Origin of the sequence: Streptomyces sp. NPDC001985 (assembly GCF_040296845.1) — a bacterium.
GTDB lineage: Bacteria > Actinomycetota > Actinomycetes > Streptomycetales > Streptomycetaceae > Streptomyces.
In genome coordinates, this window is sequence record NZ_JBEOYB010000054.1 from 1 (window position 1) to 57671 (window position 57671).

Annotated in this window: 47 protein-coding genes and 1 pseudogene; 17 read left to right on the forward strand and 31 right to left on the reverse strand. The window is 71.2% G+C overall.

The features are described from left to right. Positions 1–155: 155 nt before the first annotated feature. The 18 genes from ABT122_RS23225 to ABT122_RS23310 form a co-directional block, all read right to left on the reverse strand. Positions 156–2411 (reverse strand): peptidoglycan binding domain-containing protein, encoded by a 2256-nt coding sequence (locus tag ABT122_RS23225; RefSeq protein ID WP_351555422.1) that lies wholly within the window; start codon positions 2409–2411, stop codon positions 156–158. A gap of 206 nt (positions 2412–2617) precedes the next feature. Beyond that, positions 2618–3058, reverse strand: a complete 441-nt coding sequence (locus ABT122_RS23230; RefSeq protein ID WP_351555425.1) for a DUF6113 family protein — start codon at positions 3056–3058, stop codon at positions 2618–2620. Further along, positions 3055–3936 (reverse strand): N-acetyl-1-D-myo-inositol-2-amino-2-deoxy-alpha-D-glucopyranoside deacetylase, encoded by an 882-nt coding sequence (gene mshB, locus ABT122_RS23235; RefSeq protein ID WP_351555428.1) that lies wholly within the window; start codon positions 3934–3936, stop codon positions 3055–3057. Before mshB ends, ABT122_RS23230 begins: the two co-directional genes overlap by 4 nt. Before the next feature lie 128 nt (positions 3937–4064). After that, positions 4065–4259, reverse strand: a complete 195-nt coding sequence (locus ABT122_RS23240) for a hypothetical protein (protein WP_351555431.1) — start codon at positions 4257–4259, stop codon at positions 4065–4067. Between the two features lie 619 nt (positions 4260–4878). Next, positions 4879–5796 carry a hypothetical protein gene (locus ABT122_RS23245; RefSeq protein WP_351555434.1) on the reverse strand — a complete coding sequence of 306 codons (918 nt, stop codon included), beginning with the start codon at positions 5794–5796 and terminating at the stop codon, positions 4879–4881. A 192-nt stretch (positions 5797–5988) separates the two neighbouring features. After that, positions 5989–7056, reverse strand: a complete 1068-nt coding sequence (locus ABT122_RS23250) for an ABC transporter ATP-binding protein (protein ID WP_351555437.1) — start codon at positions 7054–7056, stop codon at positions 5989–5991. After that, positions 7049–8038, reverse strand: a complete 990-nt coding sequence (locus ABT122_RS23255) for an ABC transporter ATP-binding protein (protein WP_351555440.1) — start codon at positions 8036–8038, stop codon at positions 7049–7051. The genes ABT122_RS23250 and ABT122_RS23255 overlap by 8 nt, the downstream gene beginning before the upstream one ends. A gap of 10 nt (positions 8039–8048) precedes the next feature. Further along, entirely contained in the window at positions 8049–9029 is a 981-nt protein-coding gene (locus ABT122_RS23260; protein ID WP_351555443.1) for an ABC transporter permease, read from the reverse strand. Then, positions 9022–9945, reverse strand: a complete 924-nt coding sequence (locus tag ABT122_RS23265; RefSeq protein ID WP_351555446.1) for an ABC transporter permease — start codon at positions 9943–9945, stop codon at positions 9022–9024. Before ABT122_RS23265 ends, ABT122_RS23260 begins: the two co-directional genes overlap by 8 nt. 86 nt (positions 9946–10031) lie before the next feature. After that, complete coding sequence (locus ABT122_RS23270; RefSeq protein WP_351555449.1) at positions 10032–11666, reverse strand: peptide ABC transporter substrate-binding protein; 1635 nt, start codon at positions 11664–11666, stop codon at positions 10032–10034. Between the two features lie 189 nt (positions 11667–11855). Further along, the gene (locus tag ABT122_RS23275; RefSeq protein WP_351555452.1) at positions 11856–12788 is read right to left on the reverse strand and encodes a GNAT family N-acetyltransferase; all 933 of its coding nucleotides are present in this window, start codon (positions 12786–12788) and stop codon (positions 11856–11858) included. Between the two features lie 185 nt (positions 12789–12973). Beyond that, entirely contained in the window at positions 12974–14095 is a 1122-nt protein-coding gene (locus tag ABT122_RS23280) for an ABC transporter ATP-binding protein (protein WP_351555455.1), read from the reverse strand. 14 nt (positions 14096–14109) lie between these two features. Next, the gene (locus ABT122_RS23285; RefSeq protein WP_351555458.1) at positions 14110–15171 is read right to left on the reverse strand and encodes an ABC transporter ATP-binding protein; all 1062 of its coding nucleotides are present in this window, start codon (positions 15169–15171) and stop codon (positions 14110–14112) included. Positions 15172–15181: 10 nt separating this feature from the next. Further along, entirely contained in the window at positions 15182–16159 is a 978-nt protein-coding gene (locus ABT122_RS23290) for an ABC transporter permease (protein ID WP_351555460.1), read from the reverse strand. Positions 16160–16274: 115 nt separating this feature from the next. After that, positions 16275–18068 carry an ABC transporter substrate-binding protein gene (locus tag ABT122_RS23295; protein WP_351555463.1) on the reverse strand — a complete coding sequence of 598 codons (1794 nt, stop codon included), beginning with the start codon at positions 18066–18068 and terminating at the stop codon, positions 16275–16277. Between the two features lie 100 nt (positions 18069–18168). Next, positions 18169–19200: an ABC transporter permease gene (locus ABT122_RS23300; protein WP_351555466.1), complete on the reverse strand. Its 1032-nt coding sequence runs from the start codon at positions 19198–19200 to the stop codon at positions 18169–18171. A gap of 835 nt (positions 19201–20035) precedes the next feature. Then, on the reverse strand, positions 20036–21937 hold the full coding sequence (gene typA, locus ABT122_RS23305) for a translational GTPase TypA (protein WP_351555469.1): 1902 nt from the start codon (positions 21935–21937) through the stop codon (positions 20036–20038). A gap of 277 nt (positions 21938–22214) precedes the next feature. Beyond that, positions 22215–24839: an ABC transporter family substrate-binding protein gene (locus ABT122_RS23310; protein WP_351555472.1), complete on the reverse strand. Its 2625-nt coding sequence runs from the start codon at positions 24837–24839 to the stop codon at positions 22215–22217. A 338-nt stretch (positions 24840–25177) separates the two neighbouring features. Here ABT122_RS23310 and ABT122_RS23315 point away from each other — a divergent pair, with 338 nt between their 5' ends. The 6 genes from ABT122_RS23315 (at position 25178) to ABT122_RS23340 (ending at position 32712) form a co-directional block, all read left to right on the forward strand. Further along, positions 25178–25429: an Rv0250c family protein gene (locus ABT122_RS23315; RefSeq protein ID WP_351555475.1), complete on the forward strand. Its 252-nt coding sequence runs from the start codon at positions 25178–25180 to the stop codon at positions 25427–25429. A gap of 36 nt (positions 25430–25465) precedes the next feature. Then, positions 25466–26287 (forward strand): succinate dehydrogenase subunit SdhC, encoded by an 822-nt coding sequence (gene sdhC, locus ABT122_RS23320; protein ID WP_351555478.1) that lies wholly within the window; start codon positions 25466–25468, stop codon positions 26285–26287. Then, the gene (locus ABT122_RS23325) at positions 26287–28215 is read left to right on the forward strand and encodes a fumarate reductase/succinate dehydrogenase flavoprotein subunit (protein WP_351555481.1); all 1929 of its coding nucleotides are present in this window, start codon (positions 26287–26289) and stop codon (positions 28213–28215) included. Before sdhC ends, ABT122_RS23325 begins: the two co-directional genes overlap by 1 nt. Then, the gene (locus tag ABT122_RS23330) at positions 28212–28985 is read left to right on the forward strand and encodes a succinate dehydrogenase/fumarate reductase iron-sulfur subunit (RefSeq protein ID WP_351555484.1); all 774 of its coding nucleotides are present in this window, start codon (positions 28212–28214) and stop codon (positions 28983–28985) included. Before ABT122_RS23325 ends, ABT122_RS23330 begins: the two co-directional genes overlap by 4 nt. A gap of 827 nt (positions 28986–29812) precedes the next feature. Beyond that, complete coding sequence (locus ABT122_RS23335) at positions 29813–31891, forward strand: TPM domain-containing protein (RefSeq protein ID WP_351555487.1); 2079 nt, start codon at positions 29813–29815, stop codon at positions 31889–31891. 107 nt (positions 31892–31998) lie between these two features. Continuing rightward, positions 31999–32712, forward strand: a complete 714-nt coding sequence (locus ABT122_RS23340; RefSeq protein ID WP_351555490.1) for a PspA/IM30 family protein — start codon at positions 31999–32001, stop codon at positions 32710–32712. 89 nt (positions 32713–32801) lie between these two features. On the opposite strand, the gene ABT122_RS23345 is transcribed toward ABT122_RS23340, so the two are convergent. From ABT122_RS23345 to ABT122_RS23365, 5 genes are all read right to left on the reverse strand, one after another. Then, a complete protein-coding gene (locus ABT122_RS23345; protein WP_351555493.1) occupies positions 32802–35465 on the reverse strand; it encodes a SpoIIE family protein phosphatase in 2664 nt (887 codons plus the stop codon). A 147-nt stretch (positions 35466–35612) separates the two neighbouring features. After that, positions 35613–36029: an ATP-binding protein gene (locus ABT122_RS23350; RefSeq protein WP_351555496.1), complete on the reverse strand. Its 417-nt coding sequence runs from the start codon at positions 36027–36029 to the stop codon at positions 35613–35615. Between the two features lie 202 nt (positions 36030–36231). Further along, positions 36232–36633 (reverse strand): NUDIX hydrolase, encoded by a 402-nt coding sequence (locus ABT122_RS23355; protein WP_351555499.1) that lies wholly within the window; start codon positions 36631–36633, stop codon positions 36232–36234. 215 nt (positions 36634–36848) lie between these two features. Then, entirely contained in the window at positions 36849–37031 is a 183-nt protein-coding gene (locus tag ABT122_RS23360) for an SPOR domain-containing protein (protein ID WP_351555502.1), read from the reverse strand. Positions 37032–37286: 255 nt separating this feature from the next. Beyond that, positions 37287–38039, reverse strand: a complete 753-nt coding sequence (locus tag ABT122_RS23365) for a GntR family transcriptional regulator (protein WP_351555505.1) — start codon at positions 38037–38039, stop codon at positions 37287–37289. A 241-nt stretch (positions 38040–38280) separates the two neighbouring features. Between ABT122_RS23365 and ABT122_RS23370 the strand changes: the two genes are divergently transcribed. Next, positions 38281–39693, forward strand: a complete 1413-nt coding sequence (locus ABT122_RS23370) for a glycoside hydrolase family 18 protein (RefSeq protein WP_351555508.1) — start codon at positions 38281–38283, stop codon at positions 39691–39693. A gap of 103 nt (positions 39694–39796) precedes the next feature. Here ABT122_RS23370 and ABT122_RS23375 read toward each other — a convergent pair whose 3' ends face one another. Continuing rightward, positions 39797–41086 carry a DUF4190 domain-containing protein gene (locus tag ABT122_RS23375; RefSeq protein ID WP_351555511.1) on the reverse strand — a complete coding sequence of 430 codons (1290 nt, stop codon included), beginning with the start codon at positions 41084–41086 and terminating at the stop codon, positions 39797–39799. A gap of 143 nt (positions 41087–41229) precedes the next feature. Then, positions 41230–42816 carry a S8 family peptidase gene (locus ABT122_RS23380; RefSeq protein ID WP_351555513.1) on the reverse strand — a complete coding sequence of 529 codons (1587 nt, stop codon included), beginning with the start codon at positions 42814–42816 and terminating at the stop codon, positions 41230–41232. A 288-nt stretch (positions 42817–43104) separates the two neighbouring features. Here ABT122_RS23380 and ABT122_RS23385 point away from each other — a divergent pair. The 3 genes and pseudogenes from ABT122_RS23385 to ABT122_RS23395 form a co-directional block, all read left to right on the forward strand. Then, positions 43105–43364 (forward strand): annotated as a pseudogene (locus ABT122_RS23385) (type II toxin-antitoxin system RelE family toxin); the annotation flags it as partial. Positions 43365–43690: 326 nt separating this feature from the next. After that, complete coding sequence (locus tag ABT122_RS23390) at positions 43691–43960, forward strand: type II toxin-antitoxin system Phd/YefM family antitoxin (protein ID WP_007266282.1); 270 nt, start codon at positions 43691–43693, stop codon at positions 43958–43960. Continuing rightward, complete coding sequence (locus ABT122_RS23395) at positions 43953–44216, forward strand: type II toxin-antitoxin system RelE family toxin (protein ID WP_351555517.1); 264 nt, start codon at positions 43953–43955, stop codon at positions 44214–44216. Before ABT122_RS23390 ends, ABT122_RS23395 begins: the two co-directional genes overlap by 8 nt. A 133-nt stretch (positions 44217–44349) precedes the next feature. On the opposite strand, the gene ychF is transcribed toward ABT122_RS23395, so the two are convergent. Beyond that, positions 44350–45438: a redox-regulated ATPase YchF gene (gene ychF / locus ABT122_RS23400; RefSeq protein WP_351555520.1), complete on the reverse strand. Its 1089-nt coding sequence runs from the start codon at positions 45436–45438 to the stop codon at positions 44350–44352. Between the two features lie 188 nt (positions 45439–45626). On the opposite strand from ychF, the gene ABT122_RS23405 reads away from it, so the two are divergent. Further along, a complete protein-coding gene (locus ABT122_RS23405; protein WP_351555522.1) occupies positions 45627–46199 on the forward strand; it encodes a DUF6542 domain-containing protein in 573 nt (190 codons plus the stop codon). A gap of 93 nt (positions 46200–46292) precedes the next feature. Here the strand turns inward: ABT122_RS23405 and ppgK are convergent, their stop codons facing one another. Next, positions 46293–47039: a polyphosphate--glucose phosphotransferase gene (ppgK, locus tag ABT122_RS23410; RefSeq protein ID WP_351555525.1), complete on the reverse strand. Its 747-nt coding sequence runs from the start codon at positions 47037–47039 to the stop codon at positions 46293–46295. A 30-nt stretch (positions 47040–47069) separates the two neighbouring features. Beyond that, positions 47070–48101, reverse strand: coding sequence for a 4-hydroxy-3-methylbut-2-enyl diphosphate reductase (locus ABT122_RS23415; protein ID WP_351555528.1), 1032 nt, complete (start codon positions 48099–48101; stop codon positions 47070–47072). Between the two features lie 85 nt (positions 48102–48186). Here ABT122_RS23415 and ABT122_RS23420 point away from each other — a divergent pair, with 85 nt between their 5' ends. The 4 genes from ABT122_RS23420 to ABT122_RS23435 all read left to right on the forward strand — a co-directional run bounded on the left by ABT122_RS23420 (position 48187) and on the right by ABT122_RS23435 (position 52505). Then, a complete protein-coding gene (locus ABT122_RS23420) occupies positions 48187–49575 on the forward strand; it encodes an APC family permease (protein ID WP_351555531.1) in 1389 nt (462 codons plus the stop codon). 614 nt (positions 49576–50189) lie between these two features. After that, positions 50190–51398, forward strand: a complete 1209-nt coding sequence (xseA, locus tag ABT122_RS23425) for an exodeoxyribonuclease VII large subunit (protein WP_351555534.1) — start codon at positions 50190–50192, stop codon at positions 51396–51398. Positions 51399–51505: 107 nt separating this feature from the next. Continuing rightward, positions 51506–51769 (forward strand): exodeoxyribonuclease VII small subunit, encoded by a 264-nt coding sequence (locus ABT122_RS23430; RefSeq protein WP_351555537.1) that lies wholly within the window; start codon positions 51506–51508, stop codon positions 51767–51769. A 145-nt stretch (positions 51770–51914) separates the two neighbouring features. Beyond that, positions 51915–52505 (forward strand): malonic semialdehyde reductase, encoded by a 591-nt coding sequence (locus ABT122_RS23435; protein ID WP_351555540.1) that lies wholly within the window; start codon positions 51915–51917, stop codon positions 52503–52505. A 155-nt stretch (positions 52506–52660) separates the two neighbouring features. Here ABT122_RS23435 and ABT122_RS23440 read toward each other — a convergent pair whose 3' ends face one another. Beyond that, the gene (locus ABT122_RS23440) at positions 52661–53203 is read right to left on the reverse strand and encodes a DUF4245 domain-containing protein (protein ID WP_351555555.1); all 543 of its coding nucleotides are present in this window, start codon (positions 53201–53203) and stop codon (positions 52661–52663) included. Between the two features lie 160 nt (positions 53204–53363). Here ABT122_RS23440 and glpX point away from each other — a divergent pair, with 160 nt between their 5' ends. Further along, the gene (gene glpX, locus ABT122_RS23445; protein WP_351555543.1) at positions 53364–54395 is read left to right on the forward strand and encodes a class II fructose-bisphosphatase; all 1032 of its coding nucleotides are present in this window, start codon (positions 53364–53366) and stop codon (positions 54393–54395) included. Positions 54396–54522: 127 nt separating this feature from the next. On the opposite strand, the gene ABT122_RS23450 is transcribed toward glpX, so the two are convergent. Then, positions 54523–54876 carry a WhiB family transcriptional regulator gene (locus tag ABT122_RS23450; protein ID WP_351555546.1) on the reverse strand — a complete coding sequence of 118 codons (354 nt, stop codon included), beginning with the start codon at positions 54874–54876 and terminating at the stop codon, positions 54523–54525. Positions 54877–55030: 154 nt separating this feature from the next. After that, positions 55031–55711 carry a DUF1707 SHOCT-like domain-containing protein gene (locus ABT122_RS23455; RefSeq protein WP_351555549.1) on the reverse strand — a complete coding sequence of 227 codons (681 nt, stop codon included), beginning with the start codon at positions 55709–55711 and terminating at the stop codon, positions 55031–55033. Between the two features lie 163 nt (positions 55712–55874). On the opposite strand from ABT122_RS23455, the gene ABT122_RS23460 reads away from it, so the two are divergent. Continuing rightward, the gene (locus ABT122_RS23460; protein WP_351555552.1) at positions 55875–57539 is read left to right on the forward strand and encodes a fumarate hydratase; all 1665 of its coding nucleotides are present in this window, start codon (positions 55875–55877) and stop codon (positions 57537–57539) included. The last annotated feature ends 132 nt before the right edge of the window (positions 57540–57671 follow it).

Sequence of the window (57671 nt, forward strand, 5' to 3'; positions counted from 1 at the left end):
CGCGGGGGCCTCGCCCCCCACCCCCCCCCCCCGCGCCTTCTTGGGGGGGGGGGGCGGGGGCCCCCCCCCCCCCCCGGGGCCCGCACTGTGCGGGCACCCGTGGCGCAGGGGCCGGGAGGGGGAGGCGGCGGGCTCTCGGAGGGGGGCCGGGAGACTCACCCGCCCAGAGGAATCTCCACCGTGCGCTCCTGCGGAGTCTTCCCCCGCAGCGCCGGCCCCATCGCCTGCGCCACATCATCCGCGTTCAGCTGATGCTGCTTCCCGTCCCCCTTGGTGATCAGCACCCCCTCGAACGTCCCGCCCAGCAGCTCCTCGATCGCCTTCTTGTCGTAGACCTCGACCAGCTTCCCGTCCACCGGCTTCATGGAGAGAATTCTCGGGAGCGAGATCGCCGGACCGAAGTCGATCCCCCGGCCGCCCGCCTTGATCGTGATCAGACCGGACATCGCCGGCTCGGCGAACTCCTTCATCGCCCGCTCGACCTCGGCCTGGCCGACGGCCGGCTCACGCTTGGCCACCGGCAGCGTCACCGCGTTCGGCCGGCCCGTCGCCACCTGGGCCCGGAACGCGTCCTTGACGGAGATCATCGAGCGCGCGACATCCAGGGTCTGGCCCGCCTTGCCGGGGACCGGAATCACCTTGCCCGGCTCGAACGTGATCGTGCCCTCGACCACCGAGCCCGACTCGCCCGCGAGATCGCTGAGCGCGACGCTCAGCTTCTCCTCGTCCACCGGGATCTCCGGCTCGACGACCCGCGCGTCTCCGAAGAGGGAGCCGATCACGGAGACCGGGTTGTAGTCGCTGCCCGCGGCCTTCCGCACGGTCGCCTGGGTGTCCAGGACGAGCCCGGCCTTGTCCGGGGCCAGCTGCTCCTTCTTGTCGCCGACCGTGAGCTGGAGCGGGGTGGCCGCGCGCTTGCCGAGGGCCTGCTCCAGCTTGACGACCGCCTGCTCCTTGGTGCCGCCGCCGATGTCCACGCCGAGGACCGTGGTGCTCTTGGGGACCTCGGAGTGGTTGAGCAGCAGTCCCGCGCCGTAGGTGATCCCGGCCAGCCCGACCACGGCCGCGCCGAGGAGGACCAGCTTGGAGCGGCCCTTCTTCTTGGCGGCGGGCGGCGCGGGACGGGGAGCGGGGGCGGGCGCGGCGGCCGGGGTGGGCGTGCCGCCGGGGCCCGTCGCCCCGGGGCCGCCGGGTGTGCCGGGGGCTCCCGGCGCGGCGAAGTCGCCGCCGGCCTTCGGCGTCCGGGCGGCCGGGACCACGGGGATGCCGCTGGTGAGGGTGTCCCCGGAGACCTGCCCGCCGGGCCCGGCGGGGTTCGCCGGTTCGGGGACGAGCTTCTGCGGGGTCAGCACGGCGGTGTCGTCGGACAGCCGGGGCGCGCCGGGGGCCGCGGGGGTGCCGGGGGTGTCCCCGGCCGGGCGGCCGCGCACCGGCATGGTGCCCCGCGCCGGCCCGGAGGTGGCCCCGGTCGGTTCGGCGGGACCCGCCGGAGCGGAACCCCCGCCGGGGGCGAAGCCGGTGGCTCCGCCGGAGGATGTGGCGGCGGCACCCGCCGCGAGGTCGCGCAGTGCGCTGCGCGGCCGGGGCGCGGCCGGGGCGGGCCGGTTCGCCGCGTCGGCGAAGTACGTCTGGCCCGGGGGGGTGCCCTGAGGGCCGGACGCGGCGCCCTGGGCTCCCTCGACCTGGTCCAGCGGGGCCGTCAGCGGGTCGGGCTCCCGGGGCGCGGGAGCCGTGCCCCCGGGCGCGCCCGGCAGACCCCGGCCCTGCGAGGCGTCCGGGGACCCGGCGGGGGACGGAATCCCCGCACCGTCGGTCCCGGGGGCCGGCACCGAACCGGAACCGGGACCGGAACCCGCTGCGGCACCGGAAGCGGAACCGGCGGCCGGGGAGGGGATGCCCGCCCCGTTCGTCCCTCTGCGCGGTGCGAACCAGTCGTTCCCCGAGGGCTTCTCGGCGGGCGGCGGCGTCTGGGGCTCCCTGGCGGGCGCGGGCACGGACGGCGCCCGGGGTCCGCCGATCACCGGCATCGCCGCCGTGCGCTCCGGGTCCCGCTCGGCGGAGGCCCTCGGCGCTCCCGGCGCTCCCGGCTCCACCGGGGCGCTCGCGCCGGCCTCGGCGTCGCCCATCGGCTTGCGCATCACGACAGGCGGAATCGGCCGCGACCCGGGGATGTTGATCCGGATGCGGGTCGTCAGCGTCGTCTCGGTCTTGGGCTCGGACTTGGTCCTGGCGCCGTCCGCCCCCGGCTCGGCGGAGCCGTCGGCCCCACCGGCGCCCGCACCGTCAGGAGCGTCCTGCGCAGGATGCTGGGACGGATACTGGCGCGATCCGTACGGCGGTGTCCCCGAGGGGTACGCGGCTCCACCGCGCCCCTGGGGCCCGGAGGACGAACTGTCAGTTTCACGACTCAAAGCAGGTTCTCCCGGTTGGCTTCGCCGCCCGTTTCTTACTGGATAGCTACTGCTGTGGGCGGCTCGGCGGCGCGCACCACCATACTGGCCGCCACGGACACTCACCGTCTGACTCCGCAGAGCGCCCTGCTCTCCGGCCGTACGGGCATGGCCGGGTCGGGGATGTCGCGCTCTCCGTGGCGACCCACCCTAGGGGGACACCGGAACTACCGCTTGCCGGGGGTCCCGCGCGCCCCCTTCTCGTCAAGTCGGGCGGTGCCGCCGCCCGGTTGCGCCGGGCGCGTCATCGTGGCACACATCACAGCGATGGCCATACCGCCGATAATGAACACAACCGGTCCGATTCCGGCGGAGAAGACCCCATCGCCCTCCGGTCGCCCCATGCTCAGCAGCAGAACCGCGCCCAGCCAGCCCACTCCGGACGCCACCACCCCGAACGGGGTGCCCGTCAGCTTCCCGGAGCCGTGGAACAGGCCCGCGGCGGCCAGCAGGGAGAGCAGCAAACCGCCGGGGAACCAGGCCCCTTGGACCAGGGAACCGGCCGTTCCGACCACGGCGCCGAGGAGGGCGAGACCCGTGTACGCGGCGGCCCTGCCGAGCCGCAGTGACACGGGCCGCTGAGCGCCGGGGGCGCTGCGCCCGCTCATTCGGCCACCCCCGCGAAGAGATCGCGCTCCCGCTCACCGGCGCGCGCCCCCGACTCACCCCGGGCCAATTCGTACCATTCTGTGGCGAAAAGCGGCTGGAACAGGTGGTTGGAGAGCTCGAAGCGGTTCCCGTCCACGATGACTTGGGTGGCGTGGGCGCGCATCGCCGCCGCCTTGCGCCCCACCTGGGCGGAGCCGTCGATCTCGGTGGTGATCCGCGCGTCGTCGACCACCCCCGGCACATCGCCGACCGCGGCGACCGCTCCGGGCGCCTCGGCGCGCAGCCGGGCGAACTCCGCCTCGGCCACCGAGCGCGCGACCCGGTTCCAGTAGATCTTGGTGATGGTGTGCGGGTCGCCGAGGTCCCTGCGGTAGGCGGGCTCGGCCGCCAGATCGGCGGCGCGCAGGGCGACCCGGTGGGCCTGGATGTGGTCGGGGTGCCCGTATCCGCCGTCGGGGTCGTAGGTCACCAGCACCTGGGGGCGCAGCTCGCGGATCGTCTCGACGAGATACCCGGCGGCCTCGTCGACCGGGGTCCGCCAGAACGCGTTCGCGCGGTGGTTCTGCTCGACGCCCATCATCCCGGAGTCCCGGAAGCGCCCGGGGCCGCCGAGGAAGCGGTGATCGGTGACCCCCAGCTCCTTCATCGCGGCGGCCAGTTCGCCCACGCGGTGGGGGCCGAGCCGGTCCTCGCGGTCCGGCGCGAGATGGGCGAGACCGGCGGGGATGACCTCGCCCTCTTCACCGAGAGTGCAGGTCACGAGGGTGACCTGGGCGCCGGCGGCGGCGTACAGAGCCATCGTCGCGCCGTTGTTGATCGACTCGTCGTCCGGGTGCGCGTGCACCAGGAGCAGCCGGCGGGCGGGGAGATCCTTCATACGGCACAGCCTACGAGGCGCCGCCGTGCCGTACGGGCAGGAGCGGGCAGCCCCTGATCATCCGGCCCGGCGAACCCGTCCCCCGGGGCTGCGCCGGAGTGCACGCCCCGGGCGCGCCGGGGGCGCACTCAGAACTTGAAGTCCCCGATCATCCCCGCCACATTCGAGGTCAGATCGGTGATCGTCGGGGCGAGGTTGGAGCTCGCGAGATAGAAACCGAGCAACATGCAGACCGCGGCATGCCCTCCCTTGAGCCCGGACTTCCGGATCAGCAGGAAGACGATGATCGCCAGCAGCAGCACCGCCGAAATGGAGAGTGCCACGGCGGTTCACCTCCACAGATATTCGGTCGGGACGGGCAGCTTGCATGTGCCGGAGGGTTCCTACCCACCTTGCGCTACGGATCATAACTATCCGTGCGAACGCATTGATCGGTGCACAGCAGCACATGGGGGCGCACAGCTCTCGGGGGCGGTCATACGACTCTCAGGACAGAGCACTCCTTTCCCTGTCGGTGCGCAAGACCCCCCGCACCGCACTCCGGGCGCCCCGCATCCGGGCACCGTTCTCTTGAGTTGGCCGGTTTCTTTTCCCCGAGGTCTCCGGCCGGACATCCGGGAGGCCGGTGCGGAGCACGGCCGAGGAGGGCGGAGCTGCGCGCCCGATCGCTGCCCGGCGATGTGCACACCAGGGATCTCTGGTGATGAAAGGGGATGGACGGAGCATCACTGAGCGCCCGGATCGGCCCGCCCGACCGGGAGAGGGGTGTCGGGACGGTCTCTCGCTCCTCTGCCGCCCCCGGGTCCGCGCACTGCGGATGCTGGCCGATTCTTTTCCCTGCATGCGGATGGGCGGGGAGCAGACGCCGGAGGCCCGCGCCGGACCGGCGGAGGACCGCGCCGTGCCGGGGCGGTGCCGGCGGGCCCCGTCGGCGGGAGCGTCTCACCAGCCCGGGGGGCGTGAGGACGGCGGCGGCGGACCCGCCGGGGCCGCGCGGGGCGGTGGCTCCGGCGGGCGGCGCGGGGCCGCCAGCAGCAGCAGGGCGACGGCGCCCGCCACCGCCTCCAGACACCAGGAGACCACCAGCAGCCGGTCCGCCAGCGGGAGTTCGCCCAGCCGCCCCAGCAGACCGTTGTGGAGGGCGATGTCCACTCCCCGTAACCCCGCGCCCAGCACGAACACCCCCGCCACCAGGGCCGCCGGCCGGAGCGCGGCGAGGGCCGCGACCCCCGCGAGCAGGACGGTGACCGAGGTCAGCCACCCCGGCGGGATCGCGAGCAGCGGCGGCAGCGCGGGCACACCGCCGGTGAAGCGGTCGGCGTACGGCTCCGGGGAGAGCGCCGCCGTACGGATCTCCCACCCCGCCAGCACCCCCGCCGCCCCGCCGAGCAGCGCCGACGCGGCGACGGGCACCCCCCGCGCCGGGCCGCGCGGGCGGGTGCGGGGGCCCACCACCGCGGTGGTCAGCAGGCCGACCCCGAGGGCCAGCGCCGCGAAGGTGGCGTACAGCGCGAGGGTGCGCAGCTCGTCCGTGGCGCGCAGCCCCGGCCGTCCGGAGCCGAGCACCCAGAGCCCGGGGAGCCAGAGCGCGAGGGTGATCACCCCGGCCGCCGCCGGGGCGCCGGGGGTGAGCCCCGGACGGAGGGCGGCGGCGAGCAGGACGACGTACACCGCGAGGAGCAGCGGATGTTCGAGCGAGGTCGCGGGCGGCAGCGGCTGGGCGTCGGCGGTCCACAGATGCCACAGTTCGTCCGGGGAGCCGGCTTTGGTGAGATCGCGGGCGATCCAGCCCGCCGTGATCAGCGCGAGCGTGCCGCAGAGGACCGCGGTGGTGATCCTGGAGCCCCTCGTAAGTGTCACGCTGCGATCGTGCATCCGCCCGTACGGGTGAACAAGAGGACGGGTGACCGCCCGGGGGCCACATGGCGAACCCCCGGACGGTCCACGGCACCCGCACGGCCGTACAGAGCGCAGCCTGCCGGGGCCGTGTATCACCGTGGCTTCGGGTGGATTACCCGCAGGTAAAAGGGTGTTCCACCGGTCGGCCGGGGATCATCCGCCGGGTGGCACCACCTGTTTCTCCTCGGCGAAGTGGCAGGCGGAGGGATGCTTCGCCGGGCCCTCGGCGAGTCTGAACTCGGCCGGGACCGCGAGCAGCGGGACCTCCAGGGCGCACCGCTCCCGCGCCTTCCAGCAGCGGGTGCGGAAGCGGCAGCCGGAGGGGATGTGCGCGGGCGAGGGGACGTCGCCGCCGAGCAGAATGCGCTCGCGGTGCTCCCGCGCGAGCGGGTCGGGGACGGGCACCGCGGACAGCAGCGCCTGGGTGTAGGGGTGGGTGGGGTGGTCGTAGATCTCCTCGTCCCGGCCCAGCTCCACCACCCGGCCCAGGTACATCACGCCGACACGGTCGGAGATATGGCGCACGATCGACAGATCGTGGGAGATGAAGACCAGGGTGAGGCGGAATTCCCGCTGGAGCGCGGCGAGCAGATTGATGACCTGCGCCTGGACCGAGACATCGAGCGCGGAGACCGGTTCGTCGGCGACGATGATCTCCGGCCGGAGCGCCAGGCCCCGGGCGATGCCGATGCGCTGACGCTGGCCTCCGCTGAACTGGTGCGGATAGCGGTTGATGTACTCGGGGTTGAGCCCGACGACATCGAGCAGCTCCCGCACCCTGCGCCGGCGGTCGCCCTTGGGGGCGACCTCGGGGTGGATGTCGTAGGGCTCACCGATGATGTCGCCGACCGTCATCCGGGGGTTGAGCGAGGTGTACGGGTCCTGGAACACCATCTGGATGTTGCGGCGGACGGCCTTGAGCGCGCGGCCGGAGAGACGGGTGATGTCCTCGCCCTTGTAGCGGATCACTCCGGCGGTGGGGCGTTCCAGATGGACGAGCATCTTGGCGAGGGTGGACTTCCCGCAGCCGGACTCCCCCACGATGCCGAGCGTCTCGCCGGTCAGCAGATCGAGGTCGACGCCGTCGACGGCCCGGACCGCGCCGATCTGCTTCTTGAAGAGGATGCCCCGGGTCAGCGGATAGTGCTTGGCCAGCCCGCGCACGTCGAGGATCGCCTCACCCGTCCTGTCCGTCTCACCCGCCTCACGCGCCTCAGTCATCGGGAGTCCCCTCGTTCAGGGTCTGCCGCCAGAAGTGGCAGGCGCTGCGGCGCTCGGCGGACACCTCGTACAGCGGGGGCTCGTCGGTCCGGCAGATGTCCTGGGCGAGCGGGCAGCGGGGGTGGAAGGCGCAGCCGGGCGGGATCTTCATCAGATTGGGCGGCAGGCCCTTGATCGCGTACAGCTCGCGGCCCTTCTGGTCCAGACGCGGGATCGACTCCAGCAGGCCCCGGGTGTAGGGGTGGGCGGGGGCCCGGTAGATGTCGTGGACGGGGGCGGTCTCCACGATCCGGCCCGCGTACATCACCGCGATCCGGTCGGCCACGTCGGCGACGACCCCGAGGTCGTGGGTGATCAGGATCAGCCCCATGTTCAGCTCGCGCTGAAGATCGGCGAGCAGCTCCATGACCTGGGCCTGGACGGTGACATCGAGGGCGGTGGTGGGCTCGTCCGCGATGATCAGGGCGGGTTCCAGGGCGAGCGCCATGGCGATCATGATCCGCTGGCGCATACCGCCGGAGAACTGGTGCGGGTACTGCCGCACGCGCTCCCCGGCGCCGGGGATGCCGACCCGCTCCATCAGGTCGACGGCGCGGGCGCGCGCCTCCTTGCGCTTCAGACCCCGGTGGACGATGAACATCTCGCCGAGCTGGTCGCCGACGCTGAGCACCGGGTTGAGGGAGGAGAGGGCGTCCTGGAAGATCATCGCCATCCGGGCGCCGCGCACCTTCCGGCGCTCGTCCTCCTTGAGTTTCAGCAGGTCCTGGCCCTGGAAGAGGATCTGGCCGCCGGTGATCCGGCCCGGGGGCGTGTCGAGGATGCCCATGACGGCCTGGGCGGTGACGGATTTCCCGGAGCCGGATTCGCCGAGCACGGCGAGGGTGCGGCCCTCCTCGACGGTGTAGCCGACCCCGTTGACGGCCCGGGAGACCCCGTCCCTCGTACGGAACTCGACGTGCAGATCGCGTACTTCGAGCAGCATCACGGGCTCCTCAGCGCAGCTTGGGGTCGAGGGCGTCGCGCACCGCGTCGCCGAGCATGATGAACGCGAGCACCGTGACCGCCAGGGCGCCGGCCGGCCAGAGCAGCATGTGCGGGGCGTTGCGGATGTAGGGGGAGGCGGAGGAGATGTCGATGCCCCAGGAGACCGTGGGCGGCCGGAGCCCCACACCGAGGTAGGAGAGCGTCGCCTCCAGGGAGATGAAGGTGCCGAGGGCGATGGTCGCGACGACGATCACGGGGGCGACGGCGTTGGGGGCGATGTGGCGCAGCAGCATCCGGGAGTTGGAGGCGCCCAGCGCACGGGCGGCCTGGACGTAGTCGTTGTGCCGGGTGGTGATCACCGAGCCCCGGGCGATCCGGGAGATCTGCGGCCAGCCCAGCAGCACCATGAAGCCGATGACGGGCCAGACGGTGTTGGACTTGACCACGGAGAGCAGCACGAGTCCGCCGAGGATGACGGGGATGCCGAAGAACACATCGGTGAGCCGGGAGAGGATCGCGTCCCACACCCCGCCGTAGAACCCGGCGAGCCCGCCGAGCGCGGAGCCGAGGAGCGCGACCCCGAGGGTGGCGCAGACGCCGACGGTGACCGAGGTGCGCGCGCCGTAGACGGTACGGGTGTAGACATCGCAGCCCTGGCCGTTGAAGCCGAAGGGATGGCCGGGCTGGGAGCCCTCCTGGGCCTTGGCCAGATCGCACTGGAGGGGGTTGCCGGAGGCGATCAGCGAGGGCCAGAGCGAGATGACCACGAGAAAGAGGATGATCAGCCCGGAGACGAGGAAGACGGGGTTGCGGCGCAGATCGCGCCAGGCGTCGGACCAGAGGCTGCGGGGTTTCTCGGTGGGGCCGGTGCCGAGGGGGCCGCCGGGGAGGCGCTCCAGGGACTCGCCCTCGCTGGCGGCGAGGTCCATGGCGCCGCCCGCACCGGTCGGCGCGATGGCTCCCTGGTCGTCGAAGGGCGGCTCAGGCATAGCGAATCCTCGGGTCGAGTACGGCGTACAGCAGGTCGACGAGCAGATTCGCCAGCAGGAACACCAGCACCAGCACGGTGACGAAGCCGACGACGGTCTGGGTGCTCTGGCGCAGGATGCCCTGGTAGAGCTGGTAGCCGACGCCGTGGATGTTGAAGATCCGCTCGGTGACGATCGCGCCGCCCATCAGCGCCCCGATGTCGGTGCCGATGAAGGTGACGACCGGGATCAGGGAGTTGCGCAGCAGATGGCGGGTGATGACCCGGCGGCGGGGCAGCCCCTTGGCCCGGGCGGTGCGGACATAGTCGGAGCGGGCGTTCTCGGCGATGGAGGTCCGGGTCAGCCGGGTGACATAGGCCAGGGAGACGGAGGCGAGGACCAGGCCGGGGACGATCAGTTCGTCGAGGGGGGCGCCCGGGGAGACGGCGGGTTTGATGATGCCCCACTCGACGCCCAGCAGGAGCTGGAGCAGCAGGCCGGTGACAAAGGTGGGGATGGAGATGACGACCAGGGTCAGCAGCAGTACGGAGGTGTCGACGGGCCGGCCGCGCCGCAGCCCGGTGACGACTCCCAGGGTGATGCCGATGACGATCTCGAAGAAGATCGCGACCAGGGTGAGCCGGGCGGTGACCGGGAAGGCGTCGGCCATCAGCTCGGCGACGGGCTGGCCGTTGAAGGCGGTGCCGAAGTCCCCGGTGAAGACATTGCCCATATAGGTGAGGTATTGCTGCCAGACCGGCTTGTCGAGGCCGAACTCCTTGCGGAGCTGGGCGGCGGTGGCGGGGTCGCAGGCCCGCTGGCCGCAGAGCCCCTGGATGGGGTCGCCCATCACATTGACCATGAGGAAGATCAGCAGGGTGGCGCCGAAGAAGACGGGGATCATCTGGAGCAGACGCCGGATGACATAGCGTCCCATGAGGGTCTCCCGGGGTCGTCGGTCGGCGGTGGTCGGTCGGCTGCGCCCTCTGGCCCGGGTGCTGGGGCGGTGGGTCCCGGGGCCGGTCAGGCCACCGTGATCTCGTTGTAGACCGGGACGCTGAAGGGGTTCAGGGTCACGTTGGAGATCCGGGCCGAGTAGCCCGCGCTGCCGTTCTGGTACCAGAGCGGAATCGCCGCCATCTCGTCGCGCACCACCTCCTCGGCCCGCTGGAAGATCTCCACGGCTCTGGCGGTGTCGCTCTCGGCGTTGGCCTGGTCGACGAGGCGGTCGAACTCCGCGTTGCTCCACTTGCCGTCGTTGGAGGAGGCGTTGGTGTAGTAGAGCGGCTGGAGGAAGTTCTGGATCAGGGGGTAGTCCATCTGCCAGCCGGCCCGGAAGGGGCCGGGCATCGCGGATTCGGTGATCTGGCCGCGGAAGTCCGCGAAGGTGCCGACCGGGTTGCCGACACAGGCGCGGTCCTTGCCCAGGGCGTTGTTGATGCTGTTGCAGACGGCGTCCACCCAGTCCTTGTGGGAGCCGGTGTCGGCGTTGTACGTGATCTTCATCTGGCCGCCGGGGATGCCGCCGGCCTCGTCGACCAGCCGTCTGGCCGCGGCGGCGTCGTAGACACAGGAGTCCCCGCAGAGGGTGTCCTTGAAGCCGCCGTCGACGCCGAGCACCGGTGAGGTCCAGTCCTTGGCGGGGGTACGGGTCCGCTGGAAGATCGTGTCGGTGATCTGCCGGCGGTTGATCGCCCGGGAGAGGCCGGTGCGGAGCCTGGCGCCGTCCGCCGTGTTCCACGCCTTGTCGTAGTAGGGGAAGGCGAGGGTCTGGATGATGCCGGCCGGGGTGTTCAGATAGCGGTCGCCGAGGTCGGACTTCACATTCTTGAGCTGGGCGGCCGGGACATCGTCCACCAGGTCGAGATTGCCCGCGAGGAGATTGGTGTAGGCGGTGTTGTTGTCGGTGTAGACGATCAGGTCGACCCCGCCGTTGCGGGCCCGGTCGGCGCCCGGGTAGCCGTCCCATCTCCGCAGGGACATCTGGGAGCCCCGGACATAGGCGTCGACGGTGTACGGGCCGTTGCCGACGGGCTTGGCGAGCCAGCCGGCGTGGTCGTCGAAGAAGGCCCGGGGCAGCGGGGCGAAGGCGGCGTAGCCGAGGGTGTCGGGCCAGGTGGAGAACTTCTGGCTGAGCTTGACGGTGAAGGTCCGCTCGCCGGTGACCTTGAGGCCCGACAGGGTGGTGGCCTTCGGACTGCCGGTGTCCGGGTGCACATCGGCGTACCCCTCGATGTAGCCGAAGAAGTAGGCGTTGCGCTGGTTGTTCCTGAGGTCGGCGCCGTAGTTCCAGGCGTCGACGAAGGAGCGGGCGGTGATCTTCTCGCCGTTGCTGAAGGTCCAGCCGTCCTTCACCGTGACGGTGAAGGTGACCGAGTCGGAGGTGTCGATCCGCTCGGCCAGCATGTCCTTGGCCTCGCCGGTCCCCGGGTCGTACCGCTTGAGCCCCCGGAAGAGCAGATCGAGGACCTTGCCGCCCTGCACCTCGTTGGTGTTGGCGGGCTCCAGCGGGTTCTGCGGGTCGCCCCAGGAGGCGCTGACGATTCCGTCGGGGCCGCTGCCGCCCCCGGCGGTGCCTCCTCCGCAGGCCGTCGCCAGCAGGGCGAGGGCCACCGCGCAGACGGCCCACGGGGCGTGCCCGGCTCCGGCTCCGCGCATGGAGTGCCTCCCAGTCCTGAGTCTCGCTCAGGGCCTTTCGCGCGGATCGGGCCGGGCTCACTGATCCACCCTGATCCACGCGAAAGGCCCTAGGACCGAATATCACCCCGAGGGGGAGCATTCCGCACGCCGGCCGCCGCCGTACGGACGAGGCCGGAGCCCGCCGGGACGGCCGCCCGGGAGACGGGCTCAGCCGGCCGGCAGGGTCACCTCCCAGGTGTCGACGGCGTAGCCGAGCGCCATGCCGTGCGCCTCGTACAGCCGCAGCGCGCCCGTCTCGTTGCCCGTGTCCACGCCGAGCCCCAGGGTGGTGCGGCCCAGCCCCGCGTACACCCCGAAGGCATGGCGGAGCAGCAGACCGGCGACGCCCCGGCCGCGGGCCTCCTTCCGGACGCCCAGGCTGTTGATCCAGCCGTGGGCCTCGCGGTGGTTCGTGGTCACCATCGCGCCGATGTCGCCGGAGCCGGTGCGGGAGGCGATCCACACCAGGGACCAGTCGATGTGCTCGCCCAGGTCGTCGAGCCACTGCCGGTAGCCGCGCGGATGATGGTCGAAGTGGTCGGCGAAGGTCTCCTGGAGCAGCTCATGGGCGCGCCGGCGGTCGGCCTCGTCCCGGCAGTCCCGCAGGGTCAGACCCTCCGGGAGGGCGGGGACGGGGTCGTCGGCGGGGGCCAGCGGGCGGGTGAGGACGTGGTAGCGGCGGACCGTGGACCAGCCCCGGCGGGTGAGCAGGGAGGTGTCCAGGGTGGGGCGCACATGGAGATGGAGGTGGACGACGGCGCGGGCGGCGCCGTTGGCCCCGGCCCGCCGGACCGCCTGGGCCTCCATCAGTTCGAGCAGCCGCTCCCCCGCGTCCTGGTGCTCCGGGAGGATGTAGTGGTCCATGTCGATGCGCTCGGCACCGGAGTCGTCCCAGAGCAGTCCGTAGCCGACCAGCTCGCCGCCGCGGTGGGCGAGCCAGGAGTTGTCGGCGAGAGCGGCCTCCGGGTGGGTGAGGTCGGCCTTCACGGAGACCAGGTCGGTCTCCGCCCGGCCCGTCTCGATCAGATCGACGGCGTTGAGCAGGCGGCAGATGGCGGGCGCGTCCCCGGGGGTGGCGGGCCGCACGGTGAGGTCGTCCATCGGATCACTGTCGGGGGCGGGGCCGGGGCGCCGCAACGCATTAACCACCGGCGCGGGGAGGGGGCCGGCGGCGGGAGAGCCTGGCTGGGGAGGGAGCCGGCGGAGGGGGCCGGCCGGGGCCGGACAGCGGAGAGCCCCGGACACCGCGGGGTGTCCGGGGCTCGGCTCGGCCGGAGCGGTTCCGCTCAGCTCTCGCCGTGCTTCTCCTCCAGCGCCGCCAGCGCCGGGTCCAGGACCACGTCCTTGCCGCGGGCCTCGATCGTGGGCTCCTCGGGGAAGTGGCAGGCGGTGAGGTGACCCTCGCGGTTGCCGGAGAGCCGCACCAGCGGCGGTGCCTCCGACGCGCACTTGTCCTGGGCCTTCCAGCAGCGGGTGCGGAAGGGGCAGCCGGAGGGCGGCATGATCGGCGAGGGGACGTCGCCGGAGAGCCGGATGCGCTCCTTCTTCCCGCCGTCCACATCGGCCTCGGGCACCGCCGAGAGCAGGGCGTGGGTGTACGGGTGGCGCGGGCGCTGGTAGAGGGAGTCGCGGTCGGCGACCTCCATCACCTTGCCCAGGTACATCACGGCCACGCGCTCGGAGAAGTGCCGGACGACCGCCAGGTCGTGGGCGATGAAGAGGAAGGCGATCCCCAGCTCGTCCTGGACCTTCTGGAGCAGATTGACGACCTGCGCCTGGATGGAGACGTCCAGGGCGGAGACCGGCTCGTCCGCGACGATCAGCTTGGGCTCCAGCGCCAGGGCGCGGGCGACACCGATGCGCTGGCGCTGGCCGCCCGAGAACTCGTGCGGGAAGCGGTTGTAGTGCTCCGGGTTGAGACCGACGGTCTCCAGCAGCTCCCGGACCCGGGCCTCCCGGCCGCCGGCCGGGTTGATGCCGTTGACCTCCATCGGGCTCTTGATGATGGTGCCGACGGTCTGCCGCGGGTTGAGCGACGAGAACGGGTCCTGGAAGATCATCTGGATCTCGGACCGGATCGGCGCCAGCTGCTTGCGGCTCGCGTGGGTGATGTCCTGCCCGGCGTAGGTGATCTTGCCGCCGGTCGGCTCCAGGAGCCGGGTCACCAGCCGCCCGGTGGTGGACTTGCCACAGCCGGACTCGCCGACGAGGCCGAGGCTCTCGCCGGGGTAGACCTGGAGGTCCACCCCGTCGACCGCCTTGACGGCACCGACCTGGCGCTTGAAGGGAAAGCCCCCGTAGATCGGGAAGTGCTTCTGGAGCCCTTCGACGGTGAGCAGCGGCTCGCGCCGCTCACCGGGCCCTTCCTTGGAACCCTGCTGCTTGGGCAGAGTGACGTTCTCACTCATGTCTCTGCGTCTCCCTAACCCAGCCGGGGCTTGATCTGATCAATGAAGATGGACTGCTTCTGGTCCGACGTGAGGTGGCAGGCGCTGGCCCGCCCGTCGGCCAGCGCGGGCCGCTCGCCCGAGCACCGTCCGTCGGCCACCTTCTCCTTGAAGGTACAGCGCGGGTGGAAGGGGCAGCCGGAGGGCGGGTTCAGCAGGCTCGGCGGGGAACCCGGGATCGGCACCAGCGGCTCGTCGAGGTCGCCCCCGAGGCGCGGCATGGAGCTGAGCAGTCCCCAGGTGTAGGGGTGCTTGGGGGTCTGGAGCACCTCGCGGACACTGCCGCGCTCCACCGCCCGTCCCGCGTACATCACCAGCAGGTCGTCGGCCATGTTGGCGATGACGCCCAGGTCGTGGGTGATGAAGATGATCGCCGAACCGAACTCCTGCTGGAGGTCCTTGAGCAGATCGAGGATCTGGGCCTGCACGGTCACGTCGAGCGCGGTGGTCGGCTCGTCGGCGATCAGCAGGTCGGGGTCGCAGATCAGCGCCATGGCGATCATCGCGCGCTGGCGCATACCGCCGGAGAACTGGTGCGGGTAGTCGTTGAAGCGGGTCGCGGGCTGCGGGATGCCGACCTTGTCGAGCATCTCGATGGCGCGCGCCTTCGCCTCCTTCTTGGAGGCTCCGGTGTGCTTCATGTAGGGCTCGGCGATCTGGCGGCCCACCGTGTAGTACGGCGAGAGAGCCGTCAGCGGGTCCTGGAAGATCATCGCGACCTTGTTGCCGCGGAGCTTCTCCAGGTCCTTCTCGGGGGCACCGACCAGTTCCTTGCCGTCCAGACGGATCTTTCCGTCGACGGCGGCCGTCTTCGGGTTGTGCAGTCCGAGGATGGTCAGGTTGGTCACGGACTTGCCGGAGCCCGACTCGCCCACGATGCCCAGCGTCTTGCCGCGCTCGACGTCGAAGGAGAGGCCGTCGACCGCGTTGACGATGCCGTCCTCGGTGGAGAACCGCACCCGCAGGTCGCGAACCGAGAGGAAGGCCTCCGGCCCGGTCGGGGCCGGTGTGTCTTCGGTCTTGGTCAGTGTGGTCACGGTCGTTCTCCTAGGCGAGGCGCACGCGCGGGTCGATGTAGGCGTAGGCGAGGTCCACGAGGATGTTCAGGATCAGGATGAAGAAGGCCCCGAACAACATCACGCCCATGGTCATCGGCAGGTCCTTGCTGAGCGACGAGTCCACCGCGAGGCGGCCGATGCCGGCCAGGTCGAAGGTGAACTCGGTGACCACGGCGCCCGCGAGCAGACCGCTGAGGTCCATGCCCAGAATGGTCACGATGGGGGTGAGCGAGCCTCGCCAGGCGTACCTGAAGAATACGTACCGCTGCCTCATGCCCTTGGCCCGCGCGGTGCGGACATGCTCCTCCTGGAGCTGTTCGATCATGGTGGAGCGCGCCATACGGGTGTACTGGGCGGTGAAGATGGTCGCCATCACGGCCCAAGGGATGATCATGCCGACCACCCAGCCCGCCGGATCGTCCAGGAACGGAACGTACTTGGGGTTCTCCAGCCAGCCTGTGCTGTACACGAAGATTCCGAGAACGATCGGCCCCAGGAAGTAGATCTGGAACGAGCTGAGCACCATCGAGGCGGAGCTGACGATCTTGTCGAGCGAGGTGCCGCGCTTCCACGCGGCGAGCAGTCCGGACCCGAGGCCCAGGACCAGGAAGATGACCAGACCACCGACGGTCAGCGAGAGCGTCAGCGGGAAGCGGTCGATGATCGACTCCCAGACGAACTCCTGGGATTCGAAGGAGACTCCCAGACACGGCGCGGGGCAGTGCCCGATGGCGAAGTCGCGGCCGGTGACGATGCCGCCCATGAAGTCCCAGAACTGGGCTGTGATGGGCTTGTCGAGCCCGAGGTTCTCGCGGATGACCGCGATGTTCTCCGGCGTGCAGTTCTTGCCGCAGGCGAGTTGGGCGAAGTCCTGGGGGATTGTGTAGAACAGGAAGAACGTGAACGCGCCGATCAAAAACATGATCACGACGGCGCCGGTCAACCTGCGGATGAGGAACTGAAGCATCGCGGAAGGCTGCTCTCTTCGAAGGCGGCGGGGTGGAGAGGTGGGGCCGTGGGGGCGCGCTCCGCCTGGCGCGCCCCCACGGATCAACCGGTAACCGGATTCTTGTGGACCGGTGTTACGGCTTCTTCAGGAACAGGTCGTTGATGTCGATGTAGCTCGACTCGACGCTGTACCGCACGCCGCCGACATTCGAACCCGAGAGCTGGATCTGCTTCGAGTAGTAGACCGGGGCGGCGGGGTTGATCTCCTCCACGATGCGGTGGTGGATCTCCTCCCACTTCTTCGCGGCCTCTTCGGGCTTGAGCTTCAGGGCCTCGTCGATGCCCTTGGTGACCTGCTCGTCCTTGATGTGCGAGTAGTTCGACGCGCCGTCGGCGACGAGGTCACCGTCGTAGGTCGGGGTGATGACCGTGGACGGGGACGGCCAGTCCTGGCCCCAGCCGGTCATGTACAGGTCGTACGGGTTGTCCAGCTTGCCGACCTGCTCGTAGAACGTGGCGCGGTCGATCTCCTTGGACTGGACGTCGAAGCCCAGATCGGTGAGGGTCGACTTGATGATCACGGCCTGCTTCTGCCCGCGCGGGGTGTTGGAGTGCGCGTAGGTGATCTTGGTTCCCTTCTGGAAACCGGCCTCCTCCAGCAGCGCCTTGGCCTTGACCTTGTCACCGTTGGGCTTCTTGGCCTTGCCGAACGGGTCGTAGGTCGGGTCGTAGCCCGGCAGGGTGGGGGCCATCAGACCGCCGGCCAGCTCGCCGCCGTACTTGCCGCCGTCCGCGGCGATCATGCGCTGGCTGGGGATCGCGTGCGTGATGGCGTCACGGATCTTCTTGTCCTTCATCTTGTCCAAGTTGAAGGTCATCTGCCAGACGTAGGGCTGGTAGCCCTTGATGCTGCGCTTGTTCACGGCCGCGTCGCTGACGACGTCCTTGATCATGGTCGGGTCGACCGAGTCCGTGAACTGGATGGCGTTCTTCGCGTCGCCCTGGTCGGCGATCAGACGCTTGGTCTGGCTGCCCTGGTCGATCGTGAAGGAGAAGTCATAGCCGTCGACGTACTGGTGCCGGACCGCGTCGGTCTTCGGGTCCCAGTTCGTGTTCTTGACCATCTTCATGGACTTGCCGGGCTTCACCTCGGCGAGCTTGTACGGGCCCAGCGAGGCGGGGCGCTTGTCGTACTTCTCCTTGGTGTCCGCCTTCTCGGGGACGATGGAGTAGCCCGCCATCGCCAGCGCCTGCGGCAGGTCCGGCTGGGCGTCCTTGAACTTGAAGATGACGGTCTTCGCGTCCGGGGTGGCCAGGACCGAGTCCGGCAGGTGCTTGCCCTTGTAGGGGCCGTCCGGCAGCGCCTCGCGGTACTTGGAACCGGAGAGCCAGGTCTGGACGTAGGACGGACCGTCGAAGATGAACTTCGCGTACATCCGCTCAATGGTGTGGCGGACGTCGGCGGACGTGATGACGTTGCCGTTCTCGTCCTTGATGCCGTCCTTGAGCTTGAACGTCCAGGTCTTGCCGCCGTCGGACATCTGGCCGGCGTCGGTGGCGATGTCACCGACGACGGACAGGTTGCCCTTGTCGTCCTCCTGGAAGTTCGTCAGACCGCGGTGGATCAGGTTGGAGAACTGACCCGCGTCGCTGACGTAGATCTGCGCGGGGTCCATGTGGCTCAGACCCGACTGCATGAACACGTTGATGGTGCCACCGGGCTTGGCGCCGGGGACCTCGGCCGCCGGGCCGTTGGAGGCCGCCGCGTCCGCGTAGACAACCGGCTTGGACTGAGCCGCCGCGTCCTTCTGCGTCTTGGACTCGTCCTTGGTGCTGCCACTGTCCTTGGAGCACCCGGTGAGCGCGAGGGAGCCGGCCGCGGCAGCGACGACTATCGCACGCACTGTACGTGAGCGAAGGGGCTTCATGATGCTCGTTGCACCTACCTGTCCTTTGTATATCCAGCACAAGCTGCCTGACCGTCCGGTTGCCCGGCGCGGGGGCGGCAGCCACCCCCGCCCTTGGACGTCACCGTCCGGTCTTGGGGTCGAACGCGTCCCGGACCGAGTCGCCGAGAAGGTTGAACGCGAGGACGAACACCACCATGGCGACGCCCGGGAAGAACATGAACGCCGGGTTCTGCTCGTAGACCTTGCTGCCGATGGCGAACATCCGGCCCCAGTCGGGGGTGGGCTCCACGAAGCCGACACCGACGTAGGAGAGGAAGGCGATGGTCAGGATGGAGCTGGGCAGCATGTAGGTGCCCTGCACCAGAATCGGCGTGACGATATTGGGCAGGATCTCCTTGCGGACGATCCGCCAGCGCGAGGCGCCGGACACCTTGGCCGCCTCGACGAACTCGCGCTCCCGCAGGGAGAGCACGGAGCTGCGCACCAGACGGGCCATGCCCATCCAGCCGAGGAACCACATCACCAGGATGATCGAGACCGCGCGCAGATAGGTCGGGGTCTCGTCGGTGGGCGAGACGAAGAGCGCGGTGACCACCGGCATGAAGGCGATGAAGAAGAGCTGGCTCGGGAAGGCGAGGAAGAAGTCGGTCACCCGGCCGAGCCAGTAGTCGACCCGGCCGCCGAAGTAGCCGCCGACCATGCCGATGACCACACCCGTGAGCACCATGAGCACGGTGATGACCAGGGCCATGTAGAGCGAGGTGCGCATGCCGTAGAGCAGCATGGTGAACACATCGCGGCCCAGCTCGGGTTCCACACCGAACCAGAACTCGCCGGAGACGCCGCCGAAGGACCCGACGGGCATCGAGAAGTCGTCCAGCAGGTCCGGCATCGTGTCCGGGTAGAGCGTGTACGGGTCCTTGCCGTACAGCTTGGAGATCACCGGCGCCAGTGCGGCGATCACGAAGAAGGAGATCACGACGCCCGCGGAGATCAGGCCGACGCGGTCGCGCTTGAAGCGCGCCCACATCAGCTGGCCGGGCGAGCGACCGGTGTGGTTGGTTCCGTCCGCGGCGTCGTTCTTGGTCGCGGTCTCTTTGTCCAAGGCGACTGAGGCGTCCGTGGCCTCGGCCTCGATTGGACTGGTCATGGTGTGTCCATTCACGGGTGTCGGGTGACCCGCGGTCCTGCGCACGGCAGCCATGACGGCCGAGTGGGTGCACTCGTGACGTCAGTCTGCTGCCGGATGACGATTCCCCATCGCCGGCCGTACCCGGAGCGGGTGCGGCCGTACTGCCTCACGTCCGTGGATCATCCACGGGCAGAGCGGCTGGAAAGTGCGTCAATGGGGATAGATTCCACCCTCAGGAGCGCGAGCCGAGCGGTTGACCGGGGCTCAGGATCGGCGGCCTACGTCGGCTGCCTGACCGGATGGAATGCGCTGGAAACCGGCCGTACAAGCCATCTGTGACGACCCGACCCCACTGGCGCTCGTGGCACCGCGCATGGGTTCCTCCTCATGAGTCCACGTGTTCACTGCAAGGCTGGGCACAGGACACCCCCGCCGACACCCCTGACGGCGAAGAGCTGTACCCCGTGTGCTCGTGAGTCGGCGCTCCCCACAGCGCATGACCCGTTGACCCGAGCTCAGTGAAGCCAACTATTGGGTAAGTTCGGGCCGTAAACCACACTTAAAGCATCTCGTTTTGGCAACATCAGTCCAGGCCCAGGGACCACAATCCGGACAAAGGGATCGCAGACAGACACCCCCGAAACGGACTGTTAATGCAGGTTTCCGGTGAGCTACGCCCGATAGTCGGACAGACGGGGTAGGAAAACCGGTTGACGGACGCCGGAGAGCGCGTGGTCCAATCCCACAGCTTCCCACGCGAGGGGCGGACGCAAACGGCCCGGGTGGCCCCTCCTGGAGGGGCCACCCGGGCCGTTTTCGGTCAATCACGCGCCAGGGGCGCGCAGGGGGCCTGTCAGCCGTGCTTGGCGCGGGAGGCGGCGCGGGCGCGCTCCCGGGCGTCCAGGTTCACCTTGCGGATACGGACCGACTCCGGGGTCACCTCGACGCACTCGTCGTCGCGGCAGAACTCCAGCGACTGCTCCAGCGAGAGCTTCCGCGGCGGGACGATCGCCTCGAAGGAGTCGGCGGAGGAGGAGCGCATGTTGGTGAGCTTCTTCTCCTTGGTGATGTTCACGTCCATGTCGTCGGCGCGCGAGTTCTCACCGACGATCATGCCCTCGTAGACCTCGGTGCCGGGCTCGGTGAAGAGCACCCCGCGCTCCTGGAGGTTGGTCATCGCGAAGGCGGTGACGGCGCCGGAGCGGTCGGCGACCAGCGAGCCGTTGTTCCGGGTCTTCAACTCGCCGAACCACGGCTCGTGGCCCTCGTGGATCGAGTGGGCGATACCGGTGCCGCGGGTGTTGGTCAGGAACTCCGTGCGGAAGCCGATGAGGCCGCGGGAGGGGACGACGAACTCCATGCGGACCCAGCCGGAGCCGTGGTTCGACATGTTGTCCATCCGGCCCTTGCGGGTGCCCATGAGCTGCGTGACCGCGCCCATGTGCTCCTCGGGGACATCCACCGTGAGGCGCTCGACCGGCTCGTGGACCTTGCCGTCGACCTGCTTGGTGACCACCTGGGGCTTGCCGATGGTCAGCTCGAAGCCCTCCCGGCGCATCTGCTCGACCAGGATGGCCAGCGCCAGCTCACCGCGGCCCTGCACCTCCCAGGCGTCCGGGCGCTCGGTGTCGAGCACGCGGAGGGAGACATTGCCGACCAGCTCGCGCTCCAGCCGGTCCTTGACCTGGCGGGCGGTGACCTTGCGGTCCTTGACCGCGGACTTGGCGTCCGCGCCCTTGCCGGTGCCGCCGCGGCCGACCAGCGGCGAGGTGTTGGTGCCCACCGTCATGGAGATCGCCGGCTCGTCCACCGTGATCAGCGGCAGCGCGATCGGGTTCTCCGGGTCGGCGAGGGTCTCACCGATCATGATGTCGGGGATACCGGCCACGGCGCAGATGTCGCCCGGGCCCGCCACCTCGGCGGGCTTGCGGGTGAGCGCCTCGGTCATCATCAGCTCGGAGATGCGGACATTGGCCATGGTGCCGTCGCGCTTGATCCACGCGACGGTCTGGCCCTTGCGCAGCTCGCCCTGCTCGACGCGGAGCAGCGCGATGCGGCCCAGGAAGTTGTCGGCGTCCAGGTTGGTGACATGGGCCTGGAGCGGCGCGGACTCGTCGTACTCCGGGGCCGGGACCGTCTGGAGGATGGTGGAGAAGAACGGCTCCAGGCTGTCGCTGTCGGTGGGGACCGTGCCGTCGGCGGGCTTGGTCAGCGAGGCGACGCCGTCCCGCGCGCAGGCGTAGACGATCGGGAACTCGATCTGGTCCTCGTCCGCGTCCAGGTCGAGGAAGAGGTCGTAGGTCTCGTTGACGACCTCGTCGATACGGGAGTCGGGACGGTCCGTCTTGTTGATGCACAGGATGACGGGCATCCGGGCCTGGAGGGCCTTGCGCAGAACGAAGCGGGTCTGGGGCAGCGGGCCCTCGGAGGCGTCGACCAGGAGGACGACCGCGTCCACCATCGACAGACCGCGCTCGACCTCGCCACCGAAGTCGGCGTGGCCGGGGGTGTCGATGATGTTGATCGTGATGGGCGCCCCGCCGGCCTTGGGGTGATACTTCACCGCCGTGTTCTTGGCGAGGATCGTGATGCCCTTCTCACGCTCCAGGTCGTTCGAGTCCATGACCCGGTCATCGACGTGCTGGTGCGCTGCGAAGGCTCCGGCCTGCTTCAGCATGGCGTCGACCAGGGTGGTCTTGCCATGGTCGACGTGGGCGACGATGGCGACGTTACGAATGTCGTGGCGCGTGGGCATGCTGGCTGGCGCTTCTCTCGATCGTGGGATGCGGCGTGGATGCGGCGTTGTTTCCTCGTACGCCCTGCCGGGGCGGACACGCCGCGGCTCTGTCCCATGGTACGGGGCCGCCGCGCGGGGGGCCTCCCGGTCCGGAGGGGGAGACGCGGACCACGGAGTGAGAGGGGTGGGGGGAGCGCGGCCGGCGCGACTGAACACCGGTCAACGGGTGGACATGATCTTGCCCGCCGGGGTGGCCGGCGGGCAAGGGAGTTGAGCGGGTTCTGAGGTTGGCCGGTTACTCCCCGGAGCCGTCGGGGGAGGCGGGTGCGGGGGCGGCGTCCTCGTCGTCCCGGTCGGCCGCCGAGGCGGCGCCCGGTCCGGGGTTCTGGCCGGTCAGGGGCGTCTCGGGACGGTCGTCCCGGCCACCGCCGGCCCTGGCCCCGGCCTTCGCCCGGGTCTTGGGCCGCTCGGCGGTGAGGCCGATGTCCTCGTAGCGGGGGGTGGCGAAGCCGAAGGCCCCGGCATTGCGCACCGCCGGCCGGACGGCGACCAGCTCGGGGCGCTGGTAGAGCGGGATGGACCCGGCCGCGGCCCAGATCCGGGCGTCGGCCCGGCGCACCAGATCACGGGCCTCGTCCTCGTCCAGCTCGGAGGCGGCCTGCTCGAAGAGCTGGTCGATGTAGTCCGTACCGACGCGGGTGTAGTTCTGCTCCACCACCAGGGAGCCGTCGCCGGCCGGCTCGGGCTTGGCGTAGATGGGGCGGGCGTCGGTCGCCGGGTAGGCGGTGGCGGGCCAGGAGTAGAGGGCGAGGTCGTACTGGCCCGAGGCGATGTGCTCCTTGAAGTAGTCCTTGTCGGCGACCTTGGTGATCTCGGTGCTGATGCCGATGCGGTCCAGCATCCGGGCGATCCGGTCGCCGACGGTCCGCAGCGACTCCGAGCCGGGGCCCGACGGGAGGACGAACCGCAGGGAGAGCGGCTTGCCGTCCTTGCCGAGCCGGCCGCCCGCGGCGACCGGGGCGGCGGTGCCCGCCGGGGCGTAGGCGCCGGCCCCCGGGCCCCGGGCGTCCTCGCGCGCCTTCCCGGCGCCGGCGCGGGTGCGCTCGCCGTCACCGTCGGTGGCCGTCCGGGCGTCCCTGGCCCGGGGCTGGACGGCCAGCTCCTGGAAGGTCACGGGGGCGGGGGCCAGGACATGGGTGCCGCCGGAGCCCTCGGCGGCCTTGTCGTCGCCGACGATGTAGAGCCCCTCGCCGGAGGGGGTGTCCAGGGTCTCGTCGCCGTCCGGGGTCTCGTCCCCGTCCGGGCTCTCGGCCTTCCGCTTCCCCGGGTTCTTGCCGTCCGAGCCGTTCGAGCCGTCGGTCTCCCCGGCGGACTCGGCGGACTCATCGGACTCGGCGGACTCATCTGCCTCGTCGGACGGGGACGCCGACGCCTCACCGCCCGCCTTCGCGGGCTGCCGCTTCTTGAGCGCCCCGCCGGGCACCCAGCCCGCGTCCGCGAGCAGGGCCTGTGCCTCCTGGGTGTTCTGCTCGCCGAGCGCCCCGCTGTTGTCGGTGTACGCACGCTGGCCGGCCAGCGCCAGATGGTTGCCCGGCGGGGTCGCGGGCAGTCCGAGCGGGCCCAGCACCGCGTCGGCCAGCTCCTGGCGGTCGAGCGCACGGGCCACGGCCCGGCGCACCCGGTCGTCGGCGAGCGGCCCGGTCTCGCCGTTCAGCGCGAGCTGGGTGAAGGCGGGCTCCAGGGACTTGCGGACCTCCAGGGCGCGCAGTCCCCGCTGCTCCTCGGCGTAGGTGACGATCGCGCGGGCGGCGCGCACCCGTGCGCCCTGCTCCTCCTCGGCCACCTCCTCGTCGGAGCCGTGGGCGAGGGCCCAGGACCTGAGCGCGGCGGAGCCGGTGAGGGTGGAGCCGGGGCCGTGGGCGGGGAGGGCGCCGGGGGCGAGGGCCGGGGGGCCCGCCGCGCCGGCGGAGCCCGCGGCCCCGGCGCTCGACGCGTCCCGGGCGGCCAGGGCGATCCGGTGGGCGGTCGGGCGGTCGACCTCGGCGATGTCGACCTTCCCGGAGGCGAGGGCGGCGGCCCGCTTCTCCCTCGGTACGGCGGTGAGCACCAGGGTGTCCAGCTTGGTCTGCTCCCCCCACCAGCGGGGGTTGCGCTCCAGGGTCGCGGTGCCGGCCTTCCGGTCGAGCCCGCCGAGCCGGAAGGGTCCCGCCGTGGCCTTGAGGGTGGTGCGGGCCCCGTCGTTGAAGGCGTTGGGGGTCCCGGTGACGTCCTTGGGGTAGAGCGGGGTGAAGAGGGAGCGCCAGTCCGCGTAGGGCTTCTTGAAGGTGACCTTGACCTCCAGGTCGTTGGCCCCCTTCTGGATCTCCTCGATCCGGTCGTACCCGGCGTTGCGCGCGGTCCAGTAGGAGCTGTCCCGGCCGCTGAGCGCGCGCCACTGGGAGACGAAGTCGGGTGCCCCGATCTCCCGGCCGTCGCTCCAGACCGCCTTCTGGTTGAGCTTGTAGAGCACGACCTGCTTGGGTTCGCGCTCGACGATCTCGGCGGACTCCAGATAGTCGGGGTTGCGCTGCGGACGGCCGCTCCGGTCGAGGGTGAAGAGCGCGGGGAGCACGGCCCCGGTGATCCGGGTGGTGGCGGTGTCGGCGTCGGCCTGGAAGGTGTTGAGGGTGGTCGGCACCGCGTCGATCGCCCAGCTCAGGGTTCCGCCGTCGGCGACCTTGTCCCGTTTCGCCGCCGCGATGTCCTGGGCGGCGGCCCGCCCGGCGGAGTCGTCGGCCGTGCACCCGGCCAGGGCGGGCAGCGCGAGCGCTCCGCCGGCGAGCAGCGACACTGAGCGGAACGTCCGTGAGGTACGGAATGTCCGTGAGGTCCGGGACATCCGGGTGCCGGCCCTCCCGTTTGGCTCGTCGACCTGGGACATGGGCTCTACCTCTTCATCCTGTTTTACGGAATTTGGGATGATCACACTGGTTCCACCGCACTGAAGTGGAACGAGACCCTCCGTCGGTGCAGACACGGCGGGTCAAGCCCGCGAAGTCACCCGCTCGGCGCAAGAAACAGGCCCATATGTTCCGGTAAAACAGGAGAAACTGCGGTTGCCAAGACCGAACCCACCCGGGAAGCGTCCGGCGCAGGCGATGAGAGCGGATGAGAGGCGATGAGAATCCCGCAGATCCCCTTCACAAGGGAGATGTGAGGCGCGACACTCGCAGGCGCATGAACGACGCCACCCGCACCCCGCGGAAGTGAGGGCAAGTCATGTCCCAGCAGACAGATCTGAACGCGGTTCAGCACCGTCTCGACGAGCTGATCCAGCGTGTCGGAGAGCTGGAACGGACCGTTGACCAGTTGCGGCGCGAAGGGGGCCGGCCGCGTTCCGGCACCCGGCCCGAGCGCACCCCGCCGGACCGCACCCAACTGGTCACCATCCCCGACGCTCCGTACAACACCGCACTGTGGACGGACTCGGACGACGAAGGTCTGGGCGTCCGCGACCGGCACGCTCCCTGATCCGGCCCGGCGACCGCCGGGCCCTAGGAGACCTCGTTGGCCACTGGTACCGAACCACCACCCACCCACTCGGGCGTGCACGGCGCGACCCGCGCCGCCATCAGCCCCCGCCATCTGCGGACGGACCGCTGGTGGCTGGCCCCGGCGCTGACCGCCGGCGGGCTGCTCGCCTTCGTCATCTACTCGACCTGGCGGGCCTTCGCCAACGCCGACTACTACGCGGCCCCCTATGTCTCGCCCTTCTACTCGCCCTGTCTCGCCGAGAACTGCGTGCCGATGAAGGGCGGGCCCAATCTGGAGATCTTCGGCAGCTGGTGGGGGCTCTCCCCCTCGCTGCTGATCCTGATCTTCCCGCTCGGCTTCCGGCTGACCTGCTACTACTACCGCAAGGCCTACTACCGGGGCTTCTGGGCCTCGCCCCCGGCCTGCGCGGTCGCCGAACCGCACCGGACGTACACCGGCGAGACGCGCTTCCCGCTGATTCTCCAGAACATGCACCGGTACTTCTTCTACGCGGCGATCCCGGTCGCCGGCATCCTCACCTATGACGCCGTACTGACCTTCCGCGACGAGCACTACGCCTGGGGGCACATGGGCCTCGGCACGGTGTTCTTCGTGGTGAACGCCGTCCTCATCTGGGCGTACACCCTCTCCTGCCACTCCTGCCGGCATATCGTCGGCGGCCGGCTGAAGCACTTCTCCAGGCATCCGGTGCGCTATCGGCTGTGGGGCTGGGTCGGCAGACTCAACGCCCATCACATGCTGCTGGCGTGGGTGTCGCTGCTGAGCGTCTCGGTCGCGGACATCTATGTCTACCTCCTCGCCTCCGGTGCCTTCGAAGATCCGAGGTTCTTCTGATGACGCAGCTCGAACGGCAGCAGTGGGACGTGGTCGTGGTCGGCGCGGGCGGGGCCGGCCTGCGCGCGGCCATCGAAGCCCGGGAGCGGGGCGCCCGTACCGCGGTGATCTGCAAGTCCCTCTTCGGCAAGGCGCACACCGTGATGGCGGAGGGCGGAATCGCCGCCTCCATGGGCAATGTGAACTCCGGTGACAACTGGCAGGTCCACTTCCGCGACACCATGCGCGGGGGCAAGTTCCTCAACCAGTGGCGGATGGCCGAACTGCACGCGCAGGAGGCCCCGGACCGGGTCTGGGAGCTGGAGACCTGGGGCGCCCTCTTCGACCGCACGGCGGACGGGCGGATCTCCCAGCGGAACTTCGGCGGTCACGAGTACCCCCGGCTGGCCCATGTCGGCGACCGGACGGGCCTGGAGCTGATCCGCACCCTCCAGCAGAAGATCGTCTCGCTCCAGCAGGCGGACCACGCCGAGTACGGCGACTACGAGGCCCGGCTCAAGGTCTTCCAGGAGTGCACCGTCACCCGTGTGCTCAAGGACGGGGAGCGGGTGTCGGGGACCTTCTGCTACGAGCGGGAGTCCGGCCGCTTCTTCGTGCTGGAGGCCCCCGCGGTCGTCCTCGCCACCGGCGGCATCGGGAAGTCCTTCAAGGTGACCTCCAACTCCTGGGAGTACACCGGGGACGGCCACGCGCTGGCGCTCCTCGCGGGCGCGCCGCTGCTCAACATGGAGTTCGTGCAGTTCCACCCGACCGGGATGGTCTGGCCGCCCTCGGTCAAGGGCATCCTCGTCACCGAGTCGGTGCGCGGCGACGGCGGGGTGCTGCGCAACTCCGAGGGCAAGCGGTTCATGTTCGACTACATCCCCGAGGTGTTCAAGGACAAGTACGCGCAGAGCGAGGAGGAGGGCGACCGCTGGTACGAGGACCCGGACCAGAACCGGCGCCCGCCCGAGCTGCTCCCCCGCGACGAGGTGGCCCGTGCCATCAACTCGGAGGTGAAGGCGGGCCGCGGCTCCCCGCACGGCGGGGTCTTCCTCGATGTCTCCACCCGGATGCCCGCCGAGGTCATCCGGCGGCGGCTGCCGTCGATGTACCACCAGTTCAAGGAGCTGGCGGATGTCGACATCACCGCCGAGGCGATGGAGGTCGGCCCCACCTGCCACTACGTCATGGGCGGGATCGCGGTCGAGTCCGACAGCGCCGCCGCGGCCGGGGTCCCCGGGCTCTTCGCCGCCGGTGAGGTCGCCGGCGGTATGCACGGCTCCAACCGGCTGGGCGGCAACTCCCTCTCCGACCTGCTGGTCTTCGGCCGCCGTGCCGGTCTGTACGCGGCCGAACTGGCGCTCGGCACGGTCGACCGGCCACGGGTGAGCGAGGCCGGGATCGACGCGGCGGCAGCCGAGGCGCTCCACCCCTTCAGCGCCCCGGGCCTCGCGGGCGACGATCCGCCGGAGAATCCGTACACCCTCCATCAGGAGCTCCAGCAGACCATGAACGACCTGGTCGGCATCATCCGCCGGGAGGGCGAGATGGCGCAGGCGCTGAAGCGGCTGGCGGGGCTGCGGGCGCGGGCCCGCAGCGCCGGGGTCGAGGGGCACCGGCAGTTCAACCCCGGCTGGCACCTCGCCCTGGACCTGCGGAACATGCTGCTGGTCAGCGAGTGTGTGGCGCGGGCCGCGCTGGAGCGCACGGAGAGCCGGGGCGGTCACACCCGGGAGGACTTCCCCACGATGGAGCGCTCCTGGCGGCCGGCGAATCTGCGCTGCCGGCTGGTCGATCCCACCGGTGAACGGTGGACCGCCGATCCGGCGGCCGGGCAGATCACGCTGGAGCGTGTGGCCACCGATCCGATCCGTCCGGACCTGCTCGCTCTCTTCGAGAAGGAAGAGCTGGTCAAGTACCTCGCCGAAGAGGAGCTCCACACGTGAGTTCGTACCAGGCCGCGTTCAGGGTGTGGCGCGGGGACCAGGAGGGCGGGGAGCTGGCGGACTTCGCCGTCGAGGTCAACGACGGTGAGGTGGTGCTGGACATCATCCACCGCATCCAGGCCACCCAGGCGTCCGATCTCGCGGTCCGCTGGAACTGCAAGGCGGGGAAGTGCGGGTCGTGCAGCGCGGAGATCAACGGGCGGCCGAGGCTGCTGTGCATGACCCGGATGTCCGTCTTCTCCCCGGCGGAGACCATCACGGTCACGCCGCTGCGGGCCTTTCCCGTGGTGCGGGATCTGGTGACGGATGTGACCTTCAACTACACGAAGGCGCGGGAGGTGCCGTCGTTCGTCCCGCCGCCGGGGGTGGCGGCGGGTGAGTACCGGATGCAGCAGGTCGATGTGGACCGCTCCCAGGAGTTCCGCAAGTGCATCGAGTGCTTTCTCTGCCAGGACACCTGTCATGTGGTGCGCGACCACGAGGAGAACAAGGCGGCCTTCGCGGGGCCGCGCTTCCTGATGCGGGTGGCGGAGCTGGACATGCATCCGCTGGACGCGGCGGGGGAGGCGGGGCTGGACCGGAAGCGGACGGCTCAGGAGGAGCACGGGCTGGGGTACTGCAATATCACCAAGTGCTGCACCGAGGTCTGCCCGGAGGGGATCAAGATCACGGATAACGCGCTGATTCCGCTGAAGGAGCGGGCGGTGGACCGGAAGTACGATCCGCTGGTGTGGCTGGGCAGCAAGATCCCGCGCCGCCGTACCTCCTGACCCACCGCGCCGCGAGCGCGGGCGGGCACCCCCAGCGCGGGGGTGCCCGCCCGCCCCCGCACCGGAGGTGGCCCGCACACCCCCGCCCCACCCGACGCACCCCGCGCCCGGCCAAACCCAGCCCGTCCGGCGCTTGAGGACGGACCCTGTGCCCGGGGTGCCCGAGCAAACCCAGCCCACCCGGCGCACCCCCAGCCCGTCTGGGGGCACCTCCCAGAGGCAGCTCTGGGGGAGTTTGAGGACGGACCCTGTGCCACAGGACCCCGCACCCTGCGGGCCACGGTCGGGGGCCAGCCCCCGAACCCCCGCGCCTCAAACGCCGGCGAGGCTGGATGTTGTGCCCCAGCCCGCCGACAGGGCCGGATGTTGCGCCCCAGCCCGCCGGCAAGGCCGGATGTTGTGCCCCAGCCCGCCGGCAAGGCCGGATGTTGTGCCCCAGCCCGCCAGCAGGGCCGGATGTTGTGCCCCAGCCCGCCGGCAGGGCCGGGTCTGCTCCGGTCACCGGCGAGGACGGATTCGCTCAGGTCACACTCGAGGCCGGGAACACTCGGATCACCCCCGAGGACAGGTTCACACGGGCCACCCGCGTGGGCGGATCGCACGAGCCACACACGAGAACAGGTTCACACGGGCCACACGCGAGGCCGGGTTCACACAGACCACACGCGAGGCCGGGTTCGCACGAGCCACCCCGAGCCCAGAAACCCTCGGGCCACCCCGAGCCCAGAAACCCTCGTCCCCCACACAAAACCCAGCTCCCCCAGGTCAGCCTCCGAGGCACCAGCGTCCGGTCGCGAGGGCGAGGAGCGGGACTTAGCCTCCGAGATGTGACGCGAATCGCCACCCCGGTGCTGCTCGCCGCGCTCCTCGCGGCGTGGACACCGACCGCGCCCCGCGCCCCCTCCACCCCCGACGACCCCCCCGCCCCCCTCTCCCGCCAGGGCCAGATCACCGACCGGGTCGACGCCCTCGCCGGGCGCAGGCCCCAGGTGGTCCGCGCACTCGACCGGCTCTGGAGCGACGAGCGGCTTCAGCTCTTCGTCGTCTACGTCCGCGACTTCTCCGGGCGCTCCGCACCCGAGTGGGCCGACGCCACCGCCCGGAAGAACGGCCTGGGCGTCGACGACGTCCTCCTCACGGTCGCCACCCACGACCGGCAGTACACCTACTGGGTGGCCGCCTCCTCCCGGCTGAGCGATCCCCAGCTCACCCGGGTCGCCACCACCGCCATCGAACCCGCGCTGCGGGAGAGCGACTGGGCGGGCGCGGCCATCGGCGCGGCCGACGGCTACGCGGCGGTGCTGAACGGGCGGCCCGTGCCCACCCCCGCGATCACCCCCGGCATCCCCGACCCCGGCGGCGACGGCGCGGGCAGCAGCGCCGGCGACCTGGTCCTCCCCATCGCCGTGGCCGGCGGCGCCGCCGCGCTCGGGGCGTACGCCTGGACCCGGCGCCGGCGGCGCACCGCGACCCGTACCACCCCCGGGGGCGACCGGGCCGGCTGGAGCAGCGGCCCGCCGCCCGAGGTGCCGCTCGCCGAGCTGGACACCCGGGCCCGGCAGGCCCTGGTCGACACCGACGACGCGCTCCGCACCAGCCAGGAGGAGCTGGGCTTCGCCGCCGCCCAGTTCGGCGACAACGCCGCCCGCCCGTTCCACGACGCGGTCGGCTGCGCCAGAACCCAGCTCATGGGCGCCTTCCGGCTGCGCCAGCGGCTCGACGACGCCCACCCGGAGGACGACACGGAGCGCCGGCGGATGCTCGACGAGATCCTCTCCCGGTGTACGGAGGCCAACAGACGGCTCGACGCGGAGTCTGACGCCTTCGACCGGCTGCGCGCCCTGGAGCGGAACGCCCCGGAGGCGCTGGCCTCGGCCCGGCGCGCGTTCGCCGGACTCGACGGCCGGGTGCTCACCGCGGAGGCGACGCTGTCGGTGCTGCGGGACCGGTACGCCGCGTCCGCCGCCGCGCCCGTCGCGGACAGCGCCGTACAGGCCAGGGAGCGGCTGCTGTTCGCCGGGCACAGCCTGGACCGGGCGGACGCGGCGGTCGCGGGCTCCGACAACGGGGCCGCGGCCGTCCAGGTGCGGGCGGCGGAGGGCGCGCTGGCACAGGCGGCCCGGCTGGTGGAGGCCGTGGACCGGCGCGCCCAGGAGCTGGCGGAGGCCGCGGGCCGGCTGCCGGGGGCGCTCACCGAGACGGACAGCGACCTGGCCGAGGCGGGCGGGCTGCTGAAGGGCACGGCCGAGGGGACGCCAACGGCCGGTCTCCAGGGCAGTATCGCGCGGGCCGGGACCGTCGCCGCCGAGGTGCGCGCGGAGCTGGCGGCCGGACCGTACGACCCGATCGACGCGCTGCGGCGGGTCGAGGAGGCGGACGCGGCCCTGGACGAGGCGCTGGCGGGGGCGCGGGAGAACGAGCAGGGCGCTCGGCGGTCCCGGGAGCTGCTCGGCCAGGCGACGCTGGGTGCCCGTTCGGCGATCGGCGCGGCGGCCGACTACATCACCACCCACCGGGGCGCGGTCGGCAGCGAGGCGCGGACCCGGCTGGCGGAGGCCCAGCGGCGGCTGCGGCGCTCGGACGAGCTGGCGGGCGGCCCGGGGGCGGGCCGGACCGACGCCCGGGGCGCGCTGGCCGAGGCACAGCAGGCGGACGCGCTGGCACGGCAGGCACAGCGCCTGGCCGAGGAGGATGTGCGCGGCTTCGGCGGCGGGGGCGGGGGCGGGGGCGGTTTCGGTCCCGGCGGTGCGCGGGGGCCGGGCGGTGGCCTCGGGGGCGCGGTGCTCGGCGGAATCCTCCTCGGCGGCCTCTTCGGCGGCGGTTTCGGCGGCGGGGGCTTCGGCGGCGGTCCCGGGAGCTTCGGCGGCGGCGGGACCCGGGGCCGTATGGGAGGTGGCCGGTTCTGAACCCGGGTCCGGTCCCGGCTCCCGGCGCCCGTCCCCACCCGCTCCCACTCCACCCCCGGCCCCCGGGCCCCCGGGCCTCCGGCCCCCGGCTCACCAGGAGAAGCACCATGACCAAGCAGACCGTCCTCGGCCGCGTCACCCAGTTGGCGAAGGCCAACATCAACGCCCTGCTCGACCAGGCCGAGGATCCGGAGAAGATGCTCGACCAGTTGATCAGGGACTACACCGACAACATCGCCGAGGCCGAGGCGGCGGTGGCGGGCACCATCGGCAATCTGCGGCTGATGGAGCAGGACCACGAGGAGGACGCGGCGGCGGCCCGGGAGTGGGGCGGCAAGGCGCTGGCGGCCAGCCGGAAGGCGGATGAGCTGCGGGTGGCCGGGCAGGGCGCGGAGGCGGACCGGTTCGACCATCTGGCGAGGATCGCGCTCCAGCGGCAGCTCCAGTCCGAGCGGGAGGCACGGACGGCGGAGCCGGTGATCGCCTCCCAGTCGGAGATCGTGTCCGAGCTGCGGACCGGTCTCGACCGGATGAAAGCGAAGCTCGGGCAGCTGGGGGCCAAGCGGGACGAGCTGGTGGCCCGCTCGCGGACGGCGGACGCCCAGAACCGGATGCTGGACGCGGTGAAGAGCGTCGATGTGCTGGACCCGACGAGCGAGCTGCACCGCTTCGAGGACAAGGTCCGGCGGGAGGAGGCACGGGCGCTGGGGAAGCGGGAGCTGGCGGCGTCCTCGCTGGACGCCCAGTTCGAGCGGTTGGACAGCCTGGGCGACACGGCCGAGGTGGAGGCGCGGCTCGCCGCTCTGAAGACCGGGGCCTGAGGTGCGGGCCGGAAGCGGGAGCAGGAGCCGGGGCCGGGGCCGGGGCCGGGGCAGAAGGGCCGCCCCGGAGTCGTGCGCCGGGCCCCGGGTCAGAACATGCTGAGCAGTTGCTCCACCGTGGGCTCGGCCGCCGGTCCCCCGGCGGGCAGCGCGAGTTCGAACCAGACGGTCTTGCCGATCGGGGTGCGCCGGGAGCCCCAGGCCGCGCTGAGCAGCCCGACCAGCTGAAGCCCCCGGCCGCCCTCGTCGGTGTCGCGGGCGCGCCGCCTGCGAGGCTGTACCAGACCCGCGTCCCAGACCTCGCAGACGAGGGTGCGGTCGCGCAGCAGCCGCAGCCGGATCTCGCCCTCGCCGTACCGCAGGGCGTTGGTGACCAGCTCGCTGACGAGCAGTTCGACGGTGTCCGTCAGGGCTTCGAGGTCCCAGGAGGCCAGCAGGGCGCGCGAGAGTTCACGCGCCCGGCCGACCGAGCGGGGCTCGCGCGGCAGCACCCAGTCGCCGACGGCCTCGGCGGGCAGCCCCTGCACCCGGGCCATCAGCAGCGCGATGTCGTCCTCGCCGTGCCGGGTGTTGAGCGTGTTCAGCACGTGGTCGCAGACGTCCTCCAGCGACCGGGAGAGATCGGCCCGCACCGCCTCGGCGGGAGCGCCGGCGCGGACCGCCGGGTCGGACCCCACCGTCCGTACCGCCGGCTCGGACCCCGCCGTCCGGGTGCGCGAGGGCTCGGCGAGGGCGGTGCGGAAGGCCCGCAGCCCCTCGTCCAGCGGATGGTGCCGGGATTCGACCAGACCGTCGGTGTAGAGCGCGAGGAGCGCCCCCTCGGGCAGCTCGACCTCCACCTCCTCGAAGGGCTCGCCGCCCACGCCGAGCGGCATCCCCGGCGGTACGTCGAGCAGCAGCGCCTCCTGGCCCGGCTCGACCAGCACCGGGGGCAGATGCCCGGCGTTGGCGAAGGTGCAGCGGCGGGTGACCGGGTCGTAGACGGCGTACACACAGGTCGCGAGGTAGACCTCGGAGAGGTCGGCCCCGGGGGACTTGTGGGCCGTCCGGGACGCCTGCTGGGCGCCGATCGGGCTGCCGAGCCCCCGGGCGATCTCGTCGAGCGCGGAGAGCACCTCCGCCGGTTCGAGATCGAGGAGGGCGAGGGTCCGCACGGCGGTGCGCAGCTCCCCCATGGCGACGGCGGCCCGCAGTCCGCGCCCCATCACATCGCCCACGACCAGGGCGGTGCGGTGGCCCGGCAGTTCGATGACGTCGAACCAGTCGCCGCCGACCTCGGTGGCGGTGTTGCCGGGGAGGTAGCGGCAGGCGATGTCCAGCCCGGCGGCCTCGGGGTCACCGGGGGGCAGCAGGCTGCGCTGGAGGATGAGGGCGCGCTCGTGCTCCCTGCGGTAGAGCCGGGCGTTGTCGATGCAGACGGCGGCGCGGGCGGCCAGCTCGACGGCGAGCGCCCGGTCGCGCTCCCCGAAGGGTTCGCTGCCCTTGGTGCGGGAGAACTGGACCAGCCCGACGACCCGGTCGTGGGCGACCATCGGGACGGCGAGGGTGGACTGCACCAGGCTGCCGTCCCGGCCGGGTATGGACTGGACCCTGGCGGTGCGCAGCGCGGCGGCGCACGGCGAGTGGAAGGAGTAGCGGTGGACCTCGCCGACGGCGGTGGGCGCGCCGTCGCGGGAGCCGCACCCCGGGGTGGTGATCAGCGGGGAGTCGGAGACGGCGCTGGCGAAGGCGACCCGGCGCAGGGCGGCGCTCCCGCCGCCGAAGCTCTCGGCCCCGGGCGAGTCCCACCGGCCGGGCGGTGCCTCCTCGCCGGTGAGCAGATCCTGGACCAGGTCGACCGAGGCGAGGTCGCAGAAGCCGGGGACGGCGACGTCGAGCAGTTCGCGGGCGGTGGTCTCCAGATCGAGGGAGTTGCCGATCCGGGCGCTGGCCTCGTTGAGCAGGGCGAGGTTGCGGCGGGCGCTGGCGGCCTCGCGGACGGCGGCGTGGCGGCGGGTCACATCGGTGCCGACCCCGGCGACGCCGATGGGGCGGCCGGAGCCGCTGTGCACCCGGTAGAGGTTGACGGACCAGTGCCTGCGGTCGGCGCCGTCCCGGGCCACCCCGACGAGCTGGAGGTCGACCGCGGGCTCCCCGGTCTCCAGGACCCGGCGGAGCGCCGCGTCCATCCGTTCGGCCTCGGGGCGGGAGAGGTAGTCGTGGACGGTGCGTCCCCGGTGGTCCTCGATGCTGCCGCCGAAGACGGTGGCGACGCGCTGGTTGGCGCGCTGGACCCGCAGATCGGTGCCGAAGAGCAGAAATCCAAAAGGGGATTGTCCGAAAATGGCCTGTGAGGCGGCCAGATCGGTCTCCACCTGCCGCAGGGTCCGGACATCGACGACCAGACAGAGCGCCGCCCGCTCGCCGTTCTCCGTCTCGCTGGGCATCACATAGACCTCGGCGACCCCTCGGGGCTCGGCCCGTCCCGGCACACGGAAGGGGACCAGACCGGTCCACTCCTTGCCGTCGAGGATCTCGCCGACCTGCCGGCGGCCCTGTGTCCGCAGGTCGGACGAGAGGAAGACCTCGACCGGGTCCTTGCCCCTGACCTCGGCGGCAGTGATGCCGAAGAGATCGGCGGCACGCCGACTCCACTGGTCGACCAGCCCATCGGGGCCGATCGAGAAGGCGGCGGCCCCTATCGAGTCATAGATCGAGCCAGGCGGGCTGCTCTGCCATACGACACCGTTCGTCGTCCCAGGTATCTCGCTCACGCGACCGTCCCCTCCAGCTCACCGCACCGGACCGGCCATGACCGCAGTATTCAGCACTACGGCTCTGACGCACACGGCGTTCACGATCACAGCACGGTCTCGTTCATTTTGCGCCGACTCAGCGGTGATCGTTATCCCTTCACACTCTTAACCAGTAAGAGCCAGCTCGAACCACACTGTCTTCCCTGTCCTGCCCCTTCGGGTACCCCAGCGTCGCGCGGTTCCGGCGATGAGTTGAAGACCGCGTCCGCCCTCGTCGTCGGGGGCGGCGACGCGCTCCGTGGGCGGATCGGGCAGCGGATCGGAGACCTCCACCAGCAGGAAGGGCGCGTTCCCGTTCCGCTCGCGGTGGCCCAGCCGGACTCCGATGGGGCCGGAGGCATAGCGCAGGGAGTTGGTCACCAGCTCGCTGACCAGCAGGACCGTCACATCGGCGACAGCGGGGTCGAGCCCCCAGGCGCGCAGTGTGTCCCTGACGGCATGACGGGCGGTGCGCACCGCACCGGGCTCGGCGGGGAAGGTCCACTCGGCGCGCGCGCCGTCGGAGTCGATCACGCCGCTCACTTCCCGGACCAGCAGCAGACCCGCATCCCTTGTAGGGGGGCTAATCACCACATACCCGATATTTGGGACGAGATACCCGCTCAGCCCGTTAAGTGGTGCATGGTTGACACAAACGGCGTACGGACGGGGCCCCGCGCCCTCCGGGGCGCGCCGAACCGCCCCCGGGGACCGCCGTGAGCGCGCCCGCGGGCGGCGGAGGAGGTCATCGCAGGGTGCCCGATGCCTTGAGGTCGTCGAAGAGGAGCTGGTCGACCGGGGGGACGAGGGCGCGGTCGGCGTAGGAGAACCACGCCATCTCCTCGATCTCGGCGCTGGCCGCGAGGCTGCCCCGGTACTCGCCGGTGTAGCAGCTCATCCGCACCACCGCGCCGCCCGTCAGCTTCTCGTCCCGGGCCTCATAGGTGCCCACATGGGCCACGGTCGCGGGGACGATCGACACCGTCAGCTCCTCCGCCACCTCGCGCAGCAGGGTTTCGAGATCGCTCTCCGCGCCCTCGCGCTTGCCGCCGGGGATGTAGAAGACATCTTTCCCCCGGGGGCGCGCGCAGAGAATCCTGCCGCCCTCCACCCGTACCCATGCCACCGTGTCGATCAATGCCGGCATTGCCTGCCTCACTCACGCGGAACCCGGTCAGGCTGGAGACCCTACCGGGGCGCCGCGCTCCGCCCTCGGGCGGGCGGACCGTGGGGGGAGCGCGGGGGGAACGCGCCAGGGGGCCGCGCGCCCGGCACGGGTCGGTCCGGCATCCGGGGCCGGGAGCCCCGGGCCGCTGTGGATCGGCGGCGGGCCGGCGGCAGACCGGCGGCGGGCGCGTCCGGTCAGTAGGCGGTGGTCCGCCCGACGCGCTCCACCCAGTAGAGCTGCTCGCGTCCGGCGACATCGAGCGTGTCGGCCATCTGCTGGGCCTCGTCCTCGGTCGCGTACCGACCGACGCGATAGCAGTTGCCGTTGTCGTCCTGGCGTATGACGAGCCAGGGGAGCACCGGGCCGGCGTCATTCATCGCGCACCTCCCCACCTCGCTCCGCGGGCCATCGGAAGTGGCCCGGAAACCGCGCTATGCATATGCCAGAGCCTACGCCTGACCCTCACTCAGCGGATACGGATTCACACAAAGAGAAAGGAAAGAGGGGGCGCGTCCGATCACGCGCGCCCTCCCCCGACGCCGGACGACCCGGGATCACCCTCCTCCGGCCCGGGCCCCTCCGCCCCGGCCGGGCCGCCTCAGCGGGCCGCCTCAGCGGGCCACTTCACCGGGTCACTTCACCGGGAGGTGGTAAGCGATCCGGAAGCGGTCCGAGGGGACGACGAGGTCCGCCGTCTCGACCGCGCGCCCCGAGGCGTAGTACGTCCGCGCCAGGACCAGCACCACCTGTCCCGGCGCCCCGCCGAGAGCGCGCAGTTCCTCCGTGAGCCCGGGGCGCGCGCCGATCTCCTCCGCGACGTTGTCCACGACCAGGCCGATGGCGGCCATCCGCTCCACCACCCCGCGCCCGCCCACCGGCCCCTCCTCGGGCAGCATCACCGGGGTGCGCCCGGTGAGGTCGAGCGGCTCCCAGGAGGTGGAGAGCATCATCGGCTCGCCGCCGTCGCGGAACACATAGCGCGTACGCATCAGGGGCGCGCCGGCCTCGACGCCCAGCCGCTCGGCGATCCCGGCGCCCGCCGGCGCGCGCTCACTGCCGGACTCCCAGGTGCCGCGGACGCCGTCGGCGGTCTGCTCCTGGCGGAAGAGGGAGGAGCCGGAGGCGGGCCGGTAGCCGGAGCGGGAGATACGGCGCGGCACCGGCCGCTCGCGCACATAGGTGCCGGAGCCCGAGCGGCCCTCCACCAGGCCCTCGGCCATCAGGACCCGGCGCGCCTCCAGGGCGACCGTGTCGGAGACTCCGTACTCCCGGCAGATCCGGGCCTGGGAGGGGAGCCGGGAGTGCGGCGGCAGGGAGCCCGTGACGATCTGCCGGCGGAGATCGCTCGCGATGCGCTGGTAGGCGGGCTGCTCACCGAAGGCCACTGATCACTCCCATCATCTTGACAGACGGCAACAGACTGACAACCGTGGGTTGTTGACCGCAACCATGGGCCAAGGTTTCACCCGAAGTGATGAGTTGGACGCCGGAGACGGTTACCCCAGGTACCCGCGCCCGGACCATTGACCTCAATGGTCCAGACCAATACGGTCCTGACTGCACGACGCCGTTCACGGAAATGCTCCCGCGTACGCGTACGCGGGGGCACGCACAGGAATGAGTCCCATGCGTCGAAGAACCCTTGTACGCACCACGGTCGCGGTCAGCTCCCTCGCGCTCCTCGCGACGATCGCCCCCGCCGCCACCGCCACCGCCGACACCTCCGCACAGGCCCGGTCCGAGGCCCGAGCCCAGGCGGCAGACCGGGACCGGGGCCAGGACCGCGACGATGACGACGACGACCGCAAGCGCTCGTACAAGCGCATCGGCTACTTCAGCCAGTGGGGCATCTACGGCCGGGACTACCACGTCAAGAACCTGGAGACCAGCGGCCAGGCGGCGAAGCTGACCCATATCAACTACGCCTTCGCCAATGTCAGCCCCGAGGGCAAGTGCCTGATCACCGGCCCCCTCGGCGAGGCCGACTCCTGGGCCGACTACGTCCGCCCCGTGGACGCGTCCCAGTCGGTGGACGGCGTCGGCGACACCGCCGACCAGCGGCTCGCGGGCAACTTCAACCAGCTGCGCGAGCTGAAGGCCAAGAACCCGAACCTCAAGGTGCTGATCTCGCTCGGCGGCTGGACCTGGTCCACCCACTTCTCCGAGGCGGTCTTCACGGCGGAGAAGCGCAAGTCGCTGGTCTCCTCCTGCCTCGACATCTACATCAAGGGCAATCTGCCCGTGGACGGCGCGCGCGGCGGCGAGGGCGCGGCGGCCGGGGTCTTCGACGGCGTGGACATCGACTGGGAGTGGCCCGGCTCGGCGGGCGAGGCGGACACCCCGTACCGCCCGGAGGACAAGAAGAACTTCACCGCGCTGGTGAAGGAGTTCCGGACCCAGCTCGACGCGCACGCCAGGAGCGAGGCGCGGAAGACGGGCAAGAAGGCCAAGCACTACGACCTCTCCGCCTTCGTCCCGACGGCCCCCGCCAAGATCGACGCGGGCTTCGAGGTCCCGAAGATCATGCGGGACTTCGACTTCGTCAACCTCCAGGGCTACGACTTCCACGTCTCGGGCGAGAAGACCACCGCCCAGCAGTCCGCGCTCTACGCGAAGAACGACTTCAGCGTCCACCAGACGGTGGGCGACTGGCTGAAGCGCGGCGCCCCGGCACACAAGCTGGTCGTGGGCATGCCGTTCTACGGCCAGGGGTGGACCGGCGTCTCCGGCGGCGGCGACGGCATGGGCCAGCCGGCCGAGCGGCCCGCCCCCGCGGTGCACCAGCCGGGCTTCGAGGACTACAAGGTCCTCAAGAAGCTGGCCGATTCGGGGAAGTACCAGGTCCACCGGAAGCACGGCCAGGCGTGGCTGTTCGACGGGACCACCCTGTGGACGTACGACGACCCGAAGGTGCTCGACGCCAAGACCGAGTACATCCGTGACCGGGGTCTCGGCGGGGCGATGTTCTGGTCCCTCGACGGGGACACCGAGAACGGCGAGCTGGTGAAGGCCGTCGACCGCGGGCTGAAGCGGCGCTGACGGCATCCGCGCGCCCCGGACAGGGGTCGGGGCGCGACCGGTACGGGGCCGGTGTTCCAGGGCTGTCGGTGGCCCGGGGGCACCGGCCTCCCGCGTGTACGTCTCAGGAGGCGGGCCCGTCGGGTCCGGCGGGGGTGGCGGGGGCGCCGGGGACGGCTCGGTCCGCCGGGGGCACGGCCTCCAGCCCCAGCGCGCGGCGGATGGCGGACTCGGTCCCCACCTCCAGTGCCTTCTCGGCCGCCTGGGAGGTCCGCCAGAAGGCGTCCTCGCGATCGCTGTCCCGCTCCAGCGCCTTCAGATCGTCGTCCCGCTTCCCGTCCCGCCCCGCTTCCCCCCGCTTCTCCCTCTTCTCCTCCCCTTTCCGCTCCCACTGTTCCTCCCACCGCTCGTCCCACCGCTCGTCACCGACCCGGGACGCCTTCCGCCACAGTCCGCCCGCCCGGTCGAACTCCGCGGCGCGCCGGTCCGCGGCCCCGGCCGCCCTCGCGGGCCAGTCGTACTCCCGCAGCACCCTCGCCTGCTCGGCGTGGACCGCGGCGGACTCCGCCGCCCACTCCCGGACGGCCTCGGCGTGCTCCGGCTCCGGCTGCCCCAGGAGGACGTCCCCGATCTTCGCCTCCAGCGCCACATAGGCGTACTGATCCCTGTTCAGTCCGCGCGCCGGCCCCCGGAGCGAGCCGGTGATCCGCGTCCCGTCCACGGTGGCGAGACCGCAGTGGACGGTCCGGTCCCCGGCGGCCCACTCCTCCCGGCCGGGCCGGTGGACGTACGGCTCCACATTCCGGGGAATCCGCCAGGGGTCCAGCACATACGCCAGGTGGAACGCGTCGCAGCGCTCCCAGGCCTCATGGGCGAGCGGTGTGTCGCCGGGGTACTCCGTGAAGCCGGTGACCGGGAAGGAGGCCGTGATCTCCCCCTCGTGGGGGGTGCCGCACCCGACCACATCGGCCGGCATCGCCGCGCCGGGGGCCGGTGGGTCCGTGCTGGGCAGACGGACGCAGTCCCCGCTGCGCAGCTCCGGTGCGCGCGGGCTCCGGGAGGCGTCCCTCCACCCCTCCCGGAAACCGTTCCACGCCTCCCCCGCCACACCGGTGAGCAGCAGCATCAGCACCAGCGCCGTGCTGAGGGAGGAGAGCGCCGCACCCGCGACCGCCAGCCCCCGGCCGCGCTGCCCCCGCCGCCGGATCTGCGCCAGCGCGATCAGCCCCAGCACCAGCCCGAGCGGCGGCAGACAGCAGACGACCCCGGTCACCAGGGAGGCGATGGAGAACCTGTTGACCGGGGCGGGCGCCGGGGGCGTCCCGTACCCCGGATACAGGTGATACGCCTGGTACGCGGGGTGCTGCCCGCCCGGACGGGGTGGCGGGGGTCCGCCCGGCTGTGCGGGGTCCACGGGTGCGGTGCTCCTCGTCGGATCGGGGATGCGGCAGGCCGGAATCGTATAAACCGAACGGCGGTGCCGGCGGCCCGGGTTGGGCTTTCCGACGCGGGAGCGGGGTGGCCGCCTCGGCGACCACCCCTGGATACGGCCCGGACTCAGAACTGGAGCGCCCAGGAGTCGATCTTCCCGGTGTCCTGCGCGGCGTTGTCGCCGACGCGCAGCTTCCAGACGCCGTTGGCGCTCTCGGACGACGCGTTCACCGTGTACGTGGTGTTCACGTTGTCGGCGCTGCCGCCCGACCCGTACGCCTTGAGGTTGTAGACGGTGCCGTCGGGGGCGACGAGATCGATCCGGAGGTCGCCGATGTACGTGTGCTTGATGTCGACGGGCACGCTCAGGGCGGCGGGTGCGTTCCCGGGGACGCCGCTGACGGTGACCGGGGACTCCACCGTGGTGTTGTCGCTGATCGCGTAGTCGTTGACGTTCTCGAAGCGGTCACCGGGGGGCTGGGTCCCGCCCGCGCCGACCCGGAGCAGCCGGTTCGGGGAACCGGTGCCGGGAGAGGTCACCACACCGGTGGTGGCGGCGCCGGTGAGCGCGGTGGAGACCTGCGCCGGGGTCGCGGAGGGGTTCGCCGCGAGGTGGAGCGCCGCCGCGCCCGCGACATGCGGCGCCGCCATCGAGGTGCCGGAGATGGAGCTGGTGGCGGTGTCGTTGGTGTTCCAGGCGGAGGTGATGGCCGAGCCCGGGGCGAAGAGGTCGAGCACGCTGCCGTGGTTGGAGAAGCTGGAGCGGGCGTCGGTGCTGGTCGTCGAGCCGACGGTGAGGGCCTCGGTGACCCGCGCGGGCGAGTAATTGGAGGCGTCGGCGTTCGAGTTGCCGGCGGCGATCGCGTAGGTGATGCCGGAGGCGATGGAGTTGCGCACGGCGGCGTCGAGCGTCGCGTCGGCCCCTCCGCCGAGGCTCAGGTTGGCGACGGCCGGCTTGACGGCGTTCGCGGTCACCCAGTCGATGCCCGCGACGACCTGAGCGGTGGTGCCCGATCCGGCGTTGTTCAGCACCCGGACGCCGACGACCCTGGCCTTCTTGGCGACACCGTGCGCCGTCCCGGCGACGGTTCCGGCGACATGGGTGCCGTGGCCGTGGCCGTCCTGGGCGGTGTTGTCGTTGTCGATGGCGTCGTAGCCGTAGCTCGCCCGGCCGCCGAAGTCGCCGTGGGAGATCCTTACGCCGGTGTCGATGACATAGGCGGTCACCCCCTCGCCGGCGGTGTCCGGGTAGGTGTAGCTCTGGTTGAGCGGAAGGGCCGCCTGGTCGGTCCGGTCCAGACCCCAGGACGGCGGGTTGGTCTGGGTGGCGGTGGTGGTGAACACCCGGTTCTGCGCCACGGTGGCGACGGCCGGATCGGCGGCGAACTTCTTCGCCTGCGCCTCCGAGAGCTGCACCGCGTACCCGTTGAGCGCGGCCTCGTACGTCCGGTTGATCTTCGCCCCGTACGCGGCGGCGAGCGCCTTCCCGGCCCGCGACCCGGCGTCCACCGCGGAGTCACGGAGGGTGACGATATAGCTGTCCTTGATGACCCCCGGGGCCCCCGCGTTCTGAATAACCCCCTCCGCGGCCACCGGCCCGGCCGCGGTGGCGGCGGTGGCCGGAAGCACGGAGACCGCGCCGAGCGCGAGCGAGGCGACTGCTGTGGCGCTGACCGTGGTGAGTCTTCGACGCGAGATACGCATCACTGACATGGGGAGGTCCTCCTCGTTGAATGGCGCGTCACAGATAAAAGCGTCAGGTGCATGACATGAATGGGCCGCTGGATCTGCCATGCTCATGCCGTGCTTGCCTGCCGAGCGAAAGATTGTCCGACCCACGGGACCGGCACAAGGGCGCCCGGGGTGCTGTAACACTTGCGCCACACTGGCCATACAACTGTCATGCGCCGCAAGGCTGTTGATCGCTCGGGACACAGGGGCGCCACAGGAGGCGGGGGGTGCGGGCCGGGGCCGCGCCGGCGCGCGGTGAGTGAGCAGAGCGTGAGTGCCTGCCGAACCGCCTTCCGCCCCGAGGCGCAGGCCGAGCTGCGGAAGATCCCGCGCGAGACGGCGCCGCGCGTCCTGGCCGAGCCGACCGAGCGGGAAAGCGATCCGCCCGGCTTCAACACCACCGCACTCGCGTCCCAGCCGGATCGCCGGCGCCACGGGTCGGCGACTACCGCGTCGTCCACACGATCGACAACGGGGAGCCGGCGGTCCGGGCCGTTCGCGTGGGGCACCGGCCCACCGTTCACGGCACCCGACCACCGCTGACCCCACGTCAGACTATCCAGCACCCATCAACAGCACGGGGACGACGAAGGGGCCGGGCTCGACAGAGCCCGGCCCCTTCTGACGTGTACGTTCGACTCAACGCTCGGCATGCAGTAGGCGCACGGCTACACGTTGCAGCGGAACGTTCAACACACAGCTCCCACCTGCGGAAACGCGGTTCTCGGTGCCCTGATCCAGCACCGATCCAGCACGGTGCGAGTTCATCCGGCACATCCAGCACGCACGACCGCGACGAACACCCACCACCCGCGATGCGTTGTGTACACATGGGACACTCGGTACCCTTGGGCGCATGACGCAGCCGCTGCCCATAGAGTCCATCCGCGACGTGCGTGCCCACCTCGCCGAGGTCGTGGAGCGCGCCGATCGCGACGACGTACCCACAGTGATCACGCGCCGAGGCAAGGAAGTCGCCGCCGTCGTCTCCATCGAGGTACTGCGCAAGTATCAGGAATGGGAAGAGCGCGAGATCAATCGGATCATCGACGAGCGCATGGCCAACCCAGCACCCGGCATCCCGATCGAGGACATCATGAGGGAGACGCTGGCGCGCAGTGAGTGAGTACCGAACCGTCTTCCGCCCCGAGGCGCAGGCCGAACTTCGGAAGATCCCTCGCGACATGGCGCTGCGCATCCTGGCCAAGCTGACCGAGCTGGAGACCGACCCCCTCGGTTTCCACACCATCGCACTCGTGTCACAACCCGACCGCCGTCGCCTGCGGGTCGGCGACTACCGCGTCGTCTACACGATCGACAACGGAGAGCTCGTGGTGTGGGTCGTTCACGTCGGACACCGCTCCACCGTCTACGACACTTGATGCTGGCTGAGTCGGCGTCAGAACATCCAGCACCCATCCAGCACGGTGACGACGAAGGGGTCGCCTCCCGGAGGAGGCGACCCCATCTGAACTGGACGTTTGCCAGATCAGCAACGTGGCGCTACGTGACGCATCACACGTTGAACCGGAACTCCACCACATCGCCGTCCTGCATCACATACTCCTTGCCCTCCATGCGCGCCTTCCCCTTCGCGCGCGCCTCCGCCACCGAGCCCGTCTCGACGAGGTCGCCGAAGGAGATGACCTCCGCCTTGATGAAGCCCTTCTGGAAGTCGGTGTGGATCACACCGGCCGCCTCCGGGGCGGTCGCGCCCTGGGGGATCGTCCAGGCGCGGGTCTCCTTGGGGCCGGCCGTCAGATAGGTCTGGAGGCCGAGGGTGGCGAAGCCGACGCGGCCGAGGGTGGCGAGGCCGGGCTCCTCCTGGCCCATGGACTGGAGGAGCTCCAGGGCCTCGTCGTCGTCCAGCTCGATCAGCTCGGACTCGATCTTGGCGTTGAGGAAGATGGCCTCCGCCGGGGCGACCAGGGCGCGCTGCTCGTTCTTGAAGTCCTCGTCGACCAGTTCGTCCTCGTCGACGTTGAAGACATAGAGGAAGGGCTTGGTCGTCAGCAGGTGCAGCTCGTGCAGCAGGTCGCCCTGCTCCGTGCCCTTGGTGACACCGGCCGAGAACAGGGTCTCGCCCGACTCCAGGATCTTCTGCGCCGCCTCGACCGCCGCGAGGACCGCGATCTTGTCCTTCTGGAGGCGGGACTCCTTGGTCAGGCGCGGGACCGCCTTCTCGACCGACTGGAGGTCGGCGAGGATCAGCTCGGTGTTGATGGTCTCGATGTCGTCCTTGGGCGAGACCTTGCCGTCCACATGGACGACGTTCTCATCCTTGAAGGCCCGGATGACCTGGCAGATCGCATCCGACTCCCGGATGTTCGCCAGAAACTTGTTCCCCAGGCCCTCGCCCTCGCTGGCGCCGCGCACAATGCCCGCGATGTCCACGAAGTCCACCGTCGCGGGCAGAATCCGCTGCGATCCGAAGATCTCCGCGAGCGTGGCGAGACGGGCGTCGGGGACGCCGACCACACCCACGTTGGGCTCGATCGTGGCGAACGGGTAGTTGGCCGCCAGCACGTCGTTCTTGGTCAGGGCGTTGAACAGGGTCGACTTGCCGACATTCGGCAGACCGACGATTCCGATCGTGAGCGACACGTTGGCGACTTCCTGAGTGAGGGCTGGGGGACGAGGCGGAGAGGGGCCCGTGGACGGGCCGATCCCCCAGTTTACGGGCGGGGCGAAGCGGGCACGGACGGGAGCCGCCGCTCGAACCTTTCGCCAAGGTCACCCAAAGGGCGTGTCCCGCACCTGATTCCTCCCCACTCGCCGCCTACGTTGGTCGCGTGGAGCAGCCCAGGACCCGTCCCCCCCAGAGCCGGCAGCGGCCCCAGCCCCCTCTGTCGTCACCGAGCGCGCTCGCCGAGAGCCCCGCCGTGTACGGCGTACGGCCCTCCGCGCGCCCGGCGCGTCCCGTGCCGCCGGTGGTGCGCACCCTGCGCCGGCTGCCCGGCCCACGGCTGACAGGTCTCGGCGGCGGGCTCTTCGCCTGTGTCGCGATGCTGCTGATCGGAACGCTGGACCGGCTGCTCCTGGACGGCTCCGCCGTGGTGTACGGGGTGCTCTTCCTGCCCGTCTGCGCGCTCACCGCGCTCTGGGTGCGGGAGGCGGACATCGTCACCGCCCCGATCGGGGTGCCCATCGCCTTCGCCACCGGCATCGTGCCGATCTCCGGCGGCGAGGGCGGCCTCGGCGAGCAGATCATGGCCGTGGTGACGGCGCTGGCCCTGCACGCGGGCTGGCTGTACGGCGGCACCCTCGTCGCCGGGCTGATCTCCTGTGTCCGGAAGGTACGCCAGATGGGGCGGCGCAGGCGCCGGATGCGGCCCGGGCCGCCGGTGAGGCCGGGCCGCCGGTGAGGCCGGGCCGCCGGTGAGGCCGGGCCGCCGGTGAGGCCGGGCCGCCGGTAGCCGGTCGGTCGTCAGTGGCGGCAGTCGGTACGCGGGGGCCGCTCAGCCCCGGCCGCCGGCCGACGCCATGGCCGCGCCCACGATCCCCGCGTTGTTCTGGAGCTCCGCCGGAACGATCTCCGCCCGGATGCCCTCCAGATGCGGCAGGAACTTGTCCGCCTTGCGGCTCACCCCACCACCGATGATGAACAGCTCCGGCGAGAACAGCATCTCCACATGGGCGAGGTACTTCTGGAGCCGGTGCGCCCAGTGGTGCCAGCTGAGGTCCTCGTCCTCCTTCGCCCTGGTCGAGGCGTGCTTCTCGGCCTCCCGGCCGTGCAGCTCCAGATGGCCCAGCTCGGTGTTGGGCACCAGGCGCCCGTCGATGAAGACCGCGCTGCCGATCCCCGTACCGAGGGTCAGCAGCATCACCGTCCCCCCGCGGCCGCGGCCGGCCCCGAAGGTCATCTCGGCGACCCCGGCGGCGTCCGCGTCGTTCAGCAGGGTCACCTCGGCCCCGTCGAGCCGCTCGCTCAGCAGCTTCGCGGCGTCCAGGTCGATCCAGCCCTTGTCGACATTGGCCGCGCTGCGGGTGACGCCCCCGGTCACCACGCCGGGGAAGGTGATGCCGACCGGGCCCGACCACCCGAAGTTCCGCACCACCTCGGCGACGCCGTCCGCCACCGCGTCCGGTGTCGCCGGGTGCGGGGTCAGCACCTTGTGGCGCTCCTGGGCCAGGTCGCCGCGGTCCAGATCCACGGGAGCGCCCTTGATCCCCGAGCCGCCGATGTCCACTCCGAAGACGTTCATGGAGCCAACGTTACGGGCAGCGCCCGGCTGTTACTCGTCGGACGAGGCCACGGAGGCGGGGACCTGCGCGGTCCCGGCCGCCTTCGCCATCAGCTCGGCGGCCTCCGCGCGCAGATCGCGGCGCAGCTCCTTCGGCAGCGAGAAGGTGATCGACTCCTCGGCGGCCTTCACCAGCTCCACGTCCTGGAAGCCGCGCTGCGACAGCCACTCCAGCACGCCCTCGACGAGGATCTCCGGCACGGAGGCCCCCGAGGTGAGACCGACCGTGGAGACGCCCTCCAGCCAGCTCTCCTCGATCTCGGCCGCCTCGTCGACCAGGTGGGCGGCGCGGGCGCCGGCGCCGAGGGCGACCTCCACCAGCCGGACGGAGTTCGAGGAGTTCTTCGAGCCGACGACGATGACCAGGTCCGCGTCGGCGCCCATCTGCTTGACCGCGATCTGGCGGTTCGACGTGGCGTAGCAGATGTCGTCGCTGGGCGGGGAGATGAGCTGCGGGAACTTCTCCTTCAGCCGGTCGACGGTCTCCATCGTCTCGTCGACGGAGAGGGTGGTCTGGGAGAGCCAGACGACCTTGGAGTCGTCGCGGACCTCGACCTTGGCCACATCGTCGGGGCCGTCGACCAGGGTGATGTGGTCGGGGGCCTCGCCGGAGGTGCCGATGACCTCCTCGTGGCCCTCGTGGCCGATGAGGAGGATGTCGTAGTCCTCCTTGGCGAACCGGACGGCCTCCTTGTGCACCTTGGTGACCAGGGGGCAGGTCGCGTCGATGGTCGCGAGGTTGCGGCCGGCGGCCTCGTCGTGGACGACCGGGGCGACGCCGTGGGCGGAGAACATGACGATGGACCCCTCGGGGACCTCCGCCGTCTCCTCGACGAAGATCGCGCCCTTCCGTTCCAGGGTCTGGACGACGTACTTGTTGTGGACGATCTCGTGGCGGACATAGACCGGCGAGCCGTACTGCTCCAGGGCCTTCTCAACGGCGATCACGGCGCGGTCCACGCCCGCGCAGTAGCCACGGGGAGCGGCGAGCAGGACGCGGCGGGCGGGAGACGTAGCAGTCATGGACCCATCGTAAGGCCGTTCAGAACAGGCGAGCCGCCGGTGCCTGGGGGAAGACTGGGACGGCACGCGACGGACGGAGGGCCGGATGACCAAGGGCAGGGGCCAGGACACGGGCGCGGTCGCGGGCGCGGTCCCGGCCGGAGGGGAGCTTCGGCGGAGTCTCGGGTTCCGGGATCTGGTGGTCTACGGTCTGCTCTTCATCGCGCCCATGGCCCCCGTGGGCGTGTACGGCACCCTCGACGCCAAGTCGCACGGCGCGGTCGCGCTGGTGTACGCGGTGGCCACCGTCGCGATGGCGTTCACCGCCCTCAGTTACGCCCAGATGGTGCGGGTCGCCCCGCAGGCCGGGTCGGTCTTCACCTACGCCCGGAAGGCGCTGGGCGAGGGGCCCGGGTTCATCGCCGGGTGGATGGCGCTCCTGGACTATCTGCTGATCCCGGCCGTCGCGTATCTCTTCTCCGGGATCGCGATGGAGGCGCTGGTCCCCCAGGTGGACCGGTGGGTGTGGACGGGGATCGCCGTCGTGGTGACCACGCTGCTGAATCTGTGGGGGGTGCGGGCGGCGGCCCGGGTGGGGTTCGCGGTGCTGGCGATGGAGATCGTGGTGCTGGTGGTCTTCGTGGTGTCGGCGGTGGTGGTGCTGGCGCGGGACGGGGCGCGGCGCGACTGGCTCTCGCCGCTCACCGGGGACACCGCTTTCTCGATGACGGCCGTGTTCGGCGCGGTGTCGGTGGCGGTGCTGTCGTATCTGGGCTTCGACGCGATCGCCTCCTTCGCGGAGGAGGTGACGGGCGGGTCGCGGAAGGTCGCCAGGGCGGTGCTGTTCTGTCTGGGGCTGGCGGGGGTGCTGTTCTTCGTCCAGACGTATCTGGTGGCGCTGCTGGAGCCGGTGTCGTCGGCGGAGCTGGCGGCCGATCCGGCCCGGCAGGGGTCGGCGTTCTACGACGCGGTGGATGTCTCGGTCGGGTCCTGGCTGCACGATCTGATCGCGGTGAGCAAGGCGATCGGCGCGGCGTTCGCGGCGCTGGCGGGGCAGGCGGCGGCGGGGCGGCTGCTGTTCGCGATGGCGCGGGAGCGGCGGCTGCCGAAGGTGCTGGCCCGCACCGACCGGGGTACGCCGAGGGTGGCGCTGCTGCTGGCGGCGGCGGTGAATCTGGTGGCGGCGGTGTGGGCGGCGCGGCGGGCGGACGGGCTGGACCACCTGGTGTCGGTGGTGGACATCGGGGCGCTGACGGCGTTCGTGCTGCTGCACGCGAGCGTGGTGGGGTGGTTCGTGGTGCGGCGGATGGAGGGGCCGCCGCGGTGGTGGAGGCATTTGGTGGCGCCGGCGGTGGGGGCGGCGATCCTGATCGCGGTGATGGTGGAGGCTTCGGGGACGTCGCAGGTGGTGGGGGTGGTGTGGCTGGGGGTGGGCCTGGTGGTGCTGGCCTTCCTCTGGGGCCGCCCCAGCCCCCCGGGGGCCCCGGAGCGCTGATGCGCGGGGCCTCGCGGGCGTTTGAGGGCGCGCACCAGCTCAGCCGCGCCGGTGGGCTACTGCCCCAGAGGCAGCTCTGGAGGGAGATCGAGCCGCACCATCCCAGCCCCGCCGACCGGGCCGAGGCACGGAATCCAGTCCCGCCGCCGTTTGAGCCGTACACCTCGGCTTCCCCCTGACGTTTGAGCCGCACCTCCAGCCCCCGCCGGCGGCTGGGGCGCACCACCTCAGCCCGTCCGGCGGTTGAGGCGCACCACCTCAGCCTCTTCGGCGGTTGAGGTGGTGCGCCTGTCCAGCCCCGGCCGCCGTTTGAGCCGCACCACCCAAGCCCCGCCGCCGTTTGAGCCGCACCACCTCAGCCCCTCCGGCGATGAGGCCGCACCACCTCAGCCCCTCCGGCGATTGAGGAGCGGGGGTTCGGGGGCCGGCCCCCGAACCGGGCCCGCAGGGTGCGGGGCTCCCGCGGCACAGGGGCCGTCCTCGAACCCCCGCTCCGGCTGGGAAGCCCAAGGCACCCGAGGTGCGGAGCCGTCCTCGGATGACGGGGCGGCCGGAGAAGGGCCCGTGGGGAATGGCGCGGGAGGGGTGTCCGAGGGGGCCGTTAGGCTCGGGGGATGGCTTTGAATACGTCGCCCGAGGCGCCGCTCCCCGTCGGCGAGGTGTCCCGGCTGATCGGCGGGTGGATCGACCGGCTCGGCGCGGTCTGGGTCGAGGGCCAGATCACCCAGCTCTCGCGCCGCCCCGGCCAGGGAGTCGTCTTCCTCACCCTCCGCGACCCGTCCCACGACATCTCCGTCGGCGTCACCTGCTACCGCCAGGTCTTCGACGCCGTCGCGGGCGTCGTCACGGAGGGCGCCCGCGTCGTCGTGCACGCCAAACCCGAGTGGTACGCGCCGCGCGGCCAGCTCTCCCTGCGGGCCGTGGAGATCCGGCCCGTCGGCGTCGGCGAGCTGCTGGCGCGGCTGGAGCAGCTCAAGCGCTCCCTCGGCGCCGAGGGCCTCTTCGCCCCCGAGCGCCGCAAACCCCTCCCCTTCCTCCCGCACCGGGTGGGCCTGGTCTGCGGCCGGGCCTCCGCCGCCGAGCGCGACGTCCTGGAGAACGCCCGCCGCCGCTGGCCCGCTGTCCGCTTCGAGGTGCGCAATGTCGCCGTGCAGGGGGTGCGCGCGGTCGCCCAGGTGGTCGCCGCGGTCCAGGAGCTGGACGGCATCCCCGAGGTCGATGTGATCATCGTGGCGCGCGGCGGGGGCAGCGTCGAGGATCTCCTCCCGTTCTCGGACGAGGCGCTGGTGCGCGCGGTGTCCGCGTGCCGTACGCCGGTGGTCTCCGCCATCGGCCACGAGCCGGACTCCCCGCTGCTCGACCTGGTCGCCGATCTGCGCGCCTCCACCCCGACGGACGCGGCCAAGAAGGTCGTCCCCGACGTGGGCGAGGAGCTGGAGCGGGTGCGGCTGCTGCGAGACCGCGCGCTGCGGACGGTCCAGGGGCTGCTGGAGCGCGAGGAGCGCGGTCTCGCCCACGCCCTGGGCCGCCCCTCGATGGAGCATCCGCACCGGATGGTGGAGCAGCGGGAGGCGGAGACGGACGCCCTGGTCGCCCGCAGCCGGCGGGTCCTGGGCCATCTGCTGGACCGGGCCGTGTCGGAGCTGGCGCACACCCGAGCCCGGGTGCTCTCGCTCTCCCCGGCGGCGACCCTGGAGCGGGGGTACGCGGTCCTCCAGCGGGAGGACGGGGCGGTGGTCCGCTCCCCCGATGAGGTCGCGGCGGGGGACGCGCTGCGGGCCCGGGTCTCGGCGGGCGAGTTCGCCGTCCGGGTGACGGAGTGAGCGGCGCGCCCCGGTCCGGCCCCCGCACCGGCCCCCGCACCGGCCCCCGCGCCGGGAATGACACCCCACCCGAGGTCACAGAACCCGAGATCATGGAAATGGATCACATGACTGACAGCACGGCCGGCGGCTCCGACGGGACCGCGCCCGGCTACGAGCAGGCGAGGGACGAGCTGATCGAGGTGGTGCGCCGGCTGGAGGCGGGCGGCACCACCCTGGAGGAGTCGCTCGCGCTCTGGGAGCGCGGCGAGGAGCTGGCGAGGGTCTGCCGCCACTGGCTGGAGGGCGCCCGCGCCCGGCTGGACGCGGCGCTCCGCACCCCGGAGAGCGAGGGCGAGAGCGCGGAGAGCGACGGCACCGGCCCGCGGTGACCCCGGGAGCGGGGCCGGGAGGGGCGCGGCGGCTGTGCGTGCGGCATGTGAGTCCGGCCACGCCCCACAATTAGTTGAAATTTAATCTACTGCGCTACGGTTACACCCTCCCGTACGCCACTCCCCGCCCCGAAAGGTGCGCCGCATGCCCCTCGTCCTCGACCCCGTCGCGCAGGACCTCCTCTTCCGCGAGGCCCGCACCGCCAACACCTTCACCGACGAGCCGGTGACCGACGAGCAGGTCCAGGCGATCTACGACCTGGTCAAGTTCGGCCCCACCGCGTTCAACCAGAACCCGCTGCGGGTCATCCTGGTCCGCTCCGCCGAGGCCCGGGAGCGCCTGGTCGCGCACATGTCCGAGGGCAACCGGCCCAAGACCAGCACCGCGCCGCTCGTCGCGATCCTCGCCGCGGACAACGAGTTCCACGAGGAGCTGCCCCGGCTGATGCCGCACTTCCCGCAGGCCAAGGACGTCATCTTCGGCGACCGTCCGGTCCGCGAGGAGAACGCGAGCCTGAACGCCGCGCTCCAGGCCGCGTACTTCATCGTCGGCGTCCGCGCGGCCGGTCTCGCCGCGGGCCCGATGACCGGCTTCGACTTCGCCGGTGTGCGGAAGGAGTTCCTGGACGACGACCACACCCCGCTGATGGTCGTCAACATCGGCCGCCCGGGCGAGGACGCCAGCTTCCCGCGCAACCCCCGCCTGGACTACTCCGACGTGGTCACCACCGTCTGACCCGTCACGGGTACGCGACAGGGCCGCCGCACCCCTCCCGGGCGCGGCGGCCCTGTCGCACACCCACCGCCGACCGGCGGCCATGTCGTCTCTTTCGGATCGTGCCGGGCTCGCGAGCCCCGCTCACCGATCCGGCCCGATCCGAAAGAAACTCCCTAGGACTTCACCTCGGCGGCCGGCTGCGAGGGCTTCGCCTCCAGGGCCGCCGCCATCTCGGCGAGCCGCTCCAGAGGTGCCGTCCCGGTCACCACCGTGGTCGCGCCGCCCTTCTCCTCGCGCACCAGGGCGTCGTACTTCCCGCCCTCCCAGCGCTGCCAGACCTCGGCGCCGACGCGCTCCGTCCTCCCGGTGTCCTCGGCCTGGTGGGTGACGCGCGGGATGAACTTCTTCGGGTCCTCGGTGGACTGCTCGACCGCGACGTACTGCTTCTGCGGGTCGAGGAAGCCGAGGTGCCAGGCGTCGGACTCCGAGCCCCGGAAGGAGACCGAGGTCGCCTTCCACTCCTTCGGCAGCCCCTGGGGGGCGAACACCGGATACGGCGCCGCGCGCTGGGCGGTGACCTGCTCCAGCCGGTACTCGACCCGCTTCAGCGGATCGCCGTTGTCATCGTTCGGGAGGAAAATGTAGATCGTCCCGACGACGGCGCCGATGGCCGCCATGGAGAGGACCATGTCGCGGATTGTCTGTCTGCCTCGCATACCTGCCACGCGCCTATCGTCGCATCCACCACCCGTGCTCAAACGTGGGGGCCTCTGCTCATTTTGTCGACGTACGGATAATGTGTGGTCCCGGGGGCGCTCCCGGACTCCTCCACACCACCCTCATTCCGGCCGTCGCCGTACAGAAAGGTGCGCTCCGATGACCGAGCACAGTCTGCCGTCCCAGCTGGAGGTCTCCCCCGAGGCCCCCGACCGCAACCTCGCCCTGGAGCTGGTGCGGGTCACCGAGGCCGCCGCCATGGCGGCCGGCCGCTGGGTGGGGCGCGGCGACAAGAACGGCGCCGACGGCGCGGCCGTCAAGGCCATGCGCACCCTGGTCCACACCGTCTCGATGAACGGCATCGTCGTCATCGGCGAGGGCGAGAAGGACGAGGCGCCCATGCTCTTCAACGGGGAGCACATCGGTGACGGCACCGGCGCCGAGTGCGACATCGCCGTCGACCCGATCGACGGCACGACGCTGGCCGCCAAGGGCATGCCCAACGCCATCGCGGTCCTGGCCGCCGCCGACCGGGGCGCGATGTTCGACCCGTCCGCCGTCTTCTACATGGACAAGCTGGTCACCGGCCCGGAGGCCGCCGACTTCGTCGACATCAACGCCCCCGCCTCGGTCAATATCCGCCGGGTCGCCAAGGCCAAGCGCTCCGCCCCCGAGGACGTCACGGTCGTCATCCTCGACCGGCCGCGCCACGAGTCCATCGTCAAGGAGATCCGCGAGACCGGCGCCCGGATCAAGTTCATCTCGGACGGCGACGTGGCCGGCGCGATCATGGCCGTGCGCGAGGGCACCGGCGTCGACCTGCTGATGGGCGTCGGCGGCACCCCCGAGGGCATCATCACCGCCTGCGCCATCAAGTGCCTCGGCGGCACCATCCAGGGCAAGCTCTGGCCGAAGGACGAGGCCGAGCGGCAGCGGGCGCTGGACGCGGGCCACGACCTGGACCGGGTGCTGCTCACCGACGACCTGGTGGAGGGGGACAACGTCTTCTTCGTCGCGACCGGGATCACCGACGGCGAGCTGCTGCGCGGAGTGCGGTACGGAGGGGAGACCGCGACGACGCAGTCGCTGGTGATGCGGTCCAAGTCGGGCACCATCCGGCAGATCGACTCGACCCACCGGCTGTCGAAGCTGCGCGCCTACAGCCAGGTCGACTTCGACCGGGCGCAGTAGCCGCTCCTGCCCCGGGAACGGACGGACAGACGGACCGGCGAACGAACGACACGAACCGGCTGACCGACGGACCACAGTGAGGGGGGTCGCCCATGTGCGGTGGGCGACCCCTGGCCGGATGCCCGGCTCAGGCCGCCGACCGGTCCTTCTTGACGTCCACATCACGCCGCCTGCGCCGCGCCAGCACCACCCGGCGCTCGGCCGCGGTCAGCCCGCCCCACACTCCGTACGGCTCCGGCTGGAGCAGCGCGTGCTCCCGGCACTCGACCATCACCGGGCAGCGGGCGCAGACCCGCTTGGCGGCCTCCTCACGGGACAGCCGCGCGGCCGTCGGCTCCTTCGACGGCGCGAAGAACAGCCCGGCCTCGTCCCGACGGCACACCGCCTCCGCGTGCCAGGGTCCGTCCTGGTCTTCCCTGGCCGGCACCCGCTGGGACGGCACAGCGGTCACCTGCAGGGACTGGTACGACAGTTGCAGCACGGTCTACTCCTGACGACGGCTTCGCGAGCGAGAGACGATGCAGCTCTCCCTACCCGCTGTACGCACTCCTATGCACTGAGTGGTACACGCTTCCCGGGGCCGGGAATCCTGCGCGGGCGCTCATGGCCGAAAAAATCGCTCCGGAGCGGAGCCGTCAGCCCAGAAAGTACTTCCGGACGCGGTGCTGGAGATCGGCGACCCGGCTTCCGCGCTTCGCCTTGGCCTCGACGTTCCCGAAGACCGAGTACCCGTTGACCACCACCGTGGGGGCCTCGCGGTCGGCCGACTCCAGCGTCCGCACCTCGAAATTGCCGAAAATCCCATTGCCATTTCCGCGCAGGGTGATGTTCTCCGGAACCCGGACCTCCACATTGCCGAAGATGGAGGTGGCGTTGATCACCGTGACCCGCTGCTCGAAGAGCGCCTGGGTGAGGTCGATCTCGATGCTGCCGAAGAGGGAGAAGGCGTTGGTGCGCGGGCCGACGCGCCACCGGCCCCTGCGGACGGAGGCGGAGAAGACGGCGACCAGGTTCTCCGCGACCTCCCCCGGCTCACCGGCCTGGTACGCGTACGCGGCGGTCTCGGGCTGCTTGCGGGCCGCGGGCAGGTCCTGGACGAGCGGCTGGAGTTCGCCGACCGTCTTGGCCCGCAGGACGGCGTCGATCCGCTCGGAGTGCTCCTCGGGGTCGAGCCGGCCCTCCGCCAGGGCGTCCCGGAGGATGTCGGCGATCCGGTCGCGGTCGGCGTCGGACGCGCGGATGGCATCGGAGGCACGGGGGGTGGCGCCGGGCTCAGCGGGGACGACAGGCTTCTGGGGCTGCTTTTCGAGGTCCACGGAGCCAGGGTATCCAAACGCGATAGATCGCGACCAGGGGCAACACGGCGCGGGCTGCCCCGGTCCACTGAGCCTTACCTCACCGCAGGGGCGCGCGGGAGCGCGCTCTACGCTGGGAGCCGCGCCGCTGTCCGTCAAGTCTGCCGAGTGAGGAATGGCCGCAATGCCAGAGTTTGCGTACTCAGATCTGCTCCCCCTGGGAGAAGACACCACGCCCTACCGGCTGGTGACCGCCGAGGGTGTCTCCACCTTCGAGGCCGACGGACGTACGTTCCTCAAGGTCGAGCCGGAGGCGCTGCGAACCCTCGCCGCCGAGGCCATGCAGGACATCTCGCACTATCTGCGGCCCGCGCACCTCGCGCAGCTCCGCCGGATCGTGGACGACCCGGAGGCGTCCGGCAACGACAAGTTCGTCGCCCTCGACCTGCTGAAGAACGCGAACATCTCGGCGGCCGGGGTGCTGCCCATGTGCCAGGACACCGGCACCGCGATCGTGATGGGCAAGCGCGGACAGAACGTGCTGACCGCGGGGGGTGACGAGGAGGCGCTGTCGCACGGGATCTTCGACGCCTACACCAAGCTGAACCTCCGCTACTCGCAGATGGCCCCCCTCACCATGTGGGAGGAGAAGAACACCGGGTCCAACCTGCCCGCGCAGATCGAGCTGTACGCGACCGACGGCGGCGCGTACAAGTTCCTCTTCATGGCCAAGGGCGGCGGCTCGGCGAACAAGTCGTTCCTCTACCAGGAGACCAAGGCGGTCCTCAACGAGACCGCCATGATGAAGTTCCTGGAGGAGAAGATCCGCTCGCTGGGGACGGCGGCGTGCCCGCCGTACCACCTGGCGATCGTGGTCGGCGGCACCTCGGCGGAGTTCGCGCTGAAGACCGCGAAGTACGCATCGGCGCACTATCTGGACGAACTGCCCGCCGAGGGGTCGCCCCTCGGGCACGGCTTCCGGGACAAGGAGCTGGAGCAGAAGGTCTTCGAGCTGACCCAGCGGATCGGGATCGGCGCGCAGTTCGGCGGGAAGTACTTCTGCCACGACGTCCGGGTGGTGCGGCTGCCCCGGCACGGCGCGTCGCTGCCGGTGGCGATCGCGGTGTCCTGCTCGGCGGACCGCCAGGCGGTCGCGAAGATCACCGCCGAGGGGGTCTTCCTGGAGCAGCTGGAGAAGGACCCGGCGCGCTACCTCCCCGACACCACCGACGAGCACCTCTCGGACGAGGACGTGGTGCGGATCGACCTCAACCGCCCCATGGACGAGGTGCTGGCGGAGCTGACCCGCTACCCGGTGAAGACCCGGCTGTCGCTGACGGGGCCGCTGGTGGTGGCGCGGGACATCGCCCACGCGAAGATCAAGGAACGGCTGGACGCGGGCGAGGAGATGCCGCAGTACCTGAAGGACCACCCGGTGTACTACGCCGGTCCGGCGAAGACCCCTCAGGGGTACGCGTCGGGTTCCTTCGGCCCGACGACGGCCGGGCGGATGGACTCGTACGTCGAGCAGTTCCAGGCGGCCGGCGGGTCGAAGGTGATGCTGGCGAAGGGGAACAGGTCGCGGCAGGTGACGCAGGCGTGCGGGGCGCACGGGGGGTTCTATCTGGGGTCGATCGGGGGGCCGGCGGCGAGGCTGGCGCAGGACTGCATCAAGAAGGTGGAGGTGGTGGAGTACGAGGAGCTGGGGATGGAGGCGGTGTGGCGGATCGAGGTGGAGGACTTCCCGGCGTTCATCGTCGTCGACGACAAGGGCAACGACTTCTTCACCGAGCCCGCCCCGTCCCCCACCTTCACCTCCATCCCCCTCCGCGGCCCCGGCCTGTCCTAGCCTCCGCGCCGGGCCCGGCCCGTCCGACACCCCCAGCCCGTCCGGCGTTTGAGGACGGCCCCCGTGCCCCAGGAGACCCGGGCAATCTCAGCCCGTCCGGCGATTGAGGACGGACCCCGCGCCACAGGACCC

Excerpts from the sequence above, each read along its gene's own strand:
- ABT122_RS23340 (WP_351555490.1), top strand. The coding sequence starts at position 31,999 with ATGACCAAGCAGACCGTCCTCGGCCGCGTCACCCAGTTGGCGAAGGCC.
- ABT122_RS23435 (WP_351555540.1), top strand. The coding sequence starts at position 51,915 with ATGCCCCTCGTCCTCGACCCCGTCGCGCAGGACCTCCTCTTCCGCGAG.
- ABT122_RS23230 (WP_351555425.1), bottom strand. The coding sequence starts at position 3,058 with ATGAGCGGGCGCAGCGCCCCCGGCGCTCAGCGGCCCGTGTCACTGCGG.
- typA (WP_351555469.1), bottom strand. The coding sequence starts at position 21,937 with ATGCCCACGCGCCACGACATTCGTAACGTCGCCATCGTCGCCCACGTC.
- ABT122_RS23430 (WP_351555537.1), top strand. The coding sequence starts at position 51,506 with ATGACTGACAGCACGGCCGGCGGCTCCGACGGGACCGCGCCCGGCTAC.
- ABT122_RS23280 (WP_351555455.1), bottom strand. The coding sequence starts at position 14,095 with ATGAGTGAGAACGTCACTCTGCCCAAGCAGCAGGGTTCCAAGGAAGGG.
- ABT122_RS23310 (WP_351555472.1), bottom strand. The coding sequence starts at position 24,839 with ATGTCCCAGGTCGACGAGCCAAACGGGAGGGCCGGCACCCGGATGTCC.
- mshB (WP_351555428.1), bottom strand. The coding sequence starts at position 3,936 with ATGAAGGATCTCCCCGCCCGCCGGCTGCTCCTGGTGCACGCGCACCCG.
- ABT122_RS23290 (WP_351555460.1), bottom strand. The coding sequence starts at position 16,159 with ATGCTTCAGTTCCTCATCCGCAGGTTGACCGGCGCCGTCGTGATCATG.
- ABT122_RS23380 (WP_351555513.1), bottom strand. The coding sequence starts at position 42,816 with ATGTCAGTGATGCGTATCTCGCGTCGAAGACTCACCACGGTCAGCGCC.
- ABT122_RS23355 (WP_351555499.1), bottom strand. The coding sequence starts at position 36,633 with ATGCCGGCATTGATCGACACGGTGGCATGGGTACGGGTGGAGGGCGGC.
- ABT122_RS23390 (WP_007266282.1), top strand. The coding sequence starts at position 43,691 with ATGACGCAGCCGCTGCCCATAGAGTCCATCCGCGACGTGCGTGCCCAC.
- ABT122_RS23420 (WP_351555531.1), top strand. The coding sequence starts at position 48,187 with ATGACCAAGGGCAGGGGCCAGGACACGGGCGCGGTCGCGGGCGCGGTC.
- glpX (WP_351555543.1), top strand. The coding sequence starts at position 53,364 with ATGACCGAGCACAGTCTGCCGTCCCAGCTGGAGGTCTCCCCCGAGGCC.
- ppgK (WP_351555525.1), bottom strand. The coding sequence starts at position 47,039 with ATGAACGTCTTCGGAGTGGACATCGGCGGCTCGGGGATCAAGGGCGCT.
- ABT122_RS23315 (WP_351555475.1), top strand. The coding sequence starts at position 25,178 with ATGTCCCAGCAGACAGATCTGAACGCGGTTCAGCACCGTCTCGACGAG.
- ABT122_RS23300 (WP_351555466.1), bottom strand. The coding sequence starts at position 19,200 with ATGACCAGTCCAATCGAGGCCGAGGCCACGGACGCCTCAGTCGCCTTG.
- ABT122_RS23370 (WP_351555508.1), top strand. The coding sequence starts at position 38,281 with ATGCGTCGAAGAACCCTTGTACGCACCACGGTCGCGGTCAGCTCCCTC.
- ABT122_RS23460 (WP_351555552.1), top strand. The coding sequence starts at position 55,875 with ATGCCAGAGTTTGCGTACTCAGATCTGCTCCCCCTGGGAGAAGACACC.
- ABT122_RS23415 (WP_351555528.1), bottom strand. The coding sequence starts at position 48,101 with ATGACTGCTACGTCTCCCGCCCGCCGCGTCCTGCTCGCCGCTCCCCGT.
- ABT122_RS23275 (WP_351555452.1), bottom strand. The coding sequence starts at position 12,788 with ATGGACGACCTCACCGTGCGGCCCGCCACCCCCGGGGACGCGCCCGCC.
- xseA (WP_351555534.1), top strand. The coding sequence starts at position 50,190 with ATGGCTTTGAATACGTCGCCCGAGGCGCCGCTCCCCGTCGGCGAGGTG.
- ABT122_RS23265 (WP_351555446.1), bottom strand. The coding sequence starts at position 9,945 with ATGGGACGCTATGTCATCCGGCGTCTGCTCCAGATGATCCCCGTCTTC.
- ABT122_RS23360 (WP_351555502.1), bottom strand. The coding sequence starts at position 37,031 with ATGAATGACGCCGGCCCGGTGCTCCCCTGGCTCGTCATACGCCAGGAC.
- ABT122_RS23325 (WP_351555481.1), top strand. The coding sequence starts at position 26,287 with ATGACGCAGCTCGAACGGCAGCAGTGGGACGTGGTCGTGGTCGGCGCG.
- ABT122_RS23295 (WP_351555463.1), bottom strand. The coding sequence starts at position 18,068 with ATGAAGCCCCTTCGCTCACGTACAGTGCGTGCGATAGTCGTCGCTGCC.
- ABT122_RS23270 (WP_351555449.1), bottom strand. The coding sequence starts at position 11,666 with ATGCGCGGAGCCGGAGCCGGGCACGCCCCGTGGGCCGTCTGCGCGGTG.
- ABT122_RS23250 (WP_351555437.1), bottom strand. The coding sequence starts at position 7,056 with ATGACTGAGGCGCGTGAGGCGGGTGAGACGGACAGGACGGGTGAGGCG.
- ABT122_RS23260 (WP_351555443.1), bottom strand. The coding sequence starts at position 9,029 with ATGCCTGAGCCGCCCTTCGACGACCAGGGAGCCATCGCGCCGACCGGT.
- ABT122_RS23440 (WP_351555555.1), bottom strand. The coding sequence starts at position 53,203 with ATGCGAGGCAGACAGACAATCCGCGACATGGTCCTCTCCATGGCGGCC.
- ABT122_RS23255 (WP_351555440.1), bottom strand. The coding sequence starts at position 8,038 with ATGCTGCTCGAAGTACGCGATCTGCACGTCGAGTTCCGTACGAGGGAC.